At 41.8% G+C, this 57,671-nt stretch carries 49 protein-coding genes (1 of these 49 running past the window's edge); 18 read left to right on the forward strand and 31 right to left on the reverse strand.

Annotation, left to right across the window (positions count from 1 at the left end; translation table 11 throughout):
- Nucleotides 1–49 precede the first annotated feature (49 nt).
- From V7K25_RS15235 to mgtE, 4 genes are all read right to left on the reverse strand, one after another.
- The gene (locus tag V7K25_RS15235) at nt 50–733 is read right to left on the reverse strand and encodes a pentapeptide repeat-containing protein (RefSeq protein WP_335159252.1); all 684 of its coding nucleotides are present in this window, start codon (nt 731–733) and stop codon (nt 50–52) included.
- 72 nt (nt 734–805) lie between these two features.
- On the reverse strand, nt 806–1,696 hold the full coding sequence (locus tag V7K25_RS15240) for a hypothetical protein (protein WP_335159254.1): 891 nt from the start codon (nt 1,694–1,696) through the stop codon (nt 806–808).
- A 531-nt stretch (nt 1,697–2,227) separates the two neighbouring features.
- Nucleotides 2,228–3,268 (reverse strand): aspartate carbamoyltransferase catalytic subunit, encoded by a 1,041-nt coding sequence (locus V7K25_RS15245; protein ID WP_335159256.1) that lies wholly within the window; start codon nt 3,266–3,268, stop codon nt 2,228–2,230.
- Between the two features lie 98 nt (nt 3,269–3,366).
- Entirely contained in the window at nt 3,367–4,719 is a 1,353-nt protein-coding gene (mgtE, locus tag V7K25_RS15250) for a magnesium transporter (protein ID WP_335159258.1), read from the reverse strand.
- 939 nt (nt 4,720–5,658) lie between these two features.
- Here mgtE and V7K25_RS15255 point away from each other — a divergent pair.
- Nucleotides 5,659–6,453, forward strand: coding sequence for an LmeA family phospholipid-binding protein (locus V7K25_RS15255; RefSeq protein ID WP_335159350.1), 795 nt, complete (start codon nt 5,659–5,661; stop codon nt 6,451–6,453).
- A gap of 357 nt (nt 6,454–6,810) precedes the next feature.
- On the opposite strand, the gene V7K25_RS15260 is transcribed toward V7K25_RS15255, so the two are convergent.
- From V7K25_RS15260 to V7K25_RS15295, 8 genes are all read right to left on the reverse strand, one after another.
- Nucleotides 6,811–8,202: a UDP-glucose dehydrogenase family protein gene (locus tag V7K25_RS15260; protein ID WP_335159260.1), complete on the reverse strand. Its 1,392-nt coding sequence runs from the start codon at nt 8,200–8,202 to the stop codon at nt 6,811–6,813.
- A 146-nt stretch (nt 8,203–8,348) separates the two neighbouring features.
- A complete protein-coding gene (locus V7K25_RS15265; protein WP_335159262.1) occupies nt 8,349–9,299 on the reverse strand; it encodes a UDP-glucuronic acid decarboxylase family protein in 951 nt (316 codons plus the stop codon).
- Nucleotides 9,300–9,870: 571 nt separating this feature from the next.
- The gene (locus V7K25_RS15270) at nt 9,871–12,009 is read right to left on the reverse strand and encodes a cation:proton antiporter domain-containing protein (protein WP_335159264.1); all 2,139 of its coding nucleotides are present in this window, start codon (nt 12,007–12,009) and stop codon (nt 9,871–9,873) included.
- Nucleotides 12,010–12,152: 143 nt separating this feature from the next.
- On the reverse strand, nt 12,153–12,809 hold the full coding sequence (locus V7K25_RS15275; RefSeq protein WP_335159266.1) for an HAS-barrel domain-containing protein: 657 nt from the start codon (nt 12,807–12,809) through the stop codon (nt 12,153–12,155).
- Between the two features lie 179 nt (nt 12,810–12,988).
- Nucleotides 12,989–13,186 carry an NAD(P)H dehydrogenase subunit NdhS gene (locus V7K25_RS15280; protein ID WP_335159268.1) on the reverse strand — a complete coding sequence of 66 codons (198 nt, stop codon included), beginning with the start codon at nt 13,184–13,186 and terminating at the stop codon, nt 12,989–12,991.
- A gap of 87 nt (nt 13,187–13,273) precedes the next feature.
- Nucleotides 13,274–14,587, reverse strand: a complete 1,314-nt coding sequence (rodA, locus tag V7K25_RS15285) for a rod shape-determining protein RodA (protein WP_335159270.1) — start codon at nt 14,585–14,587, stop codon at nt 13,274–13,276.
- 179 nt (nt 14,588–14,766) lie between these two features.
- Entirely contained in the window at nt 14,767–15,837 is a 1,071-nt protein-coding gene (locus tag V7K25_RS15290) for an Mrp/NBP35 family ATP-binding protein (RefSeq protein ID WP_335159272.1), read from the reverse strand.
- Nucleotides 15,838–16,078: 241 nt separating this feature from the next.
- On the reverse strand, nt 16,079–16,603 hold the full coding sequence (locus V7K25_RS15295; protein ID WP_335159275.1) for an SRPBCC family protein: 525 nt from the start codon (nt 16,601–16,603) through the stop codon (nt 16,079–16,081).
- 578 nt (nt 16,604–17,181) lie between these two features.
- Between V7K25_RS15295 and hemF the strand changes: the two genes are divergently transcribed.
- Both hemF and V7K25_RS15305 read left to right on the forward strand, forming a co-directional pair.
- A complete protein-coding gene (gene hemF, locus V7K25_RS15300) occupies nt 17,182–18,216 on the forward strand; it encodes an oxygen-dependent coproporphyrinogen oxidase (RefSeq protein ID WP_335159277.1) in 1,035 nt (344 codons plus the stop codon).
- A gap of 253 nt (nt 18,217–18,469) precedes the next feature.
- Complete coding sequence (locus V7K25_RS15305) at nt 18,470–18,838, forward strand: STAS domain-containing protein (protein WP_012411454.1); 369 nt, start codon at nt 18,470–18,472, stop codon at nt 18,836–18,838.
- A gap of 76 nt (nt 18,839–18,914) precedes the next feature.
- On the opposite strand, the gene V7K25_RS15310 is transcribed toward V7K25_RS15305, so the two are convergent.
- Nucleotides 18,915–19,517, reverse strand: coding sequence for a chromophore lyase CpcT/CpeT (locus V7K25_RS15310; protein ID WP_335159279.1), 603 nt, complete (start codon nt 19,515–19,517; stop codon nt 18,915–18,917).
- Between the two features lie 205 nt (nt 19,518–19,722).
- Here V7K25_RS15310 and psb29 point away from each other — a divergent pair, with 205 nt between their 5' ends.
- A complete protein-coding gene (psb29, locus tag V7K25_RS15315; RefSeq protein ID WP_335159281.1) occupies nt 19,723–20,430 on the forward strand; it encodes a photosystem II biogenesis protein Psp29 in 708 nt (235 codons plus the stop codon).
- Nucleotides 20,431–20,519: 89 nt separating this feature from the next.
- On the opposite strand, the gene V7K25_RS15320 is transcribed toward psb29, so the two are convergent.
- The 3 genes from V7K25_RS15320 to V7K25_RS15330 form a co-directional block, all read right to left on the reverse strand.
- Nucleotides 20,520–20,882, reverse strand: coding sequence for a phage holin family protein (locus V7K25_RS15320; RefSeq protein ID WP_118165339.1), 363 nt, complete (start codon nt 20,880–20,882; stop codon nt 20,520–20,522).
- 267 nt (nt 20,883–21,149) lie between these two features.
- On the reverse strand, nt 21,150–21,848 hold the full coding sequence (locus tag V7K25_RS15325; RefSeq protein WP_335159283.1) for an ExbD/TolR family protein: 699 nt from the start codon (nt 21,846–21,848) through the stop codon (nt 21,150–21,152).
- A gap of 41 nt (nt 21,849–21,889) precedes the next feature.
- A complete protein-coding gene (locus tag V7K25_RS15330; RefSeq protein WP_335159285.1) occupies nt 21,890–22,618 on the reverse strand; it encodes a MotA/TolQ/ExbB proton channel family protein in 729 nt (242 codons plus the stop codon).
- Between the two features lie 365 nt (nt 22,619–22,983).
- Between V7K25_RS15330 and V7K25_RS15335 the strand changes: the two genes are divergently transcribed.
- Entirely contained in the window at nt 22,984–23,310 is a 327-nt protein-coding gene (locus tag V7K25_RS15335) for a YkvA family protein (RefSeq protein WP_335159287.1), read from the forward strand.
- Nucleotides 23,311–23,407: 97 nt separating this feature from the next.
- Here V7K25_RS15335 and V7K25_RS15340 read toward each other — a convergent pair whose 3' ends face one another.
- Both V7K25_RS15340 and V7K25_RS15345 read right to left on the reverse strand, forming a co-directional pair.
- On the reverse strand, nt 23,408–23,785 hold the full coding sequence (locus V7K25_RS15340) for a GxxExxY protein (RefSeq protein ID WP_335159289.1): 378 nt from the start codon (nt 23,783–23,785) through the stop codon (nt 23,408–23,410).
- A 62-nt stretch (nt 23,786–23,847) separates the two neighbouring features.
- On the reverse strand, nt 23,848–27,054 hold the full coding sequence (locus V7K25_RS15345) for a glycoside hydrolase family 15 protein (protein ID WP_335159291.1): 3,207 nt from the start codon (nt 27,052–27,054) through the stop codon (nt 23,848–23,850).
- A 499-nt stretch (nt 27,055–27,553) separates the two neighbouring features.
- On the opposite strand from V7K25_RS15345, the gene V7K25_RS15350 reads away from it, so the two are divergent.
- Nucleotides 27,554–29,086: a hypothetical protein gene (locus tag V7K25_RS15350; RefSeq protein ID WP_335159293.1), complete on the forward strand. Its 1,533-nt coding sequence runs from the start codon at nt 27,554–27,556 to the stop codon at nt 29,084–29,086.
- Nucleotides 29,087–29,190: 104 nt separating this feature from the next.
- Here the strand turns inward: V7K25_RS15350 and V7K25_RS15355 are convergent, their stop codons facing one another.
- The 5 genes from V7K25_RS15355 to glyA form a co-directional block, all read right to left on the reverse strand.
- On the reverse strand, nt 29,191–29,406 hold the full coding sequence (locus tag V7K25_RS15355; protein ID WP_335159295.1) for a type II toxin-antitoxin system HicB family antitoxin: 216 nt from the start codon (nt 29,404–29,406) through the stop codon (nt 29,191–29,193).
- Nucleotides 29,407–29,432: 26 nt separating this feature from the next.
- Nucleotides 29,433–29,849, reverse strand: coding sequence for a type II toxin-antitoxin system VapC family toxin (locus tag V7K25_RS15360; RefSeq protein ID WP_335159297.1), 417 nt, complete (start codon nt 29,847–29,849; stop codon nt 29,433–29,435).
- Nucleotides 29,836–30,096 (reverse strand): CopG family transcriptional regulator, encoded by a 261-nt coding sequence (locus V7K25_RS15365; RefSeq protein ID WP_335159299.1) that lies wholly within the window; start codon nt 30,094–30,096, stop codon nt 29,836–29,838. The genes V7K25_RS15360 and V7K25_RS15365 overlap by 14 nt, the downstream gene beginning before the upstream one ends.
- 48 nt (nt 30,097–30,144) lie before the next feature.
- Complete coding sequence (locus V7K25_RS15370; RefSeq protein ID WP_335159301.1) at nt 30,145–31,395, reverse strand: competence/damage-inducible protein A; 1,251 nt, start codon at nt 31,393–31,395, stop codon at nt 30,145–30,147.
- Nucleotides 31,396–31,507: 112 nt separating this feature from the next.
- On the reverse strand, nt 31,508–32,791 hold the full coding sequence (gene glyA / locus V7K25_RS15375; protein WP_335159303.1) for a serine hydroxymethyltransferase: 1,284 nt from the start codon (nt 32,789–32,791) through the stop codon (nt 31,508–31,510).
- 592 nt (nt 32,792–33,383) lie between these two features.
- Between glyA and V7K25_RS15380 the strand changes: the two genes are divergently transcribed.
- On the forward strand, nt 33,384–34,475 hold the full coding sequence (locus V7K25_RS15380; protein WP_335159305.1) for an exostosin domain-containing protein: 1,092 nt from the start codon (nt 33,384–33,386) through the stop codon (nt 34,473–34,475).
- A gap of 100 nt (nt 34,476–34,575) precedes the next feature.
- On the opposite strand, the gene V7K25_RS15385 is transcribed toward V7K25_RS15380, so the two are convergent.
- The gene (locus V7K25_RS15385; protein WP_335159307.1) at nt 34,576–37,350 is read right to left on the reverse strand and encodes a M16 family metallopeptidase; all 2,775 of its coding nucleotides are present in this window, start codon (nt 37,348–37,350) and stop codon (nt 34,576–34,578) included.
- A 626-nt stretch (nt 37,351–37,976) separates the two neighbouring features.
- Between V7K25_RS15385 and V7K25_RS15390 the strand changes: the two genes are divergently transcribed.
- The 4 genes from V7K25_RS15390 to V7K25_RS15405 all read left to right on the forward strand — a co-directional run bounded on the left by V7K25_RS15390 (nt 37,977) and on the right by V7K25_RS15405 (nt 39,510).
- Nucleotides 37,977–38,459 (forward strand): hypothetical protein, encoded by a 483-nt coding sequence (locus V7K25_RS15390; protein ID WP_335159309.1) that lies wholly within the window; start codon nt 37,977–37,979, stop codon nt 38,457–38,459.
- Between the two features lie 262 nt (nt 38,460–38,721).
- Nucleotides 38,722–38,994, forward strand: a complete 273-nt coding sequence (locus V7K25_RS15395) for a YlcI/YnfO family protein (RefSeq protein WP_335159311.1) — start codon at nt 38,722–38,724, stop codon at nt 38,992–38,994.
- A gap of 30 nt (nt 38,995–39,024) precedes the next feature.
- Nucleotides 39,025–39,255 (forward strand): hypothetical protein, encoded by a 231-nt coding sequence (locus tag V7K25_RS15400; protein ID WP_335159313.1) that lies wholly within the window; start codon nt 39,025–39,027, stop codon nt 39,253–39,255.
- Between the two features lie 93 nt (nt 39,256–39,348).
- Nucleotides 39,349–39,510, forward strand: coding sequence for a type II toxin-antitoxin system RelE family toxin (locus V7K25_RS15405; protein WP_335159352.1), 162 nt, complete (start codon nt 39,349–39,351; stop codon nt 39,508–39,510).
- Between the two features lie 87 nt (nt 39,511–39,597).
- On the opposite strand, the gene V7K25_RS15410 is transcribed toward V7K25_RS15405, so the two are convergent.
- The 3 genes from V7K25_RS15410 to V7K25_RS15420 form a co-directional block, all read right to left on the reverse strand.
- A complete protein-coding gene (locus V7K25_RS15410) occupies nt 39,598–41,667 on the reverse strand; it encodes a prolyl oligopeptidase family serine peptidase (protein ID WP_335159315.1) in 2,070 nt (689 codons plus the stop codon).
- 525 nt (nt 41,668–42,192) lie between these two features.
- Nucleotides 42,193–42,408, reverse strand: coding sequence for a DUF2839 domain-containing protein (locus V7K25_RS15415; RefSeq protein ID WP_335159317.1), 216 nt, complete (start codon nt 42,406–42,408; stop codon nt 42,193–42,195).
- Between the two features lie 159 nt (nt 42,409–42,567).
- Complete coding sequence (locus tag V7K25_RS15420) at nt 42,568–44,121, reverse strand: ATP-dependent DNA helicase (RefSeq protein ID WP_335159319.1); 1,554 nt, start codon at nt 44,119–44,121, stop codon at nt 42,568–42,570.
- A 146-nt stretch (nt 44,122–44,267) separates the two neighbouring features.
- Here V7K25_RS15420 and V7K25_RS15425 point away from each other — a divergent pair, with 146 nt between their 5' ends.
- On the forward strand, nt 44,268–45,230 hold the full coding sequence (locus tag V7K25_RS15425; RefSeq protein WP_335159321.1) for a M48 family metallopeptidase: 963 nt from the start codon (nt 44,268–44,270) through the stop codon (nt 45,228–45,230).
- A gap of 461 nt (nt 45,231–45,691) precedes the next feature.
- Nucleotides 45,692–46,117, forward strand: a complete 426-nt coding sequence (locus tag V7K25_RS15430; protein ID WP_335159322.1) for a hypothetical protein — start codon at nt 45,692–45,694, stop codon at nt 46,115–46,117.
- Between the two features lie 250 nt (nt 46,118–46,367).
- Here V7K25_RS15430 and V7K25_RS15435 read toward each other — a convergent pair whose 3' ends face one another.
- Nucleotides 46,368–46,925, reverse strand: coding sequence for a Uma2 family endonuclease (locus V7K25_RS15435; RefSeq protein ID WP_335159324.1), 558 nt, complete (start codon nt 46,923–46,925; stop codon nt 46,368–46,370).
- A gap of 102 nt (nt 46,926–47,027) precedes the next feature.
- On the opposite strand from V7K25_RS15435, the gene lysS reads away from it, so the two are divergent.
- Complete coding sequence (lysS, locus tag V7K25_RS15440; protein WP_335159326.1) at nt 47,028–48,713, forward strand: lysine--tRNA ligase; 1,686 nt, start codon at nt 47,028–47,030, stop codon at nt 48,711–48,713.
- 368 nt (nt 48,714–49,081) lie between these two features.
- Here lysS and V7K25_RS15445 read toward each other — a convergent pair whose 3' ends face one another.
- The gene (locus V7K25_RS15445; RefSeq protein WP_335159328.1) at nt 49,082–49,678 is read right to left on the reverse strand and encodes a glyoxalase-like domain protein; all 597 of its coding nucleotides are present in this window, start codon (nt 49,676–49,678) and stop codon (nt 49,082–49,084) included.
- A 196-nt stretch (nt 49,679–49,874) separates the two neighbouring features.
- On the opposite strand from V7K25_RS15445, the gene V7K25_RS15450 reads away from it, so the two are divergent.
- Both V7K25_RS15450 and V7K25_RS15455 read left to right on the forward strand, forming a co-directional pair.
- On the forward strand, nt 49,875–50,504 hold the full coding sequence (locus V7K25_RS15450; RefSeq protein WP_335159330.1) for a sigma-70 family RNA polymerase sigma factor: 630 nt from the start codon (nt 49,875–49,877) through the stop codon (nt 50,502–50,504).
- A 97-nt stretch (nt 50,505–50,601) separates the two neighbouring features.
- Nucleotides 50,602–51,681: a tetratricopeptide repeat protein gene (locus V7K25_RS15455; RefSeq protein WP_335159332.1), complete on the forward strand. Its 1,080-nt coding sequence runs from the start codon at nt 50,602–50,604 to the stop codon at nt 51,679–51,681.
- 132 nt (nt 51,682–51,813) lie between these two features.
- Here the strand turns inward: V7K25_RS15455 and V7K25_RS15460 are convergent, their stop codons facing one another.
- Both V7K25_RS15460 and V7K25_RS15465 read right to left on the reverse strand, forming a co-directional pair.
- On the reverse strand, nt 51,814–52,545 hold the full coding sequence (locus V7K25_RS15460; protein WP_335159334.1) for a hypothetical protein: 732 nt from the start codon (nt 52,543–52,545) through the stop codon (nt 51,814–51,816).
- Nucleotides 52,546–52,796: 251 nt separating this feature from the next.
- Nucleotides 52,797–54,266, reverse strand: a complete 1,470-nt coding sequence (locus V7K25_RS15465; RefSeq protein ID WP_335159336.1) for a sensor histidine kinase — start codon at nt 54,264–54,266, stop codon at nt 52,797–52,799.
- 493 nt (nt 54,267–54,759) lie between these two features.
- Between V7K25_RS15465 and V7K25_RS15470 the strand changes: the two genes are divergently transcribed.
- Both V7K25_RS15470 and V7K25_RS15475 read left to right on the forward strand, forming a co-directional pair.
- Complete coding sequence (locus tag V7K25_RS15470) at nt 54,760–57,462, forward strand: ELWxxDGT repeat protein (protein WP_335159338.1); 2,703 nt, start codon at nt 54,760–54,762, stop codon at nt 57,460–57,462.
- A gap of 190 nt (nt 57,463–57,652) precedes the next feature.
- Nucleotides 57,653–57,671, forward strand: the beginning of a protein-coding gene (locus V7K25_RS15475; protein ID WP_335159340.1) for a hypothetical protein. It continues 587 nt past the right edge of the window; 19 of the gene's 606 nt are visible here — the first part of the coding sequence; it begins with the start codon at nt 57,653–57,655; its stop codon lies off the right edge, out of view.

Raw genomic sequence — 57,671 nt, forward strand, 5'->3', positions numbered from 1 at the left:
CAAAACTGCTGCAAGAAGTCACTTACGATTTCTCCAAATTGATTAATTTTTATCGCTTTTTAATGTGAAGAAATATTTCGCCAACAGTGTCTTTCAAATTAGCACCCCCGATGTTAGTATCTGCCAGAGATGCATTATACAAAATAGCTTCACTCAGGTTGGCATCACTCAAATCGGCATAACGTAGCGTTGCCTCACTCAAGTTAGCACCACTCAAATCAACTTTAGATAAGTCTACACCAGTTAAATCAGCACCCCGTAGGTCAGCCTTATGCAGGTTAGCACCCCGTAGACTAGCAGAGTACATTCTCTTTTCTTCTCTAAAGTTAGCACCACGCAGGCACGCACCAGTTAAATTTGCACCACTCAAATTTGCACCACGCAAATCGGCGCCCATCAAGTTACTATCTAGCATATACGCCAAAGTTAAATTGGCATTACGCAAATCAGCACCTTGTAAAGTTGCACCATGTAAATTAGCATCATGCAAGTTGGCATCGATTAAACTTGCCTGATTTAGGTTCGCGCCACTTAGCTTTGTACAAACTAGATTTGCCTTATTCAGGATTCCCCGATTTAGATAGCTAAAAACTAGGATTGCATTACCCAAATCTGCTTTATTTAAAGTTATACCAATCAAATCTGCACCAAACAAATTTACCCCATTTAAGTTTGCTTCAAAAAACTTTGTTTCTCCATTTTCATATCGCTTAAGAAGTTCATCGGCATCCATATTTATTTTTCCCTATCAATTACTACAATCGTTCCAAATTTTACCAGTATCAACAATAGTCAAAAGTTGCCATTATTCTTTGGTAGGGGGTGCTATAAATTGACAGGTATTATTGTCATCCTTAAATGCCATTTTATGATATGGATTAACTAGTGTTTTCGTTTCTAGAGATGAATCGCTGTTAAACGGTTGATATCCGTTGGCACTGGATGATATATTGCCATATAGACCTCGCATAGATTGGATGATTGCACTAGCTGCCTGAATATTTTCATGCGGTTTGCCTAGAGATATAACAGCATTATTTAGTTTAGATTCAAGCTCTCTGATAGTTGGACAAGTATTAAATAATTTCAGCAATAAATCATCAAGCTTTTCAGCTTTCAGTTTCAACCAGTCTTCTTCATTGAAAGTAAATTTTTTATAAAGTGCGGAAAATAGCACTATCTTAGCCCTAAGTGGGTTAGTATACTTCATAATATTTTGCCGTAAATCAAACTGATTATATTGATGTTTGATTTGACTGTTTGGAGATTTATCTATAGGATTTGATGATATCTGCCTAGAATTATAAAAGGTCTGTTCCTTTTGACAAGGTTGATTTAATAATATTCCTGTTAATTCTTCTTGAGGAGATTGATTTAATAATATTCCTGTTGATTCATCAAGTGTTATGTATAGCTTCTGTATTTCATGAGAAATAATACTGGCTATTAGGGCGTATTCGTCTTGTTTATTGAGGGTTTTTACAACTTTAGATAAAGTATAATTTAAGTTATTTATAGTTGGATTAAATCTGTATAATTCTTGAATTAATTCTTGGAGTTTAAACCGTTTTAGCGTATCTTCATCATTCTCCCAGATATTTTTACAAGCTGAGTATATTAATTTTTTAATCCGTTTTGAGTTTTCATGCTGTTCTAAATTTTTAGTTACTGCATCGAGGCTAGATATAGTTTTCATCGGCAAATCTCCGGCACAGGTATCAGGTAGTAATAAATGATAGAACTAGCTCTTTAAACGTGACTCGTAAAATCTCTTTTTCTCTGATTGCTCTCTGTGTGAAAAGTGGTTTATAAGTTACTTATTTAACTGCTGAGGCACAGCAGAAAGTTTGAGGGCAGCAAACCTTCGTTGGCGCAGTCCGCCGTAGGCATCAGGCTTTCTAAGACAGATAATACGGAGAATAGAGATTTATATTATGTCCGCTTGATTACTTCTTAAACCCGAATAACCCTACCCTGCCAAAGCTACACTTTGTCTCCCCTCGTCGCTTGTCGGGAGGGGATTAAAGGGTGGAGTGCAACGGCTCTGGGAACCACAGGACATAATATTAGAGAGGAATTCACTTGCGATAATTTCTACTTATTTTAAAAGGGCTGGTCTTATGTTATACCCTTTTTATCTAGCTTGTGTAGTCATGTCAAACCACTTTGCCCACAGTTGGCTCAACAGCCGAATCCTGATGGTCATTGCCTATGAGAGTTAAATTCCTTAGACCTTACTGCTTCCTATCAAATACAACAGCGCCATACGAACGGCGACACCACTGGTAACTTGCGATTGAATGAGACTAAATTCTGGGTCATCCATCAATTCAGAACTAATTTCGACACCACGGTTAACTGGGCCTGGATGCAAAACTTTGACGTTAGGTTTACAAAGTTGCAATTTTGTGCTTGTAATGCCAAATAGCTGGTGATATTCTCGCAAACTTGGCAGTAAATGAGCCGTCATACGTTCCTTTTGGAGGCGCAAAGTCATCACAAAATCGGCATTCTGCAAAGCTGGTTCTAGTTGCCAATGGAGAAAAAGTTGGGGGGTGGGGGATGAGGGGGATGAGGGGATAATAAACTGCTGATTATTGACTCCTGCCTCTTCCAAGATAAACTCGGCAAATAATTTGGGTAAGAGGGTAGGTGGGGCTGCCAGATGCACTTCGGCACCACTGGCGATTAAACTCCAGATATTCGATCGCGCCACACGAGAATGGAGAATATCCCCAACAATGGCAATCTTTTTACCCTTTAAAAGTTCTAGTCGGGGACTGGCTGGGTCAATTAGAGTACAAATGGTAAATAAATCTAGCAGTGCTTGAGAAGGATGCTCATGTTGACCATCACCAGCATTGAGGACACTAACTTTTACACCTAAACGATCCATTTCCGCAGCGATCGCATTGGGTACTCCTGCCTCTCGATGGCGGACTACCATAATATCAGTTCCCATTGCCAAATAGGTTTTCGCCGTGTCGAGAATTGTTTCTCCCTTAGTCATAGAAGATGTGGCTGCGGCGAAGTTGAGTGTATCTGCACTTAAACGTTTCGCCGCGAGTTCAAAACTGCTGCGAGTGCGAGTAGACGATTCAAAAAATAAATTCGCTACCACTTGTCCCTGTAAGGTTGGTACTTTCTTTGTCCGCCGTGATAGCACTTCCTGAAAACTAGCAGCAGTTTGCAAAACGGTATTATATTCAGCCGCCGTAAAGTCAGCTAGAGAAAGAACGTGATGACGATTCCAGGTGGTAGTAGGCATATTTGGGGAGTGGGGACTGGGGGCTGGGGATTGGGGAGTGGGGGAGATAAGGGAGAAATAATCAATGCCCAATGCCCCATGCCCAATGCCCAATCCTTTCAAGTTGGTAAATGGAAAACGTTTAAAGCTAGAGAAATTAGACTGAGGAATGTTAAAAACCCAATTGTATCTAGCATTGTAGTCACTAACGGGCCACTAACTAAAGCAGGGTCAAGCTTCAGCCGTGTCAAACCCATTGGTAGTAAAGTGCCGAGTGTAACAGCCACAATTGTATTAGTTGCCATTACCATTCCGGCAATTAAAGCCACCCATCGTTCTTGGGGTCGCGCCCAAATTAAGGAAAGCAGGAACATCGTTGTGGCTAAAGCTACGGCTGTACCTAAGCCGGCTAAAAGTTCCTTGCGGAGAATTTTCAAGGTATCTTTGGGTGTTACCTCGCCCACTCCCAAGCCGCGAATTGTCACCGTTAATGATTGAATCCCAACAGTACCACCGGTGTTAGAAAAAATCGGCATGATTACTGCTAGAACTGGCACTGCGGCAATTACAGATTGAAAAGGCGCGATCGCACTGGCAGCACCAATATACAGTGCCATAATCCCCAATAGCCAAGGCAAGCGGTTACGGATGGTAAATAAGGGAGAGGATAAAGCTGCTTCATCACCACTTACACCCGCCAGTTTTTGGATATCTTCTGTGGCTTCCTCTTGCAAAATATCCATGACATCATCAATGGTGACGATGCCTACCAATCGGTCTTCTCGGTCAACTACGGGCATAGCGATTAAGTCGTAGCGCTGCATGATTCGCGCCACTTCTTCTTGAGGGGTTTCGGTTGTCACCTTTATGACGCGATCGCTAGCAATATCTTTGATGAAAACATCGGGAAAGGTAAACAGCAATTGCCGCAGTGAAACTACTCTCACCAGCGTCCGGTTGTCATCTGTGACGTAGGCGTAGTAAATTGTTTCCTTGTCTTCATCCTGACGGCGGATTTTGCTCAAGGCTTCACCTACAGTCAATCCTTGGCGCAACCGGACATATTCGGTTGTCATCACCCGCCCAGCCGTGCCTTCTGGATAGCCGAGAATCGTTGCTGTTGCTTGCCTTTCTTCTGGACTCAATTCTTGTAATAGCCGTTTGATTACCCCAGCAGGTAGTTCATCAAACAATTCTGCCCGTTCATCGGGACTCATGGCTTCTACAAGTTGCACTACCTGGACATCATGCAGAGAATTAATTAGTTCTTCTTGCACTTCTGTGGGCAGATATTCAAATACATCAATTGCCTGAGCTTTATTAAGTAAACGGAATGCGATCGCGCGTTGTTGTTCAGGCAATTGTGTAATGTAGTCTCCCACATCCACAGGTTGCAAACGATTTAAATCCCATTTTAACTGGTTTAAATCGGTAGTATCAGTCAGCAAATCACGAATATCTTGTGTGAGCATGTATATATATCTCCTAAGTCTCCCCCGCGCTGGGAGACTTCCTCGCCAGCTCAGAGGAGGTTGATACTGCCATCTGGTGGACTATTGCCCATAAAATTTCAACAATTCAATATCGATATCTAAATTAAGGCATCGCTAGTCATCATCCTAACCCGGAATAGCGCTCTCCAGGGAATACTGAATATTAGCATTCAGTATTCGTGATATTTACCACTAATAGCTAAGTTAATTACTCGGAATTTTAGGTAATTTTTATCTAGCTTAAAGTAGATTTTACTATTGCTATAAGCTATGTGTCTTCCCAATCAATGACTTTTTTCGCAAACTTTATACAGTTAAAATATTTACAACATCAGTAAGTAATATTTTATATCAAGCAACTTCATGCATAGTCACCGAAGAAGCGGAGGGGCAAGGCGCTCAAAGCTTGGGGAGCAAGCCCTGACCTGGAGCCGTGGAGCGGAGCGGAACATGGGTATGAAGTCCCGCCATAAAGGGCGCTCTTACTGGGGCGGAGTACAAGCTCGTCTGGTGTTTTCCCCCTTGCTCCCTGCCCCCTGCTCCCCTGCCTCTTTTGACTCTTCTGCCTCCTGCCCTCTGCCTTTCTTGATAAATAAGGGTAAAGCTTTCGCGGACTCCTTGATTACCTTGAAAACAAAGAGCAGTCATTTAGTCAACTAAAGGTTTACTTTAGTCGCTCAAGGGTAGAGTGTTTACTCTGAACCCTTTAGCCCATATACTTCAACGTATAATTGCTAATGTTATAAATGCTGCGAGGTTTTCCCTGTCTAAATCTAACTCGTCACATTTAATACATTGAGGTATCAACCATCAGCCATCCTATACCTACCCATCAGCACAATTAATCACGGGATCGCTTGCTGTATTCTTCACAGTTTGTTACAAAAGTACAAAGAACTTCTAGAGACTAAAAACCACATGTTCGGCGGACTTACTGGTTTACAAAATCCTAAAGGCACAGATTGGGGAGAGCGGATGCTCAACACGGTCGCCAGCCAAACGATTCGCCACCTGTTTACGCAAAGCGAGTCAGTAGAAGTCTCTGTGCGCTGCTACCCCTCCAGCAAACTGTTGCAAGGCAGCATTGATAGCTTCAAAATGAGCGGTCGTGGCCTGGTGATTCGGAAAGATTTCGCGGTAGAGGAGATGTCTTTTGAAACCGATGCGGTTGCCATTGACTTCGGTTCGGTTTTAAGTGGCAAACTCAGTCTTAAGCAGCCTACTCAAGCGATCGCCCAAGTAATTTTATCAGAAGCAGGCATAAACCAAGCCTTTAATGCGGAACTGGTGAAAAAGCGTCTGCTTAACCTCACCGTACCATCACTGACAGAATTATCTGGCGGTGAACCCGTTTCCTTTACGGAAGTACAGGTACAGCTATTGCCAGGAAATCGCTTACAGCTTGTAGCAAAAGCAGATTTAAATAATGGCGAACTCGTTCCCCTGAACATGAGCCTAACTTTAGGCATTGAAAGGCGGCGGCGAGTTTCCTTCAAAGATCCAAAAATCGAACTTGACCAAGTACCAGAAGCACAACGGGAAATCTCGCAAACCCTGAGCGTGGCGCTGGTAGAAATTTTAGATAATATGGTTGATCTTGATCGTTTTGACCTCGATGGAGTGAAAATGCGGCTCAACCGATTAGACACTGAAGGTCAAAAACTTATTTTCAGTGGTTATGCTGAAATCGAACGTATTCCACATAGCGCTTGATATGAGATTTTCACGTAAGCAAGGTAAGTAAATTTTTTTAACGTGAGTTCCATGAACCTCTCCCTGCTTTGAACTAAAGTTCAAGTTTTCCCGACCTGTCGGAGAGACGGTTTTACGTAGGAAAATCTCTTAGCGGTCTTTTGATTGGGCTAATTAGACGTACAGTATATGAACAGTCGAATTCACGTTTTTTTTGGGTCTTTGCATGAAGCCCTAAAACAAAATTAAATACCGCCTAAATTGCTTTAGGCGGTATTATAATTCTTTAGGTTTTTAAGATAGTTAGAGTTAGGAGTGATGGATTATGAGTTGTAAGCAATTCTTATCCATCATTGATCGCTTCTAACTCCTAAATCTCTATCGTCCCACCCCTACATATTGGAATCCAGCCCGTACCATTGCTTCCGGGTCAAGGAAGTTACGACCATCGATGATAACGGGGTGGGTCATCAATTTTGCCATTTTCACATAGTCAAGAGTGCTGAACTGCTGCCATTCGGTGACGAGTACTAAGGCATCGCAGCCATCAGCTAGTCTTTCGGCATCGGTTTCTACTAGCACACCAGAAAGCCCATGACGTAAACCTGTTTGGGAAACAATTGGGTCGTAGGCTTTAACTTTAGCTCCCAATCGGTTTAGCTGCTCAATCAGATTGAGGGCTGGGGCGTCGCGCAAGTCGTCGGTATCGGGCTTGAAGGTCAGTCCAAGTAGTCCAACTGTTTTGCCTTTGAGGATTTTCAGAACTTTTTGGAGTTTTTCTAAAGCAATCAATCGCTGGCGTTCGTTGACACTGACAGCAGCTTTGAGTAATTGGGCTTCATAGCCATAATCATCAGCAGTGTGAATCAGAGCAGAGACATCTTTAGGAAAACAAGAACCACCCCAACCAATACCAGCTTGTAAAAATTTGTTACCAATGCGAGAGTCTAGACCGATACCTCTAGCTACTTGGCTGACATCAGCACCGACGCGATCGCAAATATTAGCAACTTCGTTAATAAAACTAATCTTAGTGGCTAAAAAAGCATTAGCGGCGTATTTAATCATCTCCGCCGAACTCAAGTCTGTTGCCAGAATTGGCACAGGGGGTAAAGATTGATCCTCAGCGTACTTGCGTTCCACAATTGGGGCATAGAGTTGTCGCATTAAGGCTACTGCTCTTTGGCTATTGCCTCCTAGGACAATGCGATCGGGGTTGAAGGTGTCGTGAACTGCCGAACCTTCGCGCAAAAACTCTGGATTGCTGATTACATCAAACTCGGCTGCAAACTCAGGTAATTTTTCATTACTTGCAACCCCACCTGCGGGTACTAATGTTTTCTGCCGTTCAGCCACACCATCTAGAACAAGCATTCTTACCCAGTCACCTGAGCCAATGGGTACTGTAGATTTATTTACTATGACTTTATAACCACCGTTGAGATTTTCCCCAATCCCACGGGCTACAGCTTCAACATAACGAGTATCACTTTCACCAGTGGGTAAAGGTGGCGTTCCCACAGCAATAAACAGAATTTCTCCGTGGGAAACTCCAGCCGCAAGATCGCTAGTAAAATGAATCTTTTCTGTTTGAATGGCAGACTGGATAATTTCTGAAAGTCCCGGCTCAAAAATTGGCGACTGTCCAGACTTCATTAACTTAACTTTTTCTTCGTTATTGTCTACGCAAATTACATCATGCCCAATATGAGCCAAGCAAGCACCTGTAACTAAACCAACGTAACCAGTACCAATCACGCAAACACGCATTTTTTAACTCCTCACTTTTTTGGGGTTAGTTTTCTAAAAGAAGTATCAATATGACACTTAAATACTGGCAGTCAACTCAGCCACTAAGCATACTAGCTACCGATAGGGTAAGCTTGCATGAAATTTAGAGCAACGTTAGGCGCTACTCAGGTGGTTGAGTTATTTACATCGCTTTGAATGCGATCGCGAAAATCTTCTATTGTTAGTTTTAACCCCTCTTGCAGAGCAATAGTCGGTTCCCAATTTAACCAAGTTTTTGCCTTTGTGATATCAGGTTGGCGACGCCGGGGATCGTCCGAAGGTAGTGGCTCGAATTTAATCTGCGCGTCTGGATTAATCATATTTTGCACGGCTTCTGCCAATTGCAAAATCGTATATTCACCAGGATTACCCAGATTTACTGGACCTATGTAGTCGCTATTCATTAGGCGGATAAATCCTTCCACTAAATCGGAAACATAGCAGAAACTACGAGTTTGCGAACCATCACCGTAAACGGTTAAAGGATTACCTCGCAAGGCTTGAACTATAAAATTGCTCACCACCCGGCCATCGTTTTCTAACATTCTCGGACCGTAGGTGTTAAATATCCGAACAACTCGAATATCAACTTTATTTTGCCTATAGTAATCAAATGCTAGAGTCTCAGCAATTCTTTTACCTTCGTCGTAGCATGAACGTATGCCAATGGGATTGACGCTACCCCGATACTCTTCAGGTTGGGGATGAACTTCTGGATCACCGTATACTTCACTGGTTGAAGCCAAGAAAAACCTAGCTTTCACACGTTTAGCCAGCCCCAACATATTGAGTGTTCCCATCACGTTAGTTTTAACGGTTTTAACTGGGTTGTACTGGTAATGTACTGGTGAAGCAGGACAAGCTAAATGATAAATTTGATCCACTTCTAGCCGAATTGGTTCGGTAATATCGTGGCGGATCAGTTCAAAGTACGGATGACCTAACCATTTAAGAATGTTCCTTTTGTGACCAGTGTAAAAATTATCCAAGCATATTAATTCATGCCCATCATTCATTAGTCGGTCGATGAGATGGGAACCAATAAACCCAGCACCACCCGTCACCAAAATTCTCATAGTTTCCCAGTTATTTACAAATATTTTCTGTAGCTATTGGACTCACTTTTAGATTACCCAGATTGGGGACAAAAATACAAAACGAAAAAAAGAACAAAGTTCAATCAAAAAAGTATTGTTGAATTTACGTATTTTTTTACGGTTATATTTTTGTTATTTTTTACTTGCTTCCTTAATAACTTAACTAGTAAAATAACAAAATTTGTTAGTCTTCCACCTAAAGTTCATCAAATCTTCAATAATATAAAGTGTTTTTAGGATTACCACTGTTTTCAGTTGGATGCAGGAATAGGTTGACACTTTCCACAGTTAAAGGTCTTAAAATTACCCATATTTGTACAATACTCAAGTTGTCGGATTTACCAACATTCTGCCCTTTATTTAATTGCAGAGACTTATATCATTTCAAGATATTCCTGCTATAAATACATACATAAGTTTCTAGGGACATACATCTATATGCCTCTACGGATGATTCATTTGTTGCAAAGTTTGTTGTCAATGCGATGCCTCCAACGGACTACACCAACGCAGCCTAAGTCCATGTGAGTGGACTGAACTCTGCCTCATATCATACAGCAGAGGTAATGCTGGTAACCGTTTTAGACATAACTAAATTTGTGGTTTGAGTGCGTTGCGGTTCTCCAAGCATGACAATGGAGCAGGTGAGTTGTCTGGCTAACTGAGTTGTGACATCACTAATGGCTAATCCTCCAGGGCTAGTACGATTACGTATAAAAGGTAAAACGACTAAATCATATAATCGTGCTGCCTGCAAAATTGCTTGGGCAACATTCTCATGAGCGATGATTTGAATTTCTGGGGCATTGGTCAAAGCTAATTGAGATACCAATAGGGAGAGGTGCGATCGCCTCCAAGCAATTTTACTAGAACTAGTGCGGCGATCGCACACATTTAGTACAGTAATGTGGCTCTGATTTGCCTCTGCCAGCATCTGGGCAAATTGTACAGGCTGTAATGTCGGTGCTGTTAAGTTTTCTACTGGTACTAAGATGCGCTGAATTTTTTTTGGTGATTCTACTAGACGTGTTACCGCTACTGGACAATGAGATGCCCAAAGTACACCATCAATCACATTCCCAAATAAACGCGCTCGTAACCCAGTCCGTTTACCCCAACCCATAACGATTAAATTAGCCTTTTGTTCGCGAGCCGCTCTGCTAATTCCTTGAGCAAAAGCATCATCAATCCGCAGCATTGGTTCTGCGGCTACGCCCAATCCTCGACTGTGTACTGTGGCTTTTGTTAATAATTGTTCACTCCGTTGTAGAGACGCTTCTAACTGCGGTGCATCCATTTGAGCGGTAGCATTAGCGATCGCAAGCGGTATAATTTTACCTTTACACTGACGCGCTAATAATGCTGCCATTTCAATCAAATACTGCTCAGTATGAGGATTATAGACAGGTACGACTATAGTAAAAGCACTGTCTGTTTTTGGTGCGTTTTGGTCAGGTTGGGGTGGTGCTGGATCTTCGGCGGGTGAGGAATTTAAGCCAACAGCTATTCTATTAGTGATCAATGGTCCCAAGCTTGATGTGACAACCATTAAGACAATCACGCTGTGTAATACTTCTAGTGGCAGCAACCCAGCCCGGTATCCCACTAACGTTGCTGCTAAGGTTGTCGCAACCTGGGGAAGTGATAGCGACCAGATAGTTAGCATTTCTTGCCAGTTGTAGCGGTAAACCAGTTTTGTGAAAAAAGCTGCAATCAACTTACTGACAATCAAACCGACTATCATCAACAGCGTTAACTTGAGCGTGTCTAGGTTGTTCAAAAAGGCGGGTAGATCGATCGTTAAGCCAAGGTCAACAAAGAAAATGGGAATAAATAGCACACTGCCAATAAATACCATTTTTTGTTTGACAGGGCCTTCCCCTAGAGCTTCATTTACCGCCAAACCCGCTAAAAACGCACCAACAATTTTCTCTATCCCAATCAATTGAGCGCCCACAGCAGCCAGAAACACAGAAAGTAACACAAACAAAAACTTGTTTCCTTCGTCGTCTCCAGACCGTTTGAAAAATTCTTTGCCTGCCCAATCAAAGCCTGTCACAACGGCAACAGAGTAAATAATTAACCAACCTGACAAGCTGAGTAGTTTCGCAAAGCTGAATGTTCCAGCATGAGCGACGCCTACACAAACAGCTAAGATAAGTACTGCACCAATATCTGTAAAAATCTTAGCTCCAATAGTGACCGTAACAGCTTCGTTGTTGACCACTCCCAAACGGCTGATTATGGGATATGCCAAAAGAGTATAGGAAGCGAATAAAGAGCCAACTAATATTGAAATATTCCAGTCATAGCCTAAAATCAGCCCTACTAAGGTTCCCATCACCAGGGGTACACTGAAAGTTAAACTAGCAAACCCGAAGGCACGACTTTTTTGCCGACGAAACTGTTCTAGATCAACTTCTAGCCCTGCGACAAACAGCAAGTAAATTAAGCCAATGTCTGATAGCAGGTTAATCATCAGCGAGTCCGACTGAAATAGATTCCAGCCTGAGGGGCCGAGTACTAGCCCTGAGAAAACCAAACCCACTAATCCTGGTAGTCTTAGCCGCTCAAACATGATCGGTATAACTAAGATGACCACCAGCAAAATAGCAAAGGAAACAATTGGTTCCTTGCCAAGAACTTGGGAAGTTGGCTCCAGAGCAAGAACTTGTGATATGAGTTCCATAGGTAGGAATGAAGGGGCTATGGTAAAACTGCGATTCCCTTGGGGCGATCGCTTAATCGATATAAATAAATAGAGAAGCCACCTGAGGAAAAATCAAATATATTAATTTACACTAACTAGGCAATTGTCTCAGAACTAACTACCTACGGATGGATTTGACTCAAAATGAACCGTAAGCGATCGTAGTCATCTTTAAGTAGCACACTTAAGCTACGTCCAGCTTTAATTAGCCATTCTCGGTCAGCTTTGCGTAACTGGTATATATCTCGAATGGCCGCTGCGGTCAAAGACTCTACTGGCGCACCGTTAATACAAAGCAGTGTCCGCAAAAAATCTAGTTCTTCAGTAAATTTAATAATTGCTTCTGGTTCGCACCGATAAACAGCTTGATGAATTTGCGGGGGACGTGGTGGTAGATATTGATATATTCTTTGGTTATAACCTCGATTCTGGGAAGATTGCTCAAATCCTACGATCGCAGCCCTAAATTCTGTTCTGAGCATGGCAAATATCTGGGGCTGTTCTTCGCGTAAGTCTTGCAATGACAACCCCAAAGCTCTAGCCCGGTGTACGGAATCTATGGGCATAGTCGTGGCATAATATACCACAGCATAAACTTGATTGCCCGATTCTTCATCTACAGAACAGACCCAACTACCAAAGGGTGGCATGGAGGGAAAGCTCAAATCGTCTGGTTCCAAACACTGAGCTAAAAATTCTGTACTAGTAGTCTCAATCACCTCCGCAATGTGGTTGGGATGGCGATCGCCAGTAGCAAACTGTGGTAAGGGGAGGCGCATAGTAATTTAGTCATTAGTCATTGGTGAGCCAGCGCGGTCTTGGGGGTTTCCCCCATGAGTGACTGGCGAACCCGTAAGGGTCATTAGTCACTTGTACTGAGCTTTGCCTCTGGCGCAGCCTAAGAAGAGAAGTATTAGTTTTTGCCAAACGACAAACGACAAATGACTAATGACTAATTTTATTTGGCTTTTTTACGTCCGGCTGTGATTTCTACGAGTTCCAATTCGCTTAGGCGAAAGGTAACTAATTTATCCCAGTTACCACCTTCAAATAATACGGCTACTTTGCCATCGGTCAGTCGTTGTACGAGTCCTTCGTAGCGATAATAGGTATCTGCGGGATTGTTGACGCGAACAGTTGCTCCAGGCAGAATCATGTTTTTAGCCTCGCTTGTTTCCTTTTAATAGCTTAATACTTCTTATTAGTCATTTGCTCTTGGTTATTACAAATGACTAATGACGAATCAATAATACTTCTGCCTTTGTCGAAAATTTGCTACTGATTCTACTATTCCCAAGGAAATGAAGTTAGTCAGCATAGCAGAACGTCCATAACTCATCCAAGGTAGGGGAATGCCTGCCACAGGCGCTAAACCAACTGTCATGCCAACGTTGACAATTAGCTGAAACACAATCATGGACAAAACGCCAATAGCCAACAAGGAACCAAAGTTATCTTTGGCGGTTTGGGCAACATGCAGTAGACGGAAGCAAATTAAGCAGAAGGCAAACAGCACTACCAAACAACCAAAAAAACCGAATTCTTCCCCCACTGCGGAAAAAATAAAGTCTGTATGCTGTTCAGGCACGAAATTCAGTTGCGTCATTGGCCCCTTGAACAGACCCCATCCCCAAATTTCACCAGCACCAATAGCAATGCGAGATTGGATTAAGTGATATCCAGCACCGAGTGGATCGTGATCGGGGTTCATGAATACAGTTAGCCGATCTTTTTGATACTCTTTCAAAACATGGTTCCAAGCGAAGACTCCTAATTCGCCACCCAGTATATTGAGAGTCCACGCACCGATAGCACTCAAACCAAATTGACGCCAGGGAAGAGTTTGCCAGCCCACAATAGCCATTGCAAATGACCAAACTATTCCTAATGGGCCAAAAGATAGTTCTTTGAATAAAATTATCGGCTCTGATAAAGGCCAAGATATACTAAACAAAATGGCAGCAACCACAGGAGAAATCATCAGAATTAACCAGCCTGGGTTAGCATTTGCCCAGTAAAGCATTCCTAAAACGATCGCACCAAATACCAGTGATGTTGCTAAATCTGGCTGCAAAAATACTAATCCCCAAGGTATGGCAGTGATTGCCAGAACGCGAAAAACACCTTCGAGGCTAGAAGCAGTACGCCTATGTAGTAAAGCTGCTAAGGTGATGATCATGCCGATTTTGGCAAATTCTGAGGGTTGTACGTTAAAGCCGGCGATACTGATCCACCGTTGCGCCCCTTTGGCGCTAGTACCAGCAATCATCACGGCAATTAAACTGAAATTCGTTAGTGCATAAGTTACCCAGTGCCACTGCATCAAAAGTTCATAACGGATGCGAGCTAAAAACAGGGCTATAAGCACGCCGATACCCGCTACCATCCAGTGCCACCACCAGTCAGTTACTGGCTGCTTCAGTTCCGTACTGAGAATCATGACACCACCAAAGATACTGACAGCAATCGGCAAACAAAATAGTAGCCAATCTACATTCTGCCAAGGCTTAACCCAAGACTTCCAGCGAATTTTGGGGAGCGATCGTTTTAATAACATTGTGTAAGTTTAGACTTTAGCTTTAATTGTTGGGAATTGAAAAGAGGCAGAGGGGCGGGGGGCAGGGTGCAGAGGGGAAAATTCTTCTCCCTTGCTCCCCTGCTTCTTTCCCACTCCCCACTCCCAGTCCCTAGTATTCCCAGGACATAGCCCAGGAAGTAGATAGAAATTAAAATTAATTATGTCAGGGCAGCAACTGATACTTTACCAGCAATGGTAAGAGCGATCGCTGTTAATGCTTTTGCTGAAGCTGAATCTGGATCGCCAACAACTATTGGCACACCACTGTCACCGCCAACTCGTGTGGAAATTTCTAGCGGTACGCAACCCAACAATGGCACTCCTAATTCTGCTGCTGTTTTAGAGCCACCACCAGAACCAAATATGTCATACTGCTTATCCGGTTGATCGGGGGGGATAAAATAACTCATATTTTCCACGATCCCCAATACCGGAACATTCATCTGCTGGAACATCCGCAATCCCTTGCGAGAATCTAACAGAGCTACGGTTTGCGGTGTGGTAACAATTACTGCCCCTGCCATCGGCACTGCTTGGGTTAAAGTTAACTGAGCATCTCCGGTTCCCGGTGGCATATCTACAATCAAATAGTCCAGTTCTCCCCATTGCACTTGATAGAGAAACTGGCGAATTACACCATTGAGCATAGGCCCCCGCCAAATTACTGGCTGATCTCGGTCAATCAAAAAGCCCATTGAAACTAATTTGACGCCGTGATTAAAAGCAGGTTCCAGGATGTCACCTGTTTCACTGGAACGCACAGTAATTTGGGCATCAGCCAGCCCCAGCATGGTGGGGTCATTAGGCCCGTAAATATCAGCATCTAGTAAGCCGACTTTCGCTCCAGTTTGAGCTAGAGCCACTGCGACATTTACCGCCACTGTACTTTTACCAACGCCACCTTTGCCACTGGAAACAGCAATGATATTTTTCACTCCAGAAATGCCAGTGCGATCGGGTAAACTTTTTTGTTGCGGTGTTTCTGCCGTAACTTCTATGCTGACATCTGTAACGCCTGGGAGTTTTTTGACAGCTTTCTTACAGTCTTCAACGATAAATTCACGTAAAGGACAGGCAGGAGTGGTTAACACCAAAGTGAAACTAACTTTGCCACCGTCAATTTTCACGTTGCGAATCATATTCAGTTCCACCAGACTTTTACGGAGTTCTGGGTCTTCTACTGGTCGCAAAACTTCTAAGACAGAACGAGAATCGAGGACATCGTACATAAAAATTCAAAATTCAAAATGAATAAATACACTTGTGGCGAATATCTTAGCTATTAACTCGATGCTTTCTTAAGTAAGGTCAGCTTAGTATTTTCACTGTCAATGCCGTAATAAAACTTAGCAAATTGCATTATCACCTAATAGAATCTTAACTTTCTTTGGGAATTGGGAATTGGGCATTGGGCATTAGTCAAAAATTCTTCCTCATTCCCCTCATCCTCCTCATCTCCCCGATCTCCACCTAAAAATCCAAACAACTATCATTAAGGGATTTTTTCTTACCAGATACCGTTGGTAATGCTGTCTTTTCTACTGCTTCTACTAAAGACCGGGCTACACGGTCTGCATAAGGACGGGATAAAGACCAAATGAGGGGCGATAACCAACCCCGTAGTGTTACAGAATAAGATAAACAAGTACCACAAACCGTTGACTCTACTTGATAAGTCACCCGTTCCTCTATCCCAGGAATCGCCATCACTCGGATACTCAGCATCTCCCTGTGATTGACGCGCTCCACAAAAATTCGGATGGGAATCGGCCAAAAGCGTGTTACAGCATGAAAAATTAATCCTGGCTTGGGTACTAATCCGTAGGGCACGTTAGTACTCTTAAGTAGTGGATGCCAGGAAACATCAGTTAAATCAGCGACTTTTTGCCACAGTTCATCTACAGAAGCAGAACTTATCTCTCGATACGTCCGCACCAGAGAAGCGCAAAACCGACGACGTTTGCGGTGGATGAATTTGGATAACCAACCTTGCATTTTCCTAATCCTCCTCGCTAGACACTTTCTGGTAACTCTGGTATTGTGAGCAACTACCCTCAAACCCTAATAGGACTTACGCAAAACTATATGCACTAAGGGGCAACTCATGTAGACGCAAAGCGGCTTCCCGCAGGGTATTGCCCTAAGAAAAAACTTATTCTTTTTGACTATTGTTTGCCTAAGTCCTGCCTAAATTAAAACTTTCTCAGAAATGCCCTGAACATAGCAAGCCTGTATTCGGTACAGACGCTAACAGATAATATAAGCAATATGGCAAAGAAGTTTTGAGCAGGCAAGTTTTACCCTTGATAATTCAAGGTTACGACTAAAGTCTAGTGTTTATACCAGAATGTTCCAATTAAGAATTTCAAAAAAAACTCAGTCAATATACAAGCCTATACGCATTTGAGGGAAAATAAACTCTAGTGATGCCCATCAATCGTATAAATGCTTAACCAGTAAGAAAAAGCGGGTTGGGCAAATAGAGCTTGATTTTTGGCGCGTGTTTCCCCCAAATTTTAAGATAAGAAATTTGTGGCTTTCTGGAAATTGTAATTTTTTAGGTTCGGGAATCTATGTTGACCAACTCGCAAACACCAATTGTATCAGCAGAATCATCCAAGTCTTTACCAGCACCTGACGCTCAGACTAGAGTCAGTCAGTTTATGAAACAACTGCAAGACGAAATTACCGAATCATTGACAGAAGTAGATGGTGTGGGTAAGTTTCTCGAAGATAGTTGGGAACGCCCAGAAGGAGGCGGAGGGCGATCGCGCGTACTGCGAGAAGGTGCAATATTTGAACAAGCTGGTGTAAATTTTTCTGAAGTTTGGGGTTCTCATTTGCCAGCCTCAATTTTAGCCCAACGCCCTGAAGCCGCAGGGCATGGCTTTTATGCCACAGGCACTTCAATGGTGTTACATCCTCGTAATCCTTACGTGCCAACAGTTCATCTAAATTATCGCTACTTTGAAGCGGGGCCAGTATGGTGGTTTGGTGGTGGTCTTGACTTGACACCTTATTACCCCTTTGCTGAAGATGCAGCACATTTGCACAAAACATTAAAACAGGCTTGTGACAAACACCACCCAGACTATTACTCTGTGTTTAAGCGGTGGTGTGATGAATATTTCTACCTCAAGCATCGTGACGAGACACGGGGCGTAGGTGGTTTGTTTTTTGATTACCAAGATGGTCAAGGTGCTTTATATCGCGGGCCAAATCCTAATGGGGAAGCGGCTATTCATAGCAACCAGGTGGGAACACCAGCAACCCGCAATTGGGAAGATTTGTTTGCTTTTGTGCAAGACTGTGGTAGAGCATTTTTACCAGCTTACGTACCAATTGTAGAACGGCGTAATGGGATAGAATATGGCGATCGCCAAAGGAATTTTCAACTCTACCGCCGGGGACGGTATGTAGAATTTAACTTGGTTTATGACCGAGGCACCATTTTTGGTCTACAAACCAACGGACGCACCGAATCAATTCTCATGTCCCTACCACCTTTAGTGCGCTGGGAATACGGCTACCAACCGGAACCTAATACACCCGAAGCCGAGTTGTATGAAACTTTCCTTAAGCCTCAAGATTGGATCAACTGGAAATAATGGGGAGTAGGGAGTGGGGAGTTAAGAGTCAGGAGTTATGATAATTATCCTGATCTTCCCCGACTCCCTCATCTCCCCCACTCCCCATTCCCCACCCCGCCTTCCCAAAATTTTGCTGAGTTCAACTACTAAAGTTAAGCACTTAGCAAAAAAAAGGTGACAATTTTAGCTATAGCTTGTTAATCTCAAGTGGCAGTATTAGAAAATTCTGTAACTAGCTAATCTTTAGAAAAATGTCACGGGGAGGGCTTTAGTGATTCATATAGACCAAAAAACTTATACAACCCAAGACGGAAACACCGTTATTGTCCTGACACCAGCAGGTCGGCTAGACATTACCACTGCTTGGCAATTCCGGCTGAAGTTACAAGAATGTATTTCCAAACTCAGCCGCCATGTAGTTGTAAATCTGGCTCAGGTAAATTTTATTGATAGTTCTGGTCTCACGTCTTTGGTTGCTGGAATGCGTGATGCTGATAAAGTCAAAGGCAGTTTCCGTATCTGTAATGTACATCCAGAAGCCAAACTCGTATTTGAAGTGACGATGATGGATACTGTCTTTGAAATCTTTGAAACAGAAGAGGAAGCTTTAGAAGGTGTACCTCGTAGCATCGCTAGCTAAAAAATGAGTTAGGAAACGCGATTAATCGTGTATATACAGGAGTTAATTCAAAATTCATAACTCATAACTCATGACTTTATCTTATTGAATACTGGTTTCGCTTTGTGTAGCGATAAGGCCCCATAATCGCTCCCCAAGTTGCGTTTCCAGTTGCTGGATCGATTCCTTTGTCGTAGCTGTAAAATTCTGCCGTAGTAGCTTCAAAACCCAAGGAAACATTGATGCTATTGCCAAGATAAGTAAAGCTGCAACGAGTTTCTGGTGGTGCGGTAGCGGTAAATTTATAGCGATCGCCAGCTAGGGTTTCCTGAGTAACTGTTAGGATACAACCTGGTAGTAAATCTAATTTTTCAGATGTCAGTGTGTTAAGTAGAGCAGCGTTATTGCCTGCGCCTATTAATGCACCTGGATCTTGAGGCATGTAGTATTGTACTTCCAGAGATGTGTCATTGTTGCCCTGACGCAACCGCATAATTCGTTGGCGGTAAGGTTTATCTAGCTTAAGAACGTTAGCCTGTTCGGCAAACAGGGTGATGCTATCTTCTGTGAACAGATTAATTGGTCTTTGCCACAGCCGGAGGTGGACATACCAAATTGGTTCTCCTATGGCTTGTTCCTGATTATCAAATTCACCAGCTAGATACTCACCCAAAGCAATTAACTGTGGCGAGAAGTTCATATAATGCGATAAAAAAATCATTAAGGATAAATATTTTTGGCTATTTTTTTAGCGGAAAGGGTCTTAATCCCTTATGGCTACTAGCTTATAAAATACTTTTGATTTGTCTACATTGTAAATGAAACTGTCACCAGTCAAAAGCTAAACTTGGCAAAGTAGCCTTTAAGCGAGAAAATAAAGATACGTCGCCCTTAACATTTTCTTTGTGAACAACGTCCGTACTGTCTCTGATACAAAACGAACTTTTTACAATCTTCATACCCGTCCGATCAACACTATTTATCGTCGGGTAGTAGAAGAATTGATGGTGGAAATGCATCTGCTGTCAGTAAATATCGATTTTAGCTACAATTCAATTTATGCCTTGGGCGTCGTCACTACTTTTGACCGCTTCATGCAAGGCTATGAACCAGAACGGGATCAAGAATCAATTTTTAACGCCCTATGTCGGGCTATGGAACAAGATCCGCAACATTATCGACAAGATGCCGAAAGATTGCAAGCTGTAGCTAAAGGTTTGCCAGTTAAAGATTTAATTGGGTGGCTAGGCCAAACTACTTTTTTAGATCGAGATGGTGATTTACAAGCTCAACTGCAAGCGATCGCCAACAATCCTAACTTTAAATACAACCGTTTGTTCGCAATTGGTGTATTTTCGTTATTAGAACAGTCAGATCCCGAATTAGTCAAAGATGAAAAGCAACTCACGGAGGCGCTGAAAGCGATCGCTGCTGGTTTGCACCTTTCTAATGACAAACTCACCAAGGATTTGGAGCTATATCGTTCTAACCTAGAGAAGATGGCGCAAGCGCTAATAGTGATGGCAGATATGCTCTCAGCCGATCGCAAAAAACGCGAACAACGTAAACAACAATCAACTACCCCCGTTGCTCCCCCAAGTTCCAACGAATAGTTAGGAGATGGAAGTGAGGAGTGATGAGTTATAAGTTAAGAGTTATTAATAACTCCTAACTCATAACTCTTAACTCCTAAGTTTTGATTTTAGACGCCCAATAATTTGTAGATTAAGCTGTTAATTATAGTCAGCGCAAATGCCCCAATAACGGCACTCCAAATCCCGTAACGCAAGCGAAAGCCCTCTACTAACCAAGCAGCAATACTAAAACAAACCACGGCAATCATAAATGTGAAAATGCTGGATAGTAAGTCCAATGTGAGCAAATTTGGTACTGCAAAAACGAGGCTTAAAATCGGTCTGACTATTGCCGTCACGATACCAAGCACTGCGGCAGAAAGGAAAGCTTTACCAGGAGTATCAATTTCAACTCCTAAAGGTAATTTACTAATTATCAACAGGCTAATAGCTGTTACTAACCAAACAATTAAAAGCGTCACAATATTCATGCCACAAGCCCTGAAACGTGAATGGCAATTGGTGATAAATTACTTCACTTTATCAGTGGAAAAATCTTTAAAGCTCAACCAATTATCTATAAATTAGCAGGAAATTTTTCTTTAAGGGAATTTTATTTTAGTTATCTTTAGGTTTGGGAAAATTTTGAAGGGGAGTGGGAAGTAGGGGAGGCAGGGGGCAAGGGGAAGAATAAAAATTACCTCTTTCCCCTCTGCTCCCTGCTCCCTGCCCCTCTACCTCTTCCCCGTGCCCCTATTTCATCTTTTAAGACTAGGTTGGGTTTTTTTGGGTGCTACAGGCACTTGGGATGCTGGTGGGTTGGAAATACCAGGATTGATCGGGTTAATGCCTTGTCCAGTTGGAGGCTGACTTACGCCAGGAAGGGGTACAGAATTAGGTGCTAAGGGAAATTTCGGGGTAAGATTCCCTTCGGGATTAATGCCTGGGACTGGTGCGGTTGTGGGTATTGGTGTTGCACCAGGATCGATTGGGAAAGAGGGGATATTAGGCTGGTTAAGTGAGTTTGTGGGTGGTTGAGATGGGCCAGGAATAATTCCTAAAGAAACGCGATCGCCTCCTACTTGCCGTAGCAAATCCAATGTCTCAATCACATCATTATAAGTTGCTGTCCGCGAAGCATTCAGCACCACAACGGCACTAGGGTTTGCTTGAAGATACTGTTTTAACCTCGCTCCCAAATCATCCCGTTGTACAGGCTGTTTTTCTATGTAAGTATTGCCAACGGCATCGATAGTTACAATCAGACTTCCACTCTGTGATGTTATTCCAGATACTGAACTGGCGCTGGCTTTGGGCAAATCAACATTTATTGCCTGTTGGCGCGTAAATTGTAATGCCGCTAATAAAAAAAACGTCAGAATACAAAAAACAACATCTATTAAAGGGATGATTTGAATTTGGATTTCTTCAATTGGGGTATGTAGATTAACTTTCATTTTCTCAATTTAAACGCCTATTTCGGGGGTTGAATTTTTAACTAATTAGGTGCATTTGGGGATTCAGGAGGTTCAGGTAACCTAGTCTTTCCTGGTTTGCGGGGTGGAGTGAAATTTTCTGGCACAATTGCTGATGTACTATTACTAAAATCAGGGGGGGACTGACGGTAGAGCAATTCCATTTCATTCCCAGCCTTCCGAAAAACTTTGACTTGGTTGACTACAAAACTTTGAAATAGGCGATAAAATACCAAACTAATAATGGCAACTATTAGCCCAGTTGCCGTACTAATTAACGATTCACCAATACCAGTAGTTACTCCGGCGGTAGATTCAGTTCCCAAATCACCAATCCGAATTGAGCGCAGGGAGCGGATTAGTCCCAAAACCGTGCCCAACAATCCCAACAGGGGCGCGAGGGCAATTACGGCTTCTAAAAGTTTTTCGCCTCGCCGCATTCCAGCCAATTCATCTTCGGCTGTAGCCTCAAGTGCTAGTCGAAAGGTTTCTGCATCAGTTTTTGGAAAACGTAAGGGAGCATAGAGAAAACGCCCGACAGGCTGATGGCTTGCTCGTTTTGCAATGTCAGCAGCTTCTTGCCAATTATCCTGGGCAGCATCCAGAATGCGATCGACTATTTGCTTTTCCTGAGTCAAAATTCGCAACCAGAACCACAAACGCTCAAAAATCACACTCAAAGACAGAACCGATAGAACTAGCATTGGCCACATCGCTGGCCCGCCTTTATAAAATAAATCTAAAATATCCACTGTTTTAGTTTCCTCCCTCCATGACTAAAGCAAATGTGCTAAGGCATTTTAATTCTAGAGATTAATGCAAAATGAGGGACTTCCAAAATATAAATTTACCGAAAACCTAAAAAGATAGTGTAAGCATGGGGTATTGGACTCAGACTAGTGGAAAAACTTGCTGCTGGGTTGCCATAATTCCAAATTAGTACAATCACTGTCTAATTTGTCAAACCCTTGCGGTATTAAACTCTTATAGAGAATTACAAAATAGGTTTTTGATGACAGATTACGAGTAGCGTCTTCCAGACTAATTAGGGCGGTTATTCGCACCAGAAGTTTTTAGGATTATTTGTCAAAATTAAAAATAACTGGAGGTTCAAAATATGAAATTTTCAATCGAATCACTTTACACCTGGTATCGCAATGTGCTTCGTAACCCGAAGTACCGTTGGTGGGTAATTTTAGGAACGCTAGCGTATTTGGTTAGCCCATTTGATATTCTTCCAGATTTTATACCCGTTGTGGGACAAATTGATGATGTTTTCCTTTTGACTCTGCTAGTTTCTGAGGTGTCTGGGCTAGTAATTGAGGGGTGGAAGGCTCGTAAGGGTGAGGTGGGTACTGAAGCATCTAATACTACTGAAGGTTCTACCTCTACTGCAAGCACTAACGCAAGCACTATTGATGTTGATGCTGTTTCTGTTAAGTAGTTTTAATAAAACCCCTGCTTTTGGAATCTGAGGTGGGGGATATTTTTTTTTACGCAGAGGGGCGCGGAGGGAAGCGCAGAGGTTCGCAAAGGAGGAGTTAGAGGTTGTTGGCTACGCGTTTGATGCCTTCTTTGAGGTGGAGGACGTTAAAGTTTAGGAGAAGGCCTAGTTTGCAGTTTGCTAGTTTGAGATAGGTTAGGAGTTGAACTGAGTGAATCGGGTGGAAGGATTCTACAGATTTAATCTCTACAATTATTTGGTTTTCGACAATCAAATCTAATCGATAAACGCATTCTAATTGCACATCTTCGTAAACTAAAGGCAATGGAATTTGTTTACCAACATTCAACCCGGCCTTCTTCAGCTCATAATTCAAACACTCCTCATAAGCCGACTCCAACAAACCAGGCCCCAAAGCAGTATGCACCCTCATCGCACAACCAATAATCACCCCACTCAAATCATTCTCTCTCATCCTCTGCGCTCCTCTGCGTTTCCCTTCTCTGCGAGACGCTTCGCGAATGCGTTCCTCTGCGTTTAAAAATCTTTCACAAATTCCGTCAAGAATCTAAACGCCTTCAAAATATAACTAGCGCAATCTCTAGGAGAGGTATTGTAAAACGATCGCCACGCACTCGCCTTATCCTCGTCATAGCGATCGCTGCGATGAGCATGATTTTCCAGCCACGCCAATCGCACTGCATGGCCAATTAATACATCCAACACAATATATTCTTCAATTTGCAGCTTAGGATTATTGGCAGCGATCGCAGCTAATTCGATTAATGCTTCAATATTAACTTGTCGGTATTCTGGAGCTTCAATTTTATTTAGCAAATGCTCAACCAAGAGAGCAAAATTCCTTTCCCCGGCTGTCATTTCCGAGAGCATTATCTCACTATCTAAACGATTACGGCGCTCTAATTTATCTCCAATAACTAAACCCTTGCAATGTTGCATTAATAGCCAAACTTGCTTAAAAAATTCTTTTGGTACGCGCCCCGTTGCACCCTCGGCTTGGCGAAACCGCCGCCAACCGCCTGGCGGAACTTCTATCTCTTCACCGCTTCCTGGTAGCACCACCCAAGCAATATCACTTTCTTTTTGTTTAACGTGCAGTGATTCTTGCTGGCGCAACAGGTTACTCATACCAGTATATCCAGTTAATACCTGACGCAAGCGCACTTTAACTTCAAAGGGTGAAAGTTGCATTAAGCGATCGTAAGCTTCATCTTGAGTGACATGCAATTCCCGCGCTAGTTCGCTGGTAATCAATAAGATGAGATAGCCGACTCTCAGCGTTAGTAGTCCCTGGAATAATTCGGGTTCTGAGCGAATTAAGATACCAACATAGATTAAAATCTCTTGAGTGAGGACGCGATCGCGGATATCCTCACGACAAAAATGATTAATTTTATCGGCAATTTCATCGTGAGACATGGGTACGCTAATCAAGGACGCTTCACTGTAAGCTTTACCCACAGCAATTTGCTTACCCCGCACCAAAATACTTGTGACTGCATCTGATAGGCTGATATCAACCATTTGCCGTAACCCAGCAGCCCGACGCACTACTGCCCAAATGCCTAAATCTCCAGCTTTGGTGTAAACTTCATCTAGTAAATCGGCTACAGTGACAGGATATCCTGGGCCGCCATATCCCGTATCAAATTTCATTCCCTGCAAGCGAGTTAAAGTTTGTAATAACTCGATTTGCTCGTAGATATTCTCTGATGAACGCAAGCAAGAAAGCAATAACCCCAAGTTAGTTTCGTACTCCATTTGAAATTCTTGGGTATGTCCTAAGCGCCAGTTTTTCTCAGGATGGTAAGCTAGATAATAGCAACGTGGGCTAGCATTTTTTACTGGCGATCGCGAGAATTCTGCATTTGGAAGAAAATCAATTCTTTGGATTCCGGCTGTCAGCATTAGCTGATTTAACCGCCCTAATTTCACTCGCACACCGTTACAAACACCATCTTTCAGTTCTTGCATCAATTCTAGTAATGCTTCCGAACCTGCCTCTAACATGGTGTGCGTCAACATTAAAGTCAAGGTAGGACGACCTAAATCACTCCAATATTTTTGAATGTAAGCTAGTTCGCTTCTAATTTGATCTAGTAAAAAATGGTAATCAAGGGTTAAGTAAAACTGTTGAGAGTCGGAAAATGAAGGCAAAAATACAATTGTTTCACCGCTAATCCGAAATATTCTAGATGTTGTTAAACTCCGCAACCTTCGCACTGGCCGTCCAGTTAAACCAAGTTTATTGTTACGTCCAATTTGGGTATAAATAGCTGAAAATTCTCCAGCTTTTCTCACTTGAATCGGTTCTACTTGGGTGGGTGTTTGCGTTTCAATTCCGTGAACTTCTAGTTTTGTTTGTAAATCTTCATCTTCTGCTAAGAAAGCAATTTGTACCAATGCCTCGCGCTGTTTGCCCACACACAAATGTCTTCCCAAAGGGTCGATATCACCAACTGCTATTAAACCTTCACTCAACATTTTACCGAGAAAATATAAACTCTGCGCCCACACTAAAGGAATATTTTCATTGGGTAAACGTGGCTGCGTTTGGGGTGCTAACTTTTCTGCTTCTATATTTTCGGCTGGAACATAATAGAGTTCTGGTAATAAACGCAAGCCATTTTGTTCTATAAGTAATGATTCTAAAAGAGTTTGGTATTTTTTAACTTGTTCTTGTTCGCCGCGAAATAATCCATCTAGAACTAAATAAGTAAAAAATAACGGCCATTCGCATTCAATATGCTCAAATTGTTTGAGTTCCCACGGTTCGTAGTGTAAACGTTGATTATCTTCTAAAACGGTTTGGTGTCCATCACGCAGAAATCGTTTGCAGCCGTATTTACCTGCGAGTTTATTGATAATATCGTTTAAAGTGCGATCGCGTAATTGCAAATCTTCTACTGCAAAGGCAGGATAACTAATAATACTTAACAGCGCCGCATCAATTTCTTTGGAACCAGATTCCCTTGGTAATAAGGATTCTAAAGTAATCCGGGCGCGGGCAATTTCATCTGGTAGCACATGAATTACCGATGCTTGACTACCACGCACACCAAACAAATCCAGTCCGTTGATGGCTTCTAAAGCAGCTTTTGCCATGCCTACAGAACTGGCATTTAACTCAGCACTACCACGATTTATTTTATTACCGCGTTCCCAAATACCGTAATCTGGTGTGCGGTAAGCTCGTCCAATGTAGTAAACCAAATTTTGGACGAAATTCACCTCATCAATCGTGTAAATTATTTGTACTCCTGCTGCGGTCATTTGCGCCAATATCAGCAAAAATATAGATGTGGCATCAAGTTGCAAATGTCCCCATTCATCATCACCAACAACAATATCACCGGTCGCAGTATTATATTTGGCGTGCAGTCCATCTAGTAGCGACTGAGTATGTTTAAATGTCTCTACTTTATGAGCCTGTCGCATCATTGCAAACAACAACCCGCGCATTAATTTAATAACACTATGTTCTAATTCATAGGTGCGTCCCTGATCGTCATCAATCTTGCGGTATGCAAGTCCTAAACCCCAAACTGCTAAAATGCTGTAAACATTGTCTCGCACCCAGGCATCAGTATAATCACCGTGGGCTGTAATCGCTGTACTCGCAGGCAGTAAACCAGTAATTGGATTCTGCCGAGTCAGGATGATCGTTTTGATTTGCTGGTAGTAATAGTCCAGGCGAGATAGCAATTTAGTAGATGTTTTCATGGCTTGGTTCAGAACAACTTGCAAAATTTGACCCTGTGACTGTTAACTGAATTACCTAAACCAAGTCAGAATAACTTCTGTAATGGTTGATGGGAGAACAGCTAAGGGTGGTGTGAGTTTATTATTATCTCCTGTTAATACGCCTCTGGGTACTGAATTTTAGCGATTCCGAACTAAAATATGATATTTTTCAAACATTCATTCATAAGGGTAATTATTTATACATAAATAGTGATTCTCTTATGGGCTAGACAACAAAGCTTCCTTACCTTGGATCAAGCTATCTCAAATCGCTCCATAGTTTTTTTATTCGTCCAAAAATGGACTCTTTTGTAACAAACTGTAAAGAACACAGCAAGCGATCGCGTGATTAATTGTGCCGATGGGTAGGTATAGGATGACTGATGGTTAGAAGTTGAGTCTGTTAAATGTTACTTTTAATCTAGCGAGTGGGAATACTTGAACTAAGTTATTGCTAAGATTCTCACTAGTACTAAGTATGATACAGCTAAATATTCTAGAACTTGCCAAGCAGGGCGATACCAATGCGATTAACACTCTGGTAAGTCAGTGGTTAAATTTACCCGCAATTACGCCAAAAACTAGTTTAAAAAAAAATTGTCTACAGATAATGCTGGAATCATTTGAAGTTCCAGTACAACAGTTGGTAGTCCCACTTATTTGTGATGGATTAATTAATTTAGGCATGCAATCTTTTAAGAATGTCAAAATATACGGTAGAGTAACAGGTGAAGATTTACCAGATTGGCAACAAGAAATTGAGTTAGAAGCACTAGTAAATTCACATGTATTAACATCTCAAATAAATATTGAAGTTGAATCTTCAATTGCCATTACTAAAACAACAAAAGAGAATAAATTAACTGTAAAAAAACCATCTTTTTGGGATTCATTGTTTGAAGCAGTAGCAGGAACAGCCGAAGTAGTTGGCGGCGTTGCTGTTCAAGCTGGACAAGCTGCTACAGGAGCAGCTATAGGCATGAGTGGAACTATTGGAGGTGCTGCCGCTCAAGCTGGGCAAGCTGTTGCAGGAGCGGCTGTAGATATTGGCGGTGCGATTGGTGGCGCAGCTTTTCAGGCAACACAAGTAGCAGGACAAGCACTAACAATTGTTGGCAATAATCCCCAATTGCAAGTGGCAATAAAATCTCTAAATCAAGATTGGTTAAATCCTTTAATTGAACACGTTGATTTAGTTGAAGCCGAGGCTACTGTCAGAAAGTTACAACAAGAACACCCAAATAAGCAACCAGCACAAATTGCCCATTATCTTATGCTAGAAAAAGCTGTTTTTGCAGGAGGAACAGGGCTTGCTAGTAGTCTTGCTCCAGGATTAGCAGCTGCAATGTTTGCAGTGGATTGGACTGCTACATCTGCATTATCAGTGGAGTTAGTCTATCAAATTGCTGCTGCCTATGGAATGGATTTAAAAGATTCCGATCGCAGAGCAGAAGCAGTAGCAATTTTTGGTTTAGGGCTGGGCGGAAAAACAGCAATCAAAGCAGGTTTGGGTTTACTCCGAAATCTGCCAGTAGCGGGAGCCGTTATTGGTGCTAGCTCAAATGCAGTCATGATTTACGCATTAGGTTATGCGGCTTGTCAGTTTTATGAAGCAAAGCAGAATCCATTAACTTTAGAGGCAACATTAGTAGATGCTCAACTAGAGAGCGGAAAATTTCTCGAAGCCGCTATTTCTCAAGAAAAGATTATGGATCAGATTTTGGTTCACATGGTCTTAGCAGGTAATCCAGATAAATCTTGGGAAGATATTTTACCAGAATTACAAGCTGCCAACCTTAGCCCTGCCTCAATCGATGCGATCGCAGCTAATATCAAATCTCCACCATCTTTAGAAACTTTACTTGAGCAAATTAATAGTGACTTTGCCGTACCTCTACTGGCGCAATGTCAAAAAATTGCTGATCTAGATGGAGTAATTACACCAGCAGAAGCTAAGGTTATAGATTCTATTAACAAAAAGTTAAACTGTGATTTGGCTGCAATCAAGTAACCTGAATAAATATTGGTTTTAAGATTTTTTACCAAAGTGCGATCGCAACCTCTACACAAAGTACATAGACGCGGGCTTGTCGTCAGACATTGCCACTCTGCTAATCATGAGGCTATCTGGTAAATTGCAGGACAATATCTCGGTTCAGGAATTAGTTTTCCCTCCTTTTTCACAGCATCTAACCATGCTTCTTTTGCTTTCAAAACTTCACGAAGCGCTTCTTCTTCAGTTGAACCAAATGCTGAACAGTATTTCAAATCAGGAATATCAGCAATGTAGCGATCATCTTCTTCACTATAGAAAATATAAATTTTGCTCATAGTTGCATAATTGATAATTGAGTTTTTTAACATATCATCAGATTTTCAAACGGATACTGATTTTTCCAACGGTAAGCATTAAAATCTCTGAAATCTATAGACAAAATTCTTCCATGCCCCAGATGTTCTGCCAAAACTACTAACGAAGCATCGGTCAGATCCATTGGTAAGTTCGCATATTTTTCCATCAGTTCACAAATGCGTTTACCATGATGGGGTTGCAAATCAAAAACCGTAAAAGCCCCTAAAAATAAGTTATTAATGAAACTTACTTGGGCATGGTTCCCCATCTTTGTTAACAGTAAATAACAAGTTTCTGTAACGACAGCCCAAGTCGTAATCAGAGGTTTATTGACATTGGCAAGTACTGTTATTGCTTGAGTGTGGTACGAGTCATTGCGATTTGCCAATGCTAACCAAAAGCCAGTATCAACGATAATCATACTTAGCTTTCAAGGCATCTCTCAAAATTAATTTGTAATTTCCAGATAGATCCGAATGTGTCTCACCGCAACCAATAAAGCCTGTTTGGGTGAGCATTGAGAAAGGATTCTTTTGCTCCTGCTGAAGCTGCTGGTAATACAATTCAATAGCAGACTTAATCACATCTGTTATTGCCTGATTAGTCTGCTGTTGAATAAAGGCTAGTTTTTCAGCATACTCGTCATCTAATCGCGCATTAATTCGCATCGTTAAGTTAGTTTGTCATACAAAAGTATGACAAAGATAACATACCTTCTACCTCGTCAACAACTTCCGCCGCAGATTATCCAACGCTGCATTGGCGCTGACATGACGAATTAAAGCTCGACCTCGCACTGTACCAAACTGATACTCAAAACTTGCCACTTCATCCTTTGGCCCAGCTAAACCAATGTAAACTAAACCCACTGGCTTAGTTTCTGTCCCTCCAGTTGGGCCAGCAATACCAGTAATACTCAATCCCCAAGTTGTTGCAAGGCGAGTTTTAACTCCGACAGCCATTTGCTCTGCAACAGTTGCACTTACCGCCCCAAATTTATCTAAATCTTCCTGGTTAACCCCCAGCAGTCTAACTTTCACCGAATTGTCATAAGAAATTACGCCACCCCAAAAGTAATCAGAACTCCCAGAAATCTCAGTCAACATTTGCCCTAAACCACCACCGGTGCAAGATTCTGCGACCGAAAGCGTTTCTTTTGATGCCCGCAATAACTGACCAACCACGGAAGCAAGAGTATCATTATTAACGCCGTAGAAATCCAGTCCGGCAATTTCTTTAAGTTGTTTTTCAATGGGCGCAATTAACGTTTCTGCGGCTGCTTCTGAAGTGGCTTTAGCTGAGACTCGCAATCTTACTTCCCCTTTACCTGCATAAGGAGCTACTGTGGGATTTGGCAACTTCAAATAAAAAGAAACTTTTTCCGCTAAAGCAGATTCACCAATACCCCAAAACTTTAAACTCCGACTGTAAATAATTTCTTGACCCCAACCTTGACTTTTGAGAAATGGCACGGCTGTTTCTTCCCACATTACGTGCATTTCACTAGGAACACCAGGAAAGGTAAAAATCGTGATTTCAGGGCGAGGTTGCCAAATAATACCGGGTGCAGTTCCAGTGGGGTTGGGGAGAATTTCTGCACCTTGGGGAATCAAAGCTTGCTTGCGGTTACTTGGTGACATAACCCGATCGCGTTGGGCGAATTTCTGGGTTATGTCTTCGATGATATCAGAACGTTCTACCAACGGAACTTTAAAAAAATCGGCGATGGTTTCGCAGGTGAGGTCATCTGGTGTTGGGCCGAGTCCACCAGTGAAAATGAGAATTTGCGCTCTGGAAATAGCAATTTCTATAACTTGCTTTAACCGTTCTGGATTATCCCCAACCACTGTTTGATAGTAATGGGGAATTCCTAGCTGCGCTAATTGTTGCGCCAAAAATTGAGCATTGCCGTTGAGGATATCTCCTAGCAGCAGTTCAGTACCAACACAAATAATTTCTGCACTCATTGGAAGGAATAGTTAAGAATTGAGGAGTTAGGAGTTAGAAGTTAGGAGTTAGAAGTTAGGAGTTCAAAACTTAAAACTCATCACTCTTAACTCTTAACTCCTAACTATAATGTCAGGCTAATGCTGGTACAGGAATTTCTAGGTGAGGATATAAGGGGAAGCGATCGCACAATGCTGCTACTCGTTGCCGACAATCTTGAGTTACTACGTCGGAATCTGGAGAAAGGAGGCGATCGCTAATAATATTTGCAATCTCGGTAAATTCTGCTATTCCTAAACCTCGCGTGGTCATTGCAGGCGAACCTAACCTCAGACCACTGGTAACAAATGGCGATTGCGGATCGAAGGGTATAGTATTCTTGTTAGCAGTAATATTCACAGTACTAACTAGCTTATCTGCCTGCTTACCAGTTAGACCGACAGAACGTAAATCTACCAGGATTAAATGGTTATCAGTGCCATTAGATACTAGCTTTAAACCCCGGTTTTGCAGTTGTTCTGCCAAAGCACGAGCATTTTCAATCACTTGGGCAGAATAGGTTTTAAACTCAGGCTTCAGGGCTTCTCCAAAAGCTACTGCTTTTCCAGCAATGACATGTTCCAATGGTCCGCCTTGGCTGCCAGGAAAAACAGATTTATCTAGCTTTTTACCTAGTTCTGCGTCGCTGGTCAAAATTAAACCACCTCTAGGGCCGCGTAGAGTCTTATGTGTAGTTGTTGTCACCACATGACAATGAGGAATGGGATCGGGATGAAGACCACTAGCAACTAAACCAGCAATATGGGCAATATCGGCAAGTAAGTAAGCGCCGATTTCATCAGCAATACTACGGAATTTTTCAAAATCAATTATCCGGGGATAAGCCGAATAACCACAAATCAAGAGCTTAGGACGCTCCCTCAGCGCCAGCTCCCGAATTTGGTCGTAGTCAAGTTGTTCTGTTTGTTGGCTGACACCGTAGTGGCTAACTTGGAACCACTTACCTGAGACATTTACAGGTGAACCGTGGGTGAGATGTCCCCCATGAGACAAATCCATCCCCATAATTTTGTCTCCTGGTTCCAACAGCGACAGGAACACTGCAAAATTGGCTTGTGCGCCAGAATGAGGTTGCACATTCGCATGAGCAGCACCAAATATCTGTTTAGCCCGGTTAATTGCCAGTTGCTCGATTTTGTCGATATACTCACAACCGCCATAGTAGCGTTTACCAGGTAATCCCTCGGCATATTTATTTGTCAGTACTGAACCTTGAGCGGCTAGTACAGCAGCAGAGGTAAAGTTTTCACTAGCAATCAACTCCAAGTGGTCTCGCTGACGCTGTAGTTCCTCGTTGATTAACTCCGCGATCGCTGGATCGGTGGAGGTAAGAAAGTCTGAGTTAGTCTTAGTCACTTCAATTATCCTTGTGGAAATTTGTACAACGGCTGGTTTTGGTTGGACGCAGCACCTAACAGTCCACTCTCAAGAGTCCATAGCCCAAAGTCTATAGTTCAATGATTTTTGACTGCTCTACAGAGGCGATTAATCGTCTCCGTACATTGAGGTTTATTTGTGCCAACTTATTTATTATTAGACGATTAATTATCATAACGTTGCTTTTGGAAGCTGCGCTAAATAAAGCTTGTTGCGACGCCGAATAGCCCGTCGGAGATATCGCTCCTCTGCCAGACAAAAAGCTAAACGCTTCAACAATTGTGGAACATGGCTGCAAAGTTCTACGCGGCAAAACTTAAGCACACAGCATTATCGTTAGGAAGGTTAGTTGTTGTGATTGCTGTGCTATAACCGCAGATATACTTGCAGATGCCTTGTGTGGACAGGCTACCGATGAATGAGCTAAAAATTTAGTTTTTGGTATATTACAATACATATATTTTCGGAATTTATTAGTATAAGAATAAATCTATCTAAAGGTTGTTTGAAATTAATTCAATTTATTATAAGATTCCTCAGTTCTTCAACTAGTCTGAATTCAGGTTAAAACATGCAATTAAGTATCTATTCTGATAAAAATTATCTTCCTAAAGGAATGGAGCCAGTTCCAATGCTTTATCCCTTTTGGACAGAATTTATCCCTAGTGAAAAATACCCTTGGTCTAGATTGTATGGCAAGTATCTAGAGATAAGTAATTCCCTTTTTAAAATGACTTCCCTACAGGAAGCTGACTTAGTTGTAATGCCTATAAACTGGAGAGTTATCAGGGGAGAAAGTTGGAGAAGTAAAATTAATAAAGAAGTAGAAAGTCTATCTATTGAATTTGCAGAAAAAGTAGCTAATAGCGGCAAAGAATTAATTATTTTTTTTGCAGGTGATTGTTGCGTCGAAGAAATTCCTGTCAAGAATGCAACAGTATTTCGGATGGCAGTATATCGGTCGAAAAGGAAGCAAAATGATATTATTATGCCTTCTTTTACTGAAGATTTTGTTAAAGAATATTTAGGAGGACAAATGTCCCTCAGGCATAAATCTGAGAAACCTGTTGTTGGATTTTGTGGACTAGCAGTAAAAGATTCATGGGAAAAGAAACTAAAAACGGTTTTATTTCACGGGGCGATGTTAACCAAATCATTAGAACTTGGAGTTTCGCCTTACAAAGGACAAATTTTGCGTAGTCAGGCTCTGGAAGTACTTGCAGAAAGCCCCTCTTTAGTAAACACAAACTTTATCATCAAAGACAAAACAGTATTTCTAAATACACAAGATGTAGAGCAAAGACAGAAAGCTCGTGCTGAATATGTGAAAAATATAGTTGAGAGCGACTACATTTTGTCATGTCGTGGTTCTGCAAACTATTCTATTCGACTATATGAAATCCTCAGTTGTGGTCGTATTCCAATTTTTATTGATACAGACTGCGTTTTACCTGACGAGTCTATAATTGACTGGAAAAAATATTGTGTATGGATAGATGAGAAGGAAATACCACATATTGCAGAGAAAGTAGCTGAATTCCATGACAATATTTCAGACCAAGAATTCTTAGATTTACAACATGAGTGCCGAAAACTGTGGAAGAGTAGGCTTTCTGCTGAGGGATTTTATACTAATTTTCATCATCATTTTTCGAGAAAGTAATTCATTTAAATAAGTATTATGTCTAGAACGAAATAGCTCTAAGCTAAAACACAAAGGCGTAAAGCAAATTTTAGCACCTTTGTGTTTTAGCTTGAGGTAATTACCTGCCCTTAGGTACAGTCTCTTCAGGGCCAGCAGTGACAATTATCAGACTTTGCGGCTTAATTAAATCTTCAATTGCCTGTTGCATCTGAGCCATTGTAACTGCTTGTATTCTGTGGGGAAAGTCTCGGATTTCTGAGCGTGAAAGTCCTAAAACAGCATTATCCAAAATTATGCTTGATACATCACTAGGATTAGCTAAATCCACAGGATAGCTATTAGTAATTGAGCGTTTTGCTGCGTTGAATTCTGCCTCAGTCACTCCTTGTTCGCGTAACTGTTTGAGTAAAGCGAGAGTACTAGCGATCGCTTTTTGGGTATCAAGAGGAGCAGTCTGCATCTGAATCAAGAACGGGCCGGGATTGATTCCGGCGGCAAAACCACTATAGATACCGTAGGTTAAACCCTGGCGATCGCGTACTTCCGTACCCAAGCGGCTCGCTAAAGTATCACCACCCAAAATTTGATTCAGTACCAGTGCTGCATAATAACGTGGGTCTTTCCGAGAGATACCGTTGTAGCCGATGTAGGTAACAGCTTCGGATTTACCAGGTATCACTTTGTTTAAACGTGTCAAAGTTTGCGGCAATGGCACGGATGGTATTTTCAGAACAGGTGGCTTACCTGTGGCTGACCATTTGCCAAATGCCTGATTTAGCAAAGGTTTTACCTTAACCGGATCAAAGTCTCCCACTAAGGCGATCGTTGTGTTATCTGGTCGGTAGTGTGTCTGGTAGAAGCCAAGCAAATCATCACGAGTAATACTCTTTAAACTTTCGGCTGTGGGAAAGCTGTGGAATGGATGATTTTCTGGGTAAATTGCCTGCTGAAATACTTGTCGTCCTAAACCTCTGGGGTCATCTAGCTGGACTTTGAGACCTGTCAGTGCCCGTTGGCGACTCAGTTCTAACTGATCGGCTGGGAAAGTGGCGTTTTCTAACACATCTGCCAGAGTTTGAATCAATATCGGCAGGTTCACTGAAAGTCCCTCACCGCTAACGCTAACTCCCTCGCGGCTGGCACCAAAATTCAAATCGGCTCCCCGATCTTCTAAGGTTTTTGCTAGGGTAAGAGCATTTTTAGTCTGCGTCCCATTCATTAAGTTGGCCGCAGTCAAATTCGCTAATCCAGCTTTTTGATTGCCGTCAAATTCAGTACCAGCGTCAATTTGTCCACTCAGGTTAATGGTGGGGAGGTTGCGATCGCGCAAGAGCAAAACCCGCAAACCATTATTCAAGGTTAACTCTTCTGGTAGTGATTGTTTGGCTGAATCTGTCGCTGATGTGGCAGGTGGCAGATATTTTGCTAGCTCTGCTGGATCTACAGGCTTACCAGGGCTAAAATTTTCGACAGTGCGACTAGAACCAGCGCTAGAAGCCCCTGGTTTACCATCTGGTTGAGTTGGCTCAAAGAAGCCGATGGTTTGTTTTGCCGGAATTAGGTAAGTTTTCGCTACTTTCTGTACTTGGGCTGGGGTGACTTTTGCGATCGCAGCCAGATACTTTTCAATAAAACGATAATCGCCGGCCACAGTTTGGTTATACCCTAGTTGGGTTGCCTGACTAGTGATATCTTGGTTACCCAAGATATACGAGGCTTGCAGTTGCGTCTTCGCCCGGTTCAATTCTTCAGTAGTAACTCGCTGTTCTTGCAATTTTGCTAAAGATTCCTGAAGCACTTGGCCAATTTTCTCTAATTTTTGACCCGGAGCCGCCGTTGCATTAATTTCATACCAACCTGGTTCGATGAGTTCGGCAGCGTTGCCACTCGCTGAACTAGCGAGTCCAGATTCCACCAAAGCCTGGTAAAGCCTAGAACTACGTCCGCCTGTGAGGATGGCATCCATGACATCAATTGCCGGGACATCAGGATGCTTGATATCTGGCAGAGGATACACCGCTTGCAATAGTGCTGCACTTCCAGGTTGCTTAAGGACGATGGGTGCTTTTTTAGCAATAGAGCTAGAAGCATTCACCTGGGCAGAATTTTTAACCACAGCCGTCTTGGGTCGTTTTGGCAACTTCCCGTAAGTTTCTTTAACAACTTTGAGTACAGATTCTGTGGCAAAATCCCCTGTAATCACCAACGTGGCATTTTCTGGGCTGTAGTAGGTTTGGTAATAATTCCGCACCTGCTCCACCGTGAATTTTTCTACATCAGCTTTTGTGCCTCCTACAGGTAAGCCATAGGCTCTATTAGGGAAAGCATCTTGCATCACTGCTCGACTCAGACGATAGCCCGGTGAATTTTCGTACCCCTGTAACTCGGAGATTACCACCCGCTTTTCACTTGTGAGTTGATCAGGCCCAACTAAGGAGTTTTCCATGCGATCGGCTTCCAGTGTCAACAATGCTTCGAGTTTGTCTCGTTGCACTGTGCCAAAGTAAGCTGTTTCGTCATAACTAGTAAAAGCATTGAACTGGCTACCCAAGGCACTAAATAATCTGCCAAACTGCACAGGACGGTCAGTTGTACCCTTGAACATTAAATGTTCTAGCTGGTGAGAAATGCCATTCTGTCCCTTAACCTCATTACGTGAGCCAACTTTATACCAAACTTGTACACTTACTACTGGAGCGGTATGGACTTCTTTAGTTAGAACTGTTAAGCCGTTGTCTAATACGGTTTTTTGTACCCCTTGGGTGAATGAGACAGCAGATACAGGTGCGACTGCCGTTGGTGTTGCAGCATTGGTGAAATTGCTTGAAAAAGGCACAATACTTAGCAAGAGGCTAAGAAAAAATCCTACAAGCATATATGAGCGTAGCTTCATAAGCAATGGGAAATGCAAAATTTCTAATTATAAAACAAAACCTTAGTATCGCTTTCTGGAAGTCAAAAGATTTACATTCTCGGCTTTTTTACCATTTTTAATGGTAGCTTTATTTCCGCTATGCCGTAATGGTCGGTTTTCAAGTTCACGAGCAATACCCTACAACAAAGGTATAAAAATCTTTTTCCTTATTCCTTACCACTTGTTCTCTAGTTTCAAGACAGATGTAACTCTACCTAGTATTACAACTTATTACAAGTATGTTAACAACGATTGCGATGTATTTGATTTGAAAAGTTTTCCGGAATATCCACTTTTAGAATTGGTTTTATTCCTTGTCATCCCATCAGGGTAGATATGTTCGTTAAACAATTTTGGATTTTGGATTTTGGATTGCCGATAGCACAGTGTAAAACCTACGGCATAGCTTTGCTTAGAGCGAGTCCGCTTACCACTGCGGGAAAGCAGGCTACGCGTAGCGTCTGGTAGAGAGCGTCTTTTGGATTTGTTTTACCCACCATAAAAGCAGAGCTACGGGCATTGCTTGGGGTGGGGCATAAACCGAAATAATTTTTAATCTAAAATCTAAAATTGGCACGGTCAAACTAGCAATAAATTTTTGAAATATGCAAACAAAAAACTTAATTACATCATTGACATTAGGTATAACCTTAGCCGCAATACCTGTATTACAATCTCATGCCCAAATTGCAAGAACACCGAACTTGTATAATTTCACAGGGTATAATTCAAATGGCAATAAAGTCAGTATTAATTACTCAACGTCAAGCTTTACTGGTAAGCCCCTTTTCAACTATCAAGTGCAGAAACAGACATTAAACTTTACGGGAGATGAGATCCGTACTGTAGATACGGAAATTGGTACACTAGTGAGTGTGACTCTTAAAAAGACAGTAGATACTGGCAACACCACATTTACCTTGCTCATACCTCGTGTAAACCTTGGAAATAACATCGAAGCAAAAGTTGAAACTAAAGGAATCACCACAACAAACCGCTTTTCTGTGATTCCTCAATTCAACCAGGGGCAGCAACAAACTTATACTACAATCAATCTCAAGGGGACAGCCCAATCTGTTGCATTTTAAGCACAAGAGGGATAAATAAATTAAACTTCTTGCTCAGATGCAGGAAAGCGGTAAGGGTGAAGGTAAATAATTGTTTCTCTCCACCCTTACCGCTTAAATACACCTTACCCAGAAGTGGAAGCGATCGCGTTTATCGAATTGATGAAGCAGTCAATACTAAGCGTGTTGGGTGAGCGGTATCAGCAGGCGATTTAACTCAAGGCAACAGGTGAAATGATTAGAGACTGTGCCATAGAGTGGTTACAATAAATGGTATCAATATTTGGTTGCACTTCTCGCTATGGAACGCGAAGCCCTAACAATTCGGTTTCCGGCTGATTTACTTGTCAAAGCTAAGAAGATTAAAGAGGGTAGTGAATCCCTGAATGATTTAGTGGTTGAGGTTTTGGAACGTGAGGTAAACCGCCGCAGGGGATGGGCAGCTCATCAACGGATAATTGATCGCAGCGAAACCGTTAAAGCTAAAACTGGGATACAAGCAGCCTCTACAGATTTGATTCGCAGCCTCAGAGAGGACGAAGGGCGACGTGACTAGAGTTTTGTGTTTAGATACCAATAAAATTTTGTGAATACAGTAGAAATTCGCCAGCAAATTAAAGAATATGTCGATCAACTCTCCCCAGAGAGATTATTAGTCGCTGCTGATTTTTTAGCATATTTAGCAGAAAGAGATGATGATGAAGCAACTGAAGAATTGTTGAAAATAGAGGGTTTTAAAGAAGCGCTTGCTAAAGCAAAGAAGAATGTTAAACAAGGTCAAGTAATTTCTGTTGACGAACTGCAACGAAAATATTAAGTATACTGTATTAGTATTGATGCTCAAGAATTTTTCGAGTCGTCTTCTGCTTCTTTACAAAAAAAATTAGATCGTTGTTTTGAACGTTTAAAGATTGAGCCTCGTAATTCTCCTAATATAAAACCTTTGAAAGGTGAGCTATCAGGTTATTATCGTTATCGCGTAGGTCAATATCGCGTCATTTATGAAATAGATGATGGCTTAATTCAAGTAATGATTATTTTGATTCAGCATCGAAGTAAAGTTTATGAATAATTTTAAAATGTATAGGGAAGTTTGACGCTTATGGAAATAATGTAGTGCGTTACACTGCGTTAACGCACCCTACAAAGAAATTAACCCCTAAACTTCAACATTCAAAGTACGCACCAAAAAAGCCCATTTGTCTGAGGCTTCTTCGATAATTTTAGCCGTGGGTTTACCCGCACCATGTCCTGCTTTAGTCTCAATTCTAATTAGCGTTGGCGCATCACCTGCGTGAGCCTCTTGTAAAGCTGCGGCAAATTTGAAACTATGAGCAGGGACAACCCGATCGTCATGATCGGCTGTGGTAATTAAGGTTGCTGGATAAGCTGTATCTGGTTTAATGTTGTGTAGTGGCGAATAAGCATACAGGGCTGGAAACTCTTCTGCATTATCTGCTGAACCATATTCGGAAGTCCAAGCCCAGCCGATGGTAAATTTGTGGAACCGCAACATATCCATCACCCCGACTGCTGGTAAAGCTGCACCAAACAAATCGGGACGTTGTGTTATACAAGCACCCACTAATAAACCGCCGTTACTACCACCTGCGATCGCTAGCTTCTCAGTCTTAGTATACTTATTAGCAATCAACCACTCAGCAGCGCCAATAAAGTCATCAAAGACATTCTGCTTTTTATCCTTCATTCCTGCTTGATGCCATTCTTCGCCGTATTCTCCACCGCCGCGTATATTAGGCATAGCATAGACACCACCCATCTCCATCCACACCAAAAGACTCACAGAAAAACCAGGTGTCATTGAAACATTAAAACCACCATAGGCATAGAGATAAGTTGGATTATTTCCATCTAATTTTATGCCCTTTTTATGAGTGATAAACATTGGTATTTTCGTACTATCTTTGCTATGATAAAAGATTTGTTTAGTCTCGTAATCATCAGCATTAAAATCTACCTGTGGCTGGCGGAAAATGGTACTTTTACCAGTACCCATATCATAGCGATAGATAGTTCCTGGTGTGGTGAAACTGGTGAAACTATAAAAAGTTTCGGTATCATGACGCTTACCTCCAAAACCTCCGGCTGAACCGAGTCCAGGTAATTCTACCTCACGAATAAACTCACCTTTGAGGTCAAAAATTTTAATTTGGCTGTGAGCATCTTTGAGGTAATCAGCAACAAATTGGTTATTGAGTATGCCGACACTTTCCAAAGTTTCTGCTGATTGGGGAATGATTTCTCGCCAATTTTCTGGTGCAGGGTTTTTGGTGTCAATTGCAATAACTCTTCCTCTTGGTGCTTTTAAATCTGTGCGGAAATAAAACACGCTATCATCATTGTCGATAAAGCTGTAATCTACCTCAAATTGGTTAATTAGTTCTACGACTTCAGCATTAGGGTTAGTCAAATCTTTAAAGAAAACCAAATTTTTGGAGTCAGTACCTAGCCAAATTGAAATTATTAAATAGCGTCCATCTTCAGTAACACCACCACTAAAACCCCATTCTTTTTGGTCAGGACGATGATAAATTAGTACATCTTCTGATTGGGTTTTACCTACTTGATGATAATAGAGCTTTTGATAATAGTTAACATCTTCTAATTGAGTTTTTTCATTTGGCTCATCGTAGCGACTGTAGAAGAAACCTTGATTATCATGTGTCCACGATGCCCCAGAAAATTTAATCCACTTCAGATGGTCTTGGAGGTCTTCACCAGTTTCAACATCGCGTATTTTCCATTCTTGCCAATCAGAACCAGAGGCGGATAGACTGTATGCTAAAAGTTTACCATCCTCGCTAATAGACAATCCCGAAAGAGCAACAGTGCCATCTTCTGAAAGTTTATTGGGGTCGAGTAAAACTTTGGGTTGGTTGTCGAGGGTTTTCAGAGTGTAGAGGACACTTTGATTTTGCAGTCCGTCATTTTTGAAATAAAAGTAGCGCTCACTTTCTTTAAAAGGGATACCATATTTTTCATAATCCCAAAGTTTGGTGAGGCGTTGTTTAATTTTTTCCCTGGTAGGAATTTCGTTCAAGTAGCCAAAAGTAACTTGATTTTGTGCCTGAATCCAAGCCCTTGTTTCTTCCGAGTCAGGATCTTCTAACCATCGGTAAGAATCTGCGACTAAATTACCGTGGTAGTTATCGACTTGATTGCTTTTGTGGCTGGATGGGTAGGTGAGGGGTTTTTTAGAGAAGGGCATAATCTCAGGTCAAAAGTGCTTCTTTACATACTACAAAGATAGACCCAAGACGTAGAGCATATACTGACCAAAGCTGCGGGAAAATTCCAATTTAGGACTAGCCCTTTCAAGATAAGTGCTAAAATCTCTTTTTTTCTCTCTGCGCCCTCCGCGTCTCTGTGGTTCAAAAGTATTTTATTTAACCGCAGAGGCGCAGAGAACGCAGAGAGAAGAGGTTAAAGAAGAATTCATAGACTAAAATTTTCACCTACCTTAAAAGGGCTAAAATTTAGGACTAGCCCTTTCAAGGTGGCCAACCAAGATACGTTGTTTCAGTGCTACCATCTTGAATCATCCGCTCAGATTTTCGGCTTTTTGAAGGTTGAAATAACCAATTTTCGTTCTAAATTTCAGCACCTTGAAAGGGCTAAATTTAGGACTTACGAATTGACAGGAAATACCAAATATGATCACTTTCAAAAATCACATCTGTCCTAGGGGTAAAGCGCATTGCTAAACCCCTACAGCGCTGGTCTACAGCAGCATTTAGTAAACTACTTGCCACCAACCGAAGGCTGGGCCAATAAAACGGATGGTTGCCCATGCTACAACCATAAGTCCAATGCCTATCCAAGCACCACGACTTGTCCAATTTACAAATAATTCGGCTTGCTTTTTTGTGATGGGAAGCCAAGGCAAGATGCGAGTATCTTGACCGTATGTTTCCCCTAATGCGGTTTTACGACGCTTTGCTTCACCCATAATCAGCAACTCAAATTTTTACTTAGGTTCTATCTAAATTTATCTTGCCAGGAATCATAGCTACAGAGAGGCAATAAACTGATAATAGTGCTTGCTTTTAGACGATCGCGCTTTGGTTGACAAAATGTAAATAGGGCATTGGGCATTGGTAACTGAACTTTAAGCGGAATTTTCTTCATTGGTATTAGAAAATAGACTGGGGTCGAGATAGTTAATGCGGGCTAGAGGGCTTAAGGCTGCGAGAATTTGAGCGCCGTAACTGCGATTAACTACACGACTATCAAGTAAAGCAACAATACCTTGACTTTCTCGGACTGGAGCGATCGCTCTTTGTAATTCATTTAAAGCTGCTGGCAACAAATATAAACGAAACCAATCTTGATGCGATCGCTTATAACGAGCTACCCGACCAGCTACTAGCGGATTTTCTAAAGATGGTAAAGGTAAAGTAGCAATAATTAACAGATGGGGTGCTGGCAAAACTCGTTGATGTTCTCGCCAAAATTCCCAACCGCTAATCAAAATACCATTTTCATCTAAACAAGTTTTTTCTACTTGCACCCGTGAACCAAATTCTGAAGCCAGAATTGTCGCCACTTGAGCCTTGAGTGGTACATCCCCCACCAAGACAACCGTTAATCCTGGTGCTGTAGCACTTAGACAAACCAGTGTGCGGACTTTGTGAATAAATGCCGCTTGAAATTCTGGCGTGTTAGGTAAGGGCAATTTATAGGGTACATACAGTTGAATTGCTTCTGCTTGATCCGCAGAGAACTTCAGACAAGTTAAATCGTCCAAACCAAGGCGCTGTCGGAAAAGAGGAGCTTCAGTTTCCGGTTCGATAGCGCTGCCAATTAAAACTACTGGTTGTCGCTGCCATAAGGGTGAGAGGATTTCCCCTAACTCCATTGGGGCGTAGTGTAAAGAAAATAAACCTTGTCGATGGGCAATAGTCCCCCAGAAAAGGGCAGGGGCAGCAGGGGAGGAAAGATTTTCATTAAGGGTTTGAAATTGCTGCCAGAAATTTTTCCAATTATCTGGGAGGTTGGCTTGATCTAAAGCTAAATACAGACGACTTAAAATTTCTATTTCTGGCTGGGAAATTAGGTAGCACTGATATGGATTGACAGGATGCTGAAAAAGTTGGTGTGTAAGTTGTATCCTTGCTTCACGAATTATTTCAGCTTGATTTGGGCAAGCCAGTATGAGTTGCTCCCAATCATGGGGCTGAATATCTTGGGTAAGTTGATCGCGCACCCAATCTTCTAGATCGTCTACTCCATCAATAATTGTGGGGATGCCTTGGGGAAAGCAGGAGCCACCAGCAAATTGTCCTTTTAACCAAGCTTCTGGGGAGGTCAACAGTAGCCCTTGGAACTCAGCACTAGGCCAAGCATCACCTGTCCTAATCGGTTTGTTGGCTGGTAGCCACTGCTGTAAACGAGGAATTTCCACCCGCAGCAGAAGTTGTTGCACCGCTTCTTGAGCAACAATAATTACAGGGCCATGCCACATCAGGGCTGATGCTACGAAACTAGTACGATATCGCCCTTGATAGCCACAAACCGCTCCTACTTGAATTAGGGCACTACGTCCCAGGCGCAAGGCGCGTGCTACCAACCGTGCCATCGTCAAATGATGGGGCCAGGAAGGGTACCCCGCTTGCGATCGCAAAAAGTTATGTAGTGAAAAATGAACTTCTGCCTCAATCACACGCTTTTAATTCCATACAAAGTGATTTTTACTTCCAATTGCCCCATTTCTATTATGTTGTCCTTTGTCATTTGTCATTTGTCCTTTGCAATTGATCCAAAACTAATGACCAATGACCAATGACTAATCACCCAATACCCTGAATTATGCCAACTTACACAGGAATTTCCAGCGAAGCCTTCAGGCATCCACTAGACCGCCAAGCCGAGCAAGCTTTACGAAATTTACCAGGATTTGATTTAATTGCTCGTAAATTTGTGGAATTTATCTACGAACGCCCTCAGTTAGTCTATCTAATGGGTAACACCATCCAAGTCGGGCCGCGTCAATATTCCACTATTTACCAGATGTTTCGGGAATGCGTCCGAGATTTGGACATTTACCCAGAACCGACACTGTTTGTCTCGCAAAATCCCCAAGCAAATAGCTATGCACTGGGGCAAGAGAATCCTTACATAGTCATAAATACAGGGATACTAGACTTACTAGACGAAGCCGAGATTCGAGCGGTGCTAGCCCATGAACTGGGGCATATTAAATGTGGTCATACTATTTTAATTCAAATGGCGATGTGGGCGATGAGTGCCGCTTCCGCCTTGGGAGAATTGACCTTCGGCATTGGTAATATTGTCACACAAGGCTTGATTTACGCCTTTTTTGAGTGGCGGCGTAAAGCTGAGTTATCGTCAGATCGCGCCGCCTTACTAGTCATGGATGACTTAAATCCGGTGATGTCAACGATGATGAAACTCTCTGGCGGTAGTAACAAATATGCCAATGAATGTAGTTTACAAGAGTTTATCAAGCAGTCAGAAAATTATCAGGCACTGGATGAAGATGGACTAAATCAGGTGTATAAATTTTTGATCTACAATGGCGCTCAGGGTACCATGTTGACCCATCCTTTCCCAGTTGAACGCCTGCATTACTTACGGGCGTGGGCAGTATCCGAAGAATACCAGCAAATTCGCCGAGGAAATTATCAGCGATCGCCTGCTTCAGGATCGGTAAATGTTACAGCAGAATCTTCCGCCAATGAAACAGAAACTTTACGCCGTCAAATTGAAGAATTACAACGGGAAATCGACAGAATGAAAAGGTCTGAGTAGTTTTGAGTGCTAAATGAAGTTATATGTAGTGCATTAGATTTGCCTAATGCACTATATAATATATCTCTTTTAACACATACTTTGTCTTAGGGATTTCCAGAAATTAAATTTAGAAATTACACGTTGACATATTATTGATATTATGCAATCAAGCCAAATTTTTGTGATAGGTGTTCTAAAATAAAATCACGAACTACTTGCAGGACTTACGCATTGACAGATTAACAGAAATGAGCAATCAAGTGATGATTTTGTAAAAACTTGAATTTGAGTCTGGATTTTAGCAAAAATAATTCAATTAAGTTTGCCATTCTAGTTTTTTTGAATTCCGTTAAAGGGGATAATATTTTCTAGGTGAACTACCATCCTCTTGGGGGTGGATAAATTCAAGATTCAAAATTAAGGCTTGAAAATTGCTTAACTATATCTCAGCATTAAATTAGATGTAGGCATTTCTGAATATGGCAATTCACTTGACAAAACGGCTTTCTGTGTTCGCTGCTATTCTAGCTCTTGTGCTTTCCATGCCGGGAATTGCCTTAGCTGCACCCGTTCAACTCTATACTACTTCTAGTGTTATTTCCGCCCAAACTACTAAAACTGCAACCTACTCCACCTCGTCAAAGATTAACCTGACTCCCCTACAACGCCAAGAACTCCAGGCTGTGCGTCAGCGAAGAAACAGGGAAATTGAGACAGTCTTAAGCACATCGCAACGTGCCCAACTTAATCACAATCTCCGGGCTGGTAATAATATCAATCAGGCTCTACAAAAGCTTAATTTGCAACCAGAACAGCAAGATTTTATAAAGGCGATCGTGCAATTTACTAACTTGAAAATGAAAGCAATTTCATCTAGGCATTCGCTAACAGTAGATCATAAATAAAGGTTTGACTTGTACATTGGATTATTGAATCGTTGTCATAGAAGATATAAATAATATTTTCTATGACAGTCTTTTGGATAAAATGCGATCGAGCGATCGCACTTTTTATTTAAAAAATTTCATACTCAAATTCAGTTACCTAATACGATTTCTCTGTGAGGCTGCGCCAAATTTTCTTTCTTTGCGTTTTTCTTTCTTATACTTCATTCCTAATATGGTTTAGCGCATCTTCATACAGAATTGGTATAACTTATGGAAACAGTTGACTAATCTGAACTTCAATTTCTGGAAATGCAATCAAAGATAAAGTTGCATCCTCCGGCAAAATAAATTTCAGATTGTAGCCTTGCAAAAGTGGTTCGCGGAAAACAAAAGCCTGACGCTGATTCACATCCAAAATCCAGTAATCAGCAATTCCTGCACTAGCATATAAAGGTGCTTTCTGTTTGCGATCCGTGTCTAGCGTTGTATCTGCTACCTCAATCAATAAAAAGATTTCATTGGGTGCAGGATGATGATCAATGTACTTTCGCGCATCAATGCGGACAACGGCAATATCTGGTTCAGGTTCCGAGTATTGGTTTAACTGAATGGGATCTTGCACCCGAACTAAGGCAACTTCTGCTAGCGAACGCTTGAGATAATCAGATGCACACAGCGTTGTTGCTGCATGGGGGGGATTTTTGGCACTCATGGGGATAACTTGCCCATTAATCAGTTCTACCCGTTCATCGGCCGTGATAATACCCGTCTCAAGCATCCGGTGATATTCATCTACATTCCACAAGCGCACTTTAGTTTGTGTCATTGTATTTGGTTTGGCGATATTATCATCTGCAAAGTGCAAATATCTCTTACTCTCAACTTTTGAAGCATCTATAATTAATCTTGCCCTATTTAGTTCGTTACCATGTCGGAAGAAGATATCCGAGCCGCAAGGCTGGAGAAAGTAGAACAACTCAAGCAGCTAGGGACTAATCCCTACGCCTATCGTTGGGAATCTACCCATCATGCAGCGCAGTTGCAAGAACAGTTTGCCGATTTAGCCAGTGGTGAAGAAGTTGATTTAGAAGTTGCGATCGCTGGACGCATTATGGCGCGTCGCGTTTTTGGTAAACTGGCTTTCTTCACCTTGCAAGATGAAACTGGCACAATTCAGCTTTATTTGGATAAAAATCGCATTCAAGAAAGCATGGCAGATATTGATGCTGATGCCTTCAATCACTTAAAACAACTCACAGATGCAGGCGATATCCTGGGAGTTAAAGGTACTATTAAACGGACTGAAAAGGGCGAGTTATCTGTCTACGTTAAACAATATACTATCCTGACTAAATCCCTGTTGCCGCTACCCGACAAGTGGCATGGATTAACGGATGTTGCCAAGCGCTACCGTCAGCGCTACGTTGACTTGATTGTTAACCCGGAAGTCCGGCAAACTTTCCGCCGTCGCGCCCAAATTACTGCTGGGATTCGTCGCTATTTAGAAGAACGAGATTTTCTGGAAATTGAAACACCAGTTTTGCAAAGTGAGACTGGGGGTGCAGATGCGCGTCCATTTATCACCTACCACAACACTTTAGAAATGGAATTGTATCTGCGAATTGCCACAGAACTCCATCTCAAACGGTTGATTGTGGGTGGTTTTGAAAAGGTGTTTGAATTGGGGCGGGTTTTCCGCAATGAGGGAATTTCAACTCGACACAATCCCGAATTTACGACGATTGAAATTTACCAAGCCTACGCCGACTACAATGATATGATGGCGCTGACTGAAGGGATTATTACCACTGTCGCCCAAGATGTACTCGGCACATTGCAAATTACCTACCAAGGGGAACCTATAGAGTTAACACCACCTTGGCGGCGAGTGACAATGCACGATTTAGTTAAAGAATTTACTGGCTTAGATTTCAATTCTTTTCAAACATTGGAAGAAGCAAAAACAGCAAGTAAAAATGCTAGTATTCCTGGTGTAGATGAAGCGAAATCAATTGGTAAGTTACTAAATTTAGCTTTTGAAGAGAAAGTAGAAGCTAATTTAATTCAACCTACCTTTGTAATTGATTACCCAGTAGAAATTTCGCCTCTAGCAAAACCTCACCGTTCTCAACCTGGTTTGGTGGAAAGATTTGAGTTATTTATCGTCGGGCGAGAAACTGGGAACAGCTTCTCAGAACTTACCGATCCCATCGATCAAAGAGAACGCCTAGAAGCCCAAGCTGAAAGAAAAGCTGCTGGCGACTTAGAAGCCCAAGGTGTAGATGAAGACTTTTTGACAGCCCTTGAATACGGTATGCCGCCTACGGGTGGTTTAGGAATTGGGATTGATCGGTTGGTAATGTTATTAACTGATTGTGCCAGTATTCGGGATGCGATCGCCTTCCCGCTACTTAAGCCTGAAGGCAGCGTTATTAAGCAATTTACCTATGAACCAAAAACTCAAACACTGACTATTGAATTTGATAGTGGAAGTGTTTACGAGTATTTCAAAGTACCTCCAAGTGTCAAGGAAGACTTAGACAATGCACCGTCTAAAGGTCAATACTTTAACAAGTTCATTAAAGGTAAATTTAAGTTTGAACAGTTGAGCTAGTAAGTACTATTCACTATTCAACAGTTGGGTGCGTTAGGCGAAGCCATAGCGCACCATTTTTATTACCTATTACATGTCTTAGGTGCAGATTTGTTGGTAGCCGTATTAATAAATCTCGCGCTGCGTTTCTATTGCGCCTCGGAATGAATTCCCAGTCTGATAGCCCAAGTTCACTTAAGTGGACTTTCGCTATCAGCCCTGAACTTCAGTTGTAGGGGATGTCGGTGAGTGTGACAGTTTCACTCTGACAAAATGTGGTTAGAGGATTTTTCGACTTGTGTGTACACTTTAGCCTGCTTCACCTGCTATATAAAAATATTGGGTGGTGCGTAGCTCCACCCAACCTAAAATAATCTAAAATATAACGACTAATTCGCTACTTCAGCCACCTCAATAACCCGCCCTTCATAGTCCTTGACCAAAAAATTCAGGGGCTTCTGGTTGCGAATCTTGAATTTCAAACCGCGCACTTCGACTCGCATTAAAATCATTTCCAGGCAGTCGTGATCAAAACAAACGTGGCGTTGCTGATTTTTGATACCTAAACTCGCCCCAGTAATCACATGTAGCTGGGTGTTTTTCTTCAATTGATACCACAGCCCATCGTTGGCATTATTCATCATTTTGCTAGACAAGCTCGGCCCAGTAGACATATATAGTGGATCAATGCCAGTTGCGCCGATAGTTTGTTCGTAGTTGTAGTAATAGTGCAATGGCACCTCAGCTGCTGGCAAATCTAGCAGCCCTTCATACAACTGTCGGGCAATCTCCAAATCCGACACCATTACAGTGTGTACTTTTGGGGCACTGGTGAGGAACATCCACATTGCCCCAGCGTAAGCTGCTAGCAGCATCACCATAATGCCTTGAGTAGAGAAGAGGCTATCTAAGGGCAGGGAAGGCAGAAAGGAGCCTAAGGTAAGGGGACTGAGGAGGAACGATATCACACTAACTGCTATAACCATGAACAAATAAGGATTCTATAAGGGAGTCGATTTTATGATTGTCGATTAAGACTAAAATTAAGTCTTTGTTTCTAGTTTATCAATATTCAAGTAGTCTGAGTTGGGGCTACAAATTGGGCAACACCAAGATATTATGCGATTAATTACGGGAGTGCAATTCCCAAAACTATTTTAACAACTATCCATCGAAAGGCTTATGCAAATTCCCCATTTTCCAGAAGCTAATCATCCCCTGGTGAAGTCGCTGTTCCATCATAGTGACCATGAACTACTGACTCTGTTTCAGCAAAATCCAGATGCCGGAAAGTACTTCACGGTGATTTTTTGTCGCTATAGTCCCATAGTGTATACCTTAATTCGGCATTCGGCGCGATCGCCTGTGCAGGCAGATTATCTGTTTGCCCTCACTTGGCGACATATCTACTACGAACTCGGTGGACTAAATTTAACCGACTCCGAATCAGGTAAGGAAGCCCTAACCATGCAAAATTGGTTAATTAATATGACAGCTTTCTGTATTAACGAGATTAAAGTACCACCCACAGAAGCAATTCATTATTCTCTGCAAGCGACTTCGCCGCCATTATGGTGCTATGTACAACAGGCATTAGACCAACTACCACCTGTTTTGCGATTAATCGTGTTAATGGCTCAAACTTTCCACTGGAGCGAAACTAGAATCGCCGCCTATCTACAAGCCGAAGGAGAAGCGATCGCTCCAAGCGAAGTAGCCGATTTTCTCCAAGAAGGCTATCTTATGCTAGAGGACAAATTACCCACAGATATCCGCTCTATATACTTTGGGGAAGATTTAGCGCAATCATAGCTTAAGTATAAATACGTATATTATTTGTCTTCAAATTAAAACTTAAAACTTCTTCTTAGACCTTCTACTTAAACCTACAACTTTAGGGATAATTTTTATGAAACAACGGCTTGTATTTCCCAGGCAAAAGGTAAGCTTAATTTGTGTAGGTGCGATTTCTCGTCCCCAAATACTTTTACAGAGCTTTTTACTATTTACTTTTTTGCTGAGTCCCATAGCTGCAAGTGCAGCTGATATTACTCAACAACTCCACCGCCCTTTAAATAGTTCTGTTGGGCGACAATCAAGAGATGAAGCCGATAGCTTGCTGACTATCGGTGAAAAACAATATGCTTCAGGATATGCCGATAAAACAATTACGTCTTGCTTGCGGGCGCTGGAGCTATATCACGCAATTGGCGACCTGAAAGCACAAGGTTTAACTTACAATTTGCTTGCTAAGGCTTATGTGCAGCTTGGTAGTTTAAAAGAAGCGGAAGATGCGTTAAGAAGAGGATTAGCGATCGCTCGTGATACTAAAGACTTCCAATCTCAGGTTTTTGTGCTAAATAATATTGGTACATTTTTTCTGCAACAAGGAGAATTTGCTGCTGCCAGCAATTCTGTTGAAGATGCACTTGCAATTGCTCACGGTGTCAAAAACATTGAAGGCGAAGGACTATCTTTAAGTAATTTGGGTTTGGTAACTGCCAGGTTAGGAGATTATAACAAGGCAATTAAATTGTATGAAAATGCTTTAATTTTCCGCCGTCAGACTGGCGATGCTATTGGTGAAGCAAATACCTTAAATAATTTAGGAGATGCTTATTTAGCATCTAGAAATTATCAAGATACCATTGGCAGTTATGGGGCAGCAATGCGGATAGCTCAAACTAACCGCGATCGCACTAATGAATTACGGGCAATTGACGGTTTAGTTACTGCTCACACTGCTGTCGGACGTTACGAACGGGCTTTTGATTTACTAGAGCAACGTTTAGCACTCGCTAAAGAATTGCAAGATTTGCGAGAAGAATTAAAATCTTTTGAGTCTTACGCTCAGTTATACAAGCAACAAGGTAATTACCTAACTGCTCGCAATTTTTACGAAAGGGCGATTATACTGGCGCGGACATTAGAAGACAGCAAGCAAGAAGTGCAATTGCTGAATCAGCTAACTAAAATGCTTCAGAGGTGAGTAGAAGTTTTGAGTTAGGAGTTATAAGTTAGTAGTAATTCTTTTGTAGGCTGGATTATGGCTTTAGCCTAACGCACTACCATATAACTAATAACTAACTCCTCACTCTTCACTCCTAACTCAAAACTATTTCTAATTCAAAAACACTGAACCGTTTCGTTCGATTCTCATAGCACTTCTACCCTGTGCTGCATTCGTGGCTTCCTTAAATCTAACTTCCAAGGTTCCTGTCTCTGAAGAAGCCTGTGGAGTTACTATCAACTGTCCGCCATCTTCTCGTTCAAATGTCACTGTTATTGGTGCCCTTAGACCTTGCAGTGTTACATTGTATTTACCTTGTAGCGATCGCGGTGCTGTATCGCCAATGACTTGGTAGGTTACATTAGCCCCAGTGTCATTTATTAACCTGACATTAACAGTACCATTTGCCAGTGCGATCGTAGTGCTGGGGGTTTGCCGTGGTTGTAGTAGTTGTTGATCGGTGGAAACCGCCCCGGTTGAAGGCTGTTGACTTTGATCGTTTGGTGCTGGCTGTGATGGTGTGACTCCTGATTGTGGAGCTTCACCACCTACACCCAATCTTGTTTGCTCTTGTGATGGCGTAGCAGGGACGGGAAGAAGCCCTTGAGCAGCTAGTCTTTGTGTTATCGCATTGGGAGGACATCCCTGTGGTACAACAACCTGACTATTATGTGGTTCTTCGTAGAAAATTCTAGGACAAGGGTTAACCTTGGGAGTAGATTGTTGTGTTACTGATTGTTGTGCTAGTGCTTGAGGAATTGCTGGCAGAGTGATTAGTAATCCACCGCATATAGCACCAAATAACTCAGCAGACTTGCGAAATTTTTGAAACTTCATATTCATTCTTAACTCCTGATAGAATTCAATTTGTCTTTCTTTAAAAGAAAAGTTTCCAAACAACAAATTTAATTAGCAGTTAATATATGCACTTTGAATGTAGAACAGCTTACTAATTAATCAGCTAAAGTATCAATAATATAAATATGATGTTAGTAAGCAATTCAAATGCTGAATATTGCAACTGTTACTATATAAATTAGTAAATAAATTCACTTATCTGCATCTATCACAGGAAACAAAAATTTCTTACCGAATTAAGACTCAAGATTTATTGGTAACGTGACAGTGAATGTAGTGCCAATGCCTTGAATGCTTTCAACTTGAATATGACCCTGGTGATGTTCGACAATAGCTTGAGCGATCGCTAATCCCAATCCTGAACCAGTAGCACCATCTGTAGCTGTATTCCCAGTTGTATGAGTCCGTGCCGGATCTACCCGATAAAACCGGTCAAACAAGTGTGGTAGTGCTTCTGCTGGAATTCCAACACCAGTATCACTCACTTTAACTTGCAACTGGGCGCTGGTATAACGTAGTCCAGAAACGCGATTTATTCCTTCTATCCGCGCCAATTCCACTTTCACCCGTCCACCTGCTGGAGTGTAATGCAAGGCGTTAGCAATCAAATTTGTGAACAGCCGCACCAGTTGATCCCAATTGCTCACAAGGGTAAACCAATTTTCCAATAATTCGGGACTAGTTTCGGAGGCGGGAGGATCAACTAAGTCTAGAGAAAGAGCGATTTTTTTCTCCGGGACTAACAATTGTTGTTCTTCAACCACTTCCATCAGCAATGCATCTAGCGGACAAGGTGAAAAAATATCTTTGCTAATACCACTATCTTGTCGTGCTAGAAAGAGTAAGTCATTAACTAACTTACCCAAACGCTGCGTCAACCGTTCCACCACCTTTAACTGTTGCCGATACTGCAAAGAATTAGTCGTTTCTGTCTCTGCTAAATCCAAGTCAGCAAGGGCGACTTGCACATTTGTTTGAATCAAAGTAATAGGACTTCTAAGTTCATGAGAAGCATCAGCAGTAAATTGTTTGAGACGTTGGTAAGACTCCCCTACAGGTTCCATCGCCTTACCCGAAAGAAACCAACCACTTGCGCCCACAGAAAGCACCATTAACCCAATACCTAGCGCCAAATCAAAAATTAGCTGGCGACTGGGTTTAGTAACTTCAAACCAAGGATGGCTAACACGCAGATATCCTAATACTTGCCGCCCCACTTCCACCCGTTGTGTCACTTGCCGCAATAACAGTGGTGAAGGTAGAGGCGCGATTAATCGCGTCTTTAATTTTGAATTGTCACTCTCGCCCTTAACTACGCGCACAGTTTCACCAGTACGATTAGCACGAAGGGGAATATTTAGGGGTTCAGATAGCGTTGACCAAAGTAATTCACCACTCGGACTAAACCATTCTAGGTCGATGTGGTCATCTTCTACGGTGTCTGCATTATCACGAAAACTGGCTTCTACATTAATGCGAAATTTATCTGCATCAGTATTAATTGGCTCAAATATCAGTGTAGACGCACAACGGCTGGTTGTTAGACAGCGCTCCACTATTTCCACTACATGGTTAAGGGTATCATCAATGCGCTCAATCAGTGTACTGCGGACGTATAAATAAACGCCACTGGCAAACAGTAGTAGTAATACAGCAGTAACAGTAGTATACCAAAGGGCGAGACGGCGACGAGTAGCTTGAAACATATTGCAAAGCCGCGAAAAATGCTTTGGTAAGCGAGTTAGCAAAGAAAAAACAGATATGGTATTATCAATTATTTTCCTTGAAAATACTCTTAATTTGGATCTAATTGGGAAAATTTTTATACTAAAATTCTCTAAATAAATAATTTAATATTTTAAAGATTAGCTTCAATAAATTAAGTACTTTTACGCAGGCATCATCTTTTACCTAAGAGTTAAATTCTATTTGCAGTGAAGTTTGAAGGATAGATATAAAATAACATTAAAAATTTCATAGTAACAGCTAATACATAACTCTTTTGTAGATGAATCTATAAAATTGTTACAAAATTTCTAAGTTTTTAGAAAAAAATAAGCAACTTGGTATTTGCAAGAACTTCCTTATCTGGTACTTAAAATTGGTGGTCGATTAACAGTAATAAACTTATTTCGCATTGCTATGAGTAATTTGTAGCCAGTATATATGCTTGAGCTTTACAGAAAATAATAAATAACTATGGCAACTTATACCGGATTCCCCGATCCAGGAAATACCACAGCTACGGCTTTAGATACAACATCTTCATCTTATATTGGTGGTTCTCTCATCAGTACCGCCAGCATATTTCAAAATTCTCTTAGTAGCTCTGACACCTTCGATACTTATAAATTTACGATTAGCAGTTCCAGTATTGTTAGTTTGGGCTTGGATGGCTTGAGCAGTAATGCCGATTTAAAATTGCTCAATAGTTCTGGCACTTCTATTTATAACTCTGCTAAGTCAGGTACTACCCCAGAATCAATACGTGCTAACTTAGCTGGTGGCACTTACTATGCCCAAGTTTACTCAAATAGTTTCGGTGGGAGTAATACAAACTACAATCTCAGTCTCTCATCTGAAACCATCTTAGAAAGTTACCGCTCTGATAATACATTTACAACCCCATTCGATATCGGTATAATCAGCAGTTATAACACTACTGATTTTGTAGGTACTACTGGTGCAGTTGTAGATGATAATGACTATTACAAATTTCAATTAAATAACAACGGGAATCTCAGCATTAACCTAAATAACTTAGGGGATAATGCCGATGTATACTTACTTAGCTCCTCTGGGACAATCATTGGCAGTTCTCTTCAATCTGGCACTGCTTCAGAGTCTATCAACACCAATGTTAGCCAGGGAACAACATACTACATTCGTGTAACTCAGGCAACATCAGGTTTTACTAACTATAATTTGCAGATTTCGCTGGTTTCAGATCCAGTAGATAATGCGGGTAACACTTTAGCAACAGCTCGCAATATTAATCCATTAACTACTAACAGCTACTCAGATTTTGTTAATTCATCTGACAATAAAGATTATTACCGCTTTGATTTGACTTCTGCTGCTTTAATTAACTTCAGCTTAACACCGGCAACAGGAAATGCAGATTTACAACTAGTAGATAATAACGGTAATAATATTCAAAGTTCCAATCAATCAGGAACTGCTATAGACACCATCCGGCGCAGCTTGAATGCAGGTACTTATTACGCTCTTGTTACTCCTGCTACAGGGGTAGCAACAAACTACACTCTTAATACTTCTGCTCAAGCCATAGCAGCAGATCAAGCTCCCAATTCCTTATCTACAGCGAAAGATATTGGTACTTTAAATAGTTCCCAAACTTTCAACGATTTTGTGGGTAATATTGACACTATTGATTACTACACTTTCAAGTCTAATACCAATAGTGGATTCAATCTCACCCTTAGTGGATTGATTGACAATGCAGATGTACAACTGTTAGATAGCAACGCTAGTGTAATTCAAACATCTGCTCAATCAGGGAATACGAATGAAACTATAAACGCCAATTTAGGGGTTGGGACTTATTATGTTCGCGTTTACGTCTCTGGTTCTGCCAACACTTACTACACCTTAAATTTGTCTGGATCTGCTCAAGCGAGGATGCTTGAGATCAACTCCGGTTCTGGTAGTTCCAACCCCAGCAATCTGACAGTAGCAAGTAATATTTTGTACTTTACTGCCAACGATGGTAGCACTGACTCTCAAGTGTGGAAGAGTGATGGTACTGTAGCTAATACTACTCGCCTGACTAATATTAATTCTGGCAATTTTAACCCAGCTAATCTGACTGTCTTCAATAACAAGCTTTACTTCAGCGCTAATGATGGAATCAAGGGTAGAGAACTTTGGGTATATGATGGCACTCAAGCCCAAATAGTTAGTGATATTAATCCTAATTCTGGCAGTTCCAACCCTAACAATCTGACTGTTGTTGGCAACAAACTCTTCTTTACTGCTGATAATGGCACGAATGGTCAGGAATTATGGGAATATGACGGGACAACATCTGCCCTCGTTAAAGATATCTACCCTGGTATCAACAGTTCCAATCCATCGAATCTAACCAATGTCAATGGTCAGTTGTTCTTCACAGCCAATAACCCCACTTATGGTACTGAGCTTTGGTCAAGTGATGGTACTCAAAACGGAACACAAGTTATTGACATCAGGACGGGAACATTTAGCTCATCGCCGAATAGCCTCACTTCTATAGGCAGTACTCTCTACTTCACTGCCAATAATGGTACGAGCGGATTTGAAGTCTGGAAGTATCAAGCTGGAGCGGCTAGTTTAGTTAAAGATGCCACACCTGGTAACAACAGCGTAGCACCAGAGTATTTGACTGCTGTTGGCAATACCTTATACTTTGTCAAATATAACGATAACTTTCAGCCAGAACTTTGGAAGAGTGATGCTGGAAACGGTACTGTAAGGGTTAAGAATGACACTACACAAGCACCAAATATTGGTGTTGGCCCTACCGATTTGACTGCCGTCGGCAATACCTTATACTTTGTAACTTATGACTCAGCAAGTGGTATCGAACTCTGGAAGACAGATGGTACTGATAACAACACAGTACTAGTTAAAGATATTTGGGCTGGTAACGATTCTAATAGCCAGCCTAATAATAGTGTTCCTACTAGTCTCGTCAATCTCAATAGCACCCTGTATTTTGCGGCTTCTGATGGTAGCAGCAGGGAAGTGTGGAGAAGCGACGGCACAGTTTCTGGTACGCGGAAATTCAGCAATATTTACACTACAGGAATTGCTAACCCTGCCAAGCTTACTGTCGTTGGTACGCGGTTGTTCTTCACTGCTACGAACGGGACAAACGGCACAGAATTGTGGGTGATTTAACAAGGAGGTGATTTGTAAGACAATAGCTATGATTAACGTATAATACGAGACCAGCAAAAGGTAAAAGTACTGGGATATTCTTTCTCGGATATCAAACTCAAATCACTTTGTTTCCTTAACGAGATATTGAGATTTGCTCAAGCTCAAATTAAATTCACACAGACACAATATTACGGAGAAATTTTTCATCATGAAGACCAGATTTTTAG

The organism is Nostoc sp. (assembly GCF_036919495.1).
In the GTDB taxonomy this organism is placed as follows: Bacteria; Cyanobacteriota; Cyanobacteriia; order Cyanobacteriales; family Nostocaceae; genus Nostoc.

What these genes read in the sequence shown, in the direction of transcription:
- V7K25_RS15275 (WP_335159266.1), bottom strand. Translation starts at nt 12,809, where the DNA reads ATGCGCCTCCCCTTACCACAGTTTGCTACTGGCGATCGCCATCCCAAC.
- V7K25_RS15265 (WP_335159262.1), bottom strand. Translation starts at nt 9,299, where the DNA reads ATGAGAATTTTGGTGACGGGTGGTGCTGGGTTTATTGGTTCCCATCTC.
- V7K25_RS15350 (WP_335159293.1), top strand. Translation starts at nt 27,554, where the DNA reads ATGATACAGCTAAATATTCTAGAACTTGCCAAGCAGGGCGATACCAAT.
- V7K25_RS15310 (WP_335159279.1), bottom strand. Translation starts at nt 19,517, where the DNA reads ATGAACTTCTCGCCACAGTTAATTGCTTTGGGTGAGTATCTAGCTGGT.
- V7K25_RS15345 (WP_335159291.1), bottom strand. Translation starts at nt 27,054, where the DNA reads ATGAAAACATCTACTAAATTGCTATCTCGCCTGGACTATTACTACCAG.
- V7K25_RS15415 (WP_335159317.1), bottom strand. Translation starts at nt 42,408, where the DNA reads ATGGGTGAAGCAAAGCGTCGTAAAACCGCATTAGGGGAAACATACGGT.
- V7K25_RS15470 (WP_335159338.1), top strand. Translation starts at nt 54,760, where the DNA reads ATGGCAACTTATACCGGATTCCCCGATCCAGGAAATACCACAGCTACG.
- hemF (WP_335159277.1), top strand. Translation starts at nt 17,182, where the DNA reads ATGTTGACCAACTCGCAAACACCAATTGTATCAGCAGAATCATCCAAG.
- V7K25_RS15365 (WP_335159299.1), bottom strand. Translation starts at nt 30,096, where the DNA reads ATGCGAATTAATGCGCGATTAGATGACGAGTATGCTGAAAAACTAGCC.
- V7K25_RS15445 (WP_335159328.1), bottom strand. Translation starts at nt 49,678, where the DNA reads ATGGTTATAGCAGTTAGTGTGATATCGTTCCTCCTCAGTCCCCTTACC.
- V7K25_RS15450 (WP_335159330.1), top strand. Translation starts at nt 49,875, where the DNA reads ATGCAAATTCCCCATTTTCCAGAAGCTAATCATCCCCTGGTGAAGTCG.
- V7K25_RS15240 (WP_335159254.1), bottom strand. Translation starts at nt 1,696, where the DNA reads ATGAAAACTATATCTAGCCTCGATGCAGTAACTAAAAATTTAGAACAG.
- V7K25_RS15235 (WP_335159252.1), bottom strand. Translation starts at nt 733, where the DNA reads ATGGATGCCGATGAACTTCTTAAGCGATATGAAAATGGAGAAACAAAG.
- V7K25_RS15465 (WP_335159336.1), bottom strand. Translation starts at nt 54,266, where the DNA reads ATGTTTCAAGCTACTCGTCGCCGTCTCGCCCTTTGGTATACTACTGTT.
- V7K25_RS15455 (WP_335159332.1), top strand. Translation starts at nt 50,602, where the DNA reads ATGAAACAACGGCTTGTATTTCCCAGGCAAAAGGTAAGCTTAATTTGT.
- V7K25_RS15430 (WP_335159322.1), top strand. Translation starts at nt 45,692, where the DNA reads ATGGCAATTCACTTGACAAAACGGCTTTCTGTGTTCGCTGCTATTCTA.
- V7K25_RS15325 (WP_335159283.1), bottom strand. Translation starts at nt 21,848, where the DNA reads ATGAAAGTTAATCTACATACCCCAATTGAAGAAATCCAAATTCAAATC.
- V7K25_RS15390 (WP_335159309.1), top strand. Translation starts at nt 37,977, where the DNA reads ATGCAAACAAAAAACTTAATTACATCATTGACATTAGGTATAACCTTA.
- V7K25_RS15290 (WP_335159272.1), bottom strand. Translation starts at nt 15,837, where the DNA reads ATGTACGATGTCCTCGATTCTCGTTCTGTCTTAGAAGTTTTGCGACCA.
- V7K25_RS15385 (WP_335159307.1), bottom strand. Translation starts at nt 37,350, where the DNA reads ATGAAGCTACGCTCATATATGCTTGTAGGATTTTTTCTTAGCCTCTTG.
- V7K25_RS15280 (WP_335159268.1), bottom strand. Translation starts at nt 13,186, where the DNA reads ATGATTCTGCCTGGAGCAACTGTTCGCGTCAACAATCCCGCAGATACC.
- V7K25_RS15425 (WP_335159321.1), top strand. Translation starts at nt 44,268, where the DNA reads ATGCCAACTTACACAGGAATTTCCAGCGAAGCCTTCAGGCATCCACTA.
- V7K25_RS15340 (WP_335159289.1), bottom strand. Translation starts at nt 23,785, where the DNA reads ATGAGAGAGAATGATTTGAGTGGGGTGATTATTGGTTGTGCGATGAGG.
- V7K25_RS15410 (WP_335159315.1), bottom strand. Translation starts at nt 41,667, where the DNA reads ATGCCCTTCTCTAAAAAACCCCTCACCTACCCATCCAGCCACAAAAGC.
- rodA (WP_335159270.1), bottom strand. Translation starts at nt 14,587, where the DNA reads ATGTTATTAAAACGATCGCTCCCCAAAATTCGCTGGAAGTCTTGGGTT.
- V7K25_RS15260 (WP_335159260.1), bottom strand. Translation starts at nt 8,202, where the DNA reads ATGCGTGTTTGCGTGATTGGTACTGGTTACGTTGGTTTAGTTACAGGT.
- V7K25_RS15255 (WP_335159350.1), top strand. Translation starts at nt 5,659, where the DNA reads ATGTTCGGCGGACTTACTGGTTTACAAAATCCTAAAGGCACAGATTGG.
- V7K25_RS15335 (WP_335159287.1), top strand. Translation starts at nt 22,984, where the DNA reads ATGAAATTTTCAATCGAATCACTTTACACCTGGTATCGCAATGTGCTT.
- V7K25_RS15355 (WP_335159295.1), bottom strand. Translation starts at nt 29,406, where the DNA reads ATGAGCAAAATTTATATTTTCTATAGTGAAGAAGATGATCGCTACATT.
- V7K25_RS15270 (WP_335159264.1), bottom strand. Translation starts at nt 12,009, where the DNA reads ATGGAACTCATATCACAAGTTCTTGCTCTGGAGCCAACTTCCCAAGTT.
- lysS (WP_335159326.1), top strand. Translation starts at nt 47,028, where the DNA reads ATGTCGGAAGAAGATATCCGAGCCGCAAGGCTGGAGAAAGTAGAACAA.
- V7K25_RS15360 (WP_335159297.1), bottom strand. Translation starts at nt 29,849, where the DNA reads ATGATTATCGTTGATACTGGCTTTTGGTTAGCATTGGCAAATCGCAAT.
- V7K25_RS15295 (WP_335159275.1), bottom strand. Translation starts at nt 16,603, where the DNA reads ATGCAAGGTTGGTTATCCAAATTCATCCACCGCAAACGTCGTCGGTTT.
- V7K25_RS15460 (WP_335159334.1), bottom strand. Translation starts at nt 52,545, where the DNA reads ATGAATATGAAGTTTCAAAAATTTCGCAAGTCTGCTGAGTTATTTGGT.
- V7K25_RS15320 (WP_118165339.1), bottom strand. Translation starts at nt 20,882, where the DNA reads ATGAATATTGTGACGCTTTTAATTGTTTGGTTAGTAACAGCTATTAGC.
- V7K25_RS15435 (WP_335159324.1), bottom strand. Translation starts at nt 46,925, where the DNA reads ATGACACAAACTAAAGTGCGCTTGTGGAATGTAGATGAATATCACCGG.
- V7K25_RS15245 (WP_335159256.1), bottom strand. Translation starts at nt 3,268, where the DNA reads ATGCCTACTACCACCTGGAATCGTCATCACGTTCTTTCTCTAGCTGAC.
- V7K25_RS15380 (WP_335159305.1), top strand. Translation starts at nt 33,384, where the DNA reads ATGCAATTAAGTATCTATTCTGATAAAAATTATCTTCCTAAAGGAATG.
- V7K25_RS15370 (WP_335159301.1), bottom strand. Translation starts at nt 31,395, where the DNA reads ATGAGTGCAGAAATTATTTGTGTTGGTACTGAACTGCTGCTAGGAGAT.
- mgtE (WP_335159258.1), bottom strand. Translation starts at nt 4,719, where the DNA reads ATGCTCACACAAGATATTCGTGATTTGCTGACTGATACTACCGATTTA.